This window comes from Occallatibacter sp. (assembly GCF_049582745.1).
GTDB lineage: Bacteria > Acidobacteriota > Terriglobia > Terriglobales > Acidobacteriaceae > Telmatobacter.
In genome coordinates this window covers 1-57,671 of sequence record NZ_JBAUUO010000107.1, presented here as the reverse complement: position 1 = coordinate 57,671, position 57,671 = coordinate 1, and the positions used below count along the sequence as shown (strand labels likewise).

At 58.7% G+C, this 57,671-nt stretch carries 49 protein-coding genes (1 of these 49 running past the window's edge); 23 read left to right on the top strand and 26 right to left on the bottom strand.

What is annotated here, in order from left to right:
- From WCA10_RS16435 to WCA10_RS16425, 3 genes are all read left to right on the top strand, one after another.
- On the top strand, window positions 1-204 hold the final stretch of the coding sequence (locus WCA10_RS16435) for an O-acetyl-ADP-ribose deacetylase (protein WP_472823597.1). The gene continues 321 nt to the left of window position 1, outside the view; the window shows 204 of its 525 coding nt (coding positions 322-525); its start codon lies off the left edge, out of view; it ends in the stop codon at window positions 202-204.
- A 43-nt stretch (window positions 205-247) separates the two neighbouring features.
- Window positions 248-1,249: an aldo/keto reductase gene (locus WCA10_RS16430; protein ID WP_472823596.1), complete on the top strand. Its 1,002-nt coding sequence runs from the start codon at window positions 248-250 to the stop codon at window positions 1,247-1,249.
- 381 nt (window positions 1,250-1,630) lie between these two features.
- Window positions 1,631-3,787, top strand: a complete 2,157-nt coding sequence (locus tag WCA10_RS16425) for a chymotrypsin family serine protease (protein ID WP_472823595.1) — start codon at window positions 1,631-1,633, stop codon at window positions 3,785-3,787.
- A 27-nt stretch (window positions 3,788-3,814) separates the two neighbouring features.
- Here WCA10_RS16425 and WCA10_RS16420 read toward each other — a convergent pair whose 3' ends face one another.
- From WCA10_RS16420 to WCA10_RS16405, 4 genes are all read right to left on the bottom strand, one after another.
- On the bottom strand, window positions 3,815-4,195 hold the full coding sequence (locus WCA10_RS16420) for a DoxX family protein (protein ID WP_472823594.1): 381 nt from the start codon (window positions 4,193-4,195) through the stop codon (window positions 3,815-3,817).
- A gap of 166 nt (window positions 4,196-4,361) precedes the next feature.
- Window positions 4,362-4,964 carry an outer membrane beta-barrel protein gene (locus WCA10_RS16415; protein WP_472823593.1) on the bottom strand — a complete coding sequence of 201 codons (603 nt, stop codon included), beginning with the start codon at window positions 4,962-4,964 and terminating at the stop codon, window positions 4,362-4,364.
- Between the two features lie 157 nt (window positions 4,965-5,121).
- Window positions 5,122-5,730, bottom strand: coding sequence for an HD domain-containing protein (locus WCA10_RS16410; protein WP_472823592.1), 609 nt, complete (start codon window positions 5,728-5,730; stop codon window positions 5,122-5,124).
- Window positions 5,727-6,719 carry a type I phosphomannose isomerase catalytic subunit gene (locus WCA10_RS16405; RefSeq protein ID WP_472823606.1) on the bottom strand — a complete coding sequence of 331 codons (993 nt, stop codon included), beginning with the start codon at window positions 6,717-6,719 and terminating at the stop codon, window positions 5,727-5,729. The genes WCA10_RS16410 and WCA10_RS16405 overlap by 4 nt, the downstream gene beginning before the upstream one ends.
- A gap of 244 nt (window positions 6,720-6,963) precedes the next feature.
- Between WCA10_RS16405 and WCA10_RS16400 the strand changes: the two genes are divergently transcribed.
- Both WCA10_RS16400 and WCA10_RS16395 read left to right on the top strand, forming a co-directional pair.
- The gene (locus WCA10_RS16400; RefSeq protein ID WP_472823591.1) at window positions 6,964-7,551 is read left to right on the top strand and encodes a DUF421 domain-containing protein; all 588 of its coding nucleotides are present in this window, start codon (window positions 6,964-6,966) and stop codon (window positions 7,549-7,551) included.
- Window positions 7,552-7,616: 65 nt separating this feature from the next.
- Window positions 7,617-9,002 (top strand): TraB/TrbI/VirB10 family type IV secretion system protein, encoded by a 1,386-nt coding sequence (locus WCA10_RS16395; protein WP_472823590.1) that lies wholly within the window; start codon window positions 7,617-7,619, stop codon window positions 9,000-9,002.
- Here the strand turns inward: WCA10_RS16395 and WCA10_RS16390 are convergent.
- From WCA10_RS16390 to guaA, 3 genes are all read right to left on the bottom strand, one after another.
- A complete protein-coding gene (locus WCA10_RS16390; RefSeq protein WP_472823589.1) occupies window positions 8,983-9,585 on the bottom strand; it encodes a pyrophosphohydrolase domain-containing protein in 603 nt (200 codons plus the stop codon). The genes WCA10_RS16395 and WCA10_RS16390 overlap by 20 nt on opposite strands.
- A gap of 130 nt (window positions 9,586-9,715) precedes the next feature.
- A complete protein-coding gene (locus WCA10_RS16385) occupies window positions 9,716-10,912 on the bottom strand; it encodes a serine hydrolase domain-containing protein (protein ID WP_472823588.1) in 1,197 nt (398 codons plus the stop codon).
- Between the two features lie 262 nt (window positions 10,913-11,174).
- Complete coding sequence (guaA, locus tag WCA10_RS16380; RefSeq protein WP_472823605.1) at window positions 11,175-12,725, bottom strand: glutamine-hydrolyzing GMP synthase; 1,551 nt, start codon at window positions 12,723-12,725, stop codon at window positions 11,175-11,177.
- A 400-nt stretch (window positions 12,726-13,125) separates the two neighbouring features.
- Here guaA and WCA10_RS16375 point away from each other — a divergent pair, with 400 nt between their 5' ends.
- Window positions 13,126-13,425, top strand: coding sequence for a hypothetical protein (locus tag WCA10_RS16375; protein ID WP_472823587.1), 300 nt, complete (start codon window positions 13,126-13,128; stop codon window positions 13,423-13,425).
- A 54-nt stretch (window positions 13,426-13,479) separates the two neighbouring features.
- Here the strand turns inward: WCA10_RS16375 and WCA10_RS16370 are convergent, their stop codons facing one another.
- Window positions 13,480-14,802, bottom strand: coding sequence for a metal-dependent hydrolase family protein (locus tag WCA10_RS16370; RefSeq protein ID WP_472823586.1), 1,323 nt, complete (start codon window positions 14,800-14,802; stop codon window positions 13,480-13,482).
- Window positions 14,803-15,029: 227 nt separating this feature from the next.
- Here WCA10_RS16370 and WCA10_RS16365 point away from each other — a divergent pair, with 227 nt between their 5' ends.
- From WCA10_RS16365 to WCA10_RS16345, 5 genes are all read left to right on the top strand, one after another.
- Window positions 15,030-17,114, top strand: coding sequence for a M13 family metallopeptidase (locus tag WCA10_RS16365; protein WP_472823585.1), 2,085 nt, complete (start codon window positions 15,030-15,032; stop codon window positions 17,112-17,114).
- A 489-nt stretch (window positions 17,115-17,603) separates the two neighbouring features.
- Entirely contained in the window at window positions 17,604-18,932 is a 1,329-nt protein-coding gene (locus WCA10_RS16360) for a beta-propeller fold lactonase family protein (RefSeq protein WP_472823584.1), read from the top strand.
- Between the two features lie 196 nt (window positions 18,933-19,128).
- The gene (locus tag WCA10_RS16355; RefSeq protein WP_472823583.1) at window positions 19,129-20,361 is read left to right on the top strand and encodes a lactonase family protein; all 1,233 of its coding nucleotides are present in this window, start codon (window positions 19,129-19,131) and stop codon (window positions 20,359-20,361) included.
- Window positions 20,362-20,513: 152 nt separating this feature from the next.
- Window positions 20,514-21,740 carry a lactonase family protein gene (locus tag WCA10_RS16350; protein ID WP_472823582.1) on the top strand — a complete coding sequence of 409 codons (1,227 nt, stop codon included), beginning with the start codon at window positions 20,514-20,516 and terminating at the stop codon, window positions 21,738-21,740.
- 173 nt (window positions 21,741-21,913) lie between these two features.
- Entirely contained in the window at window positions 21,914-23,848 is a 1,935-nt protein-coding gene (locus WCA10_RS16345) for a hypothetical protein (RefSeq protein WP_472823581.1), read from the top strand.
- Between the two features lie 83 nt (window positions 23,849-23,931).
- Here the strand turns inward: WCA10_RS16345 and WCA10_RS16340 are convergent, their stop codons facing one another.
- The 3 genes from WCA10_RS16340 to WCA10_RS16330 form a co-directional block, all read right to left on the bottom strand.
- Entirely contained in the window at window positions 23,932-25,026 is a 1,095-nt protein-coding gene (locus tag WCA10_RS16340) for an acyltransferase family protein (protein ID WP_472823580.1), read from the bottom strand.
- A 149-nt stretch (window positions 25,027-25,175) separates the two neighbouring features.
- Window positions 25,176-25,880, bottom strand: a complete 705-nt coding sequence (pyrH, locus tag WCA10_RS16335) for a UMP kinase (RefSeq protein ID WP_472823579.1) — start codon at window positions 25,878-25,880, stop codon at window positions 25,176-25,178.
- Window positions 25,881-26,004: 124 nt separating this feature from the next.
- Window positions 26,005-27,849 carry a glycoside hydrolase family 13 protein gene (locus WCA10_RS16330; protein ID WP_472823578.1) on the bottom strand — a complete coding sequence of 615 codons (1,845 nt, stop codon included), beginning with the start codon at window positions 27,847-27,849 and terminating at the stop codon, window positions 26,005-26,007.
- A 201-nt stretch (window positions 27,850-28,050) separates the two neighbouring features.
- On the opposite strand from WCA10_RS16330, the gene WCA10_RS16325 reads away from it, so the two are divergent.
- The 4 genes from WCA10_RS16325 (at window position 28,051) to WCA10_RS16310 (ending at window position 31,375) form a co-directional block, all read left to right on the top strand.
- Window positions 28,051-28,677, top strand: coding sequence for a hypothetical protein (locus tag WCA10_RS16325; RefSeq protein ID WP_472823577.1), 627 nt, complete (start codon window positions 28,051-28,053; stop codon window positions 28,675-28,677).
- Entirely contained in the window at window positions 28,667-29,059 is a 393-nt protein-coding gene (locus WCA10_RS16320) for a transcriptional regulator (protein ID WP_472823576.1), read from the top strand. The genes WCA10_RS16325 and WCA10_RS16320 overlap by 11 nt, the downstream gene beginning before the upstream one ends.
- A gap of 88 nt (window positions 29,060-29,147) precedes the next feature.
- Window positions 29,148-29,906: a di-trans,poly-cis-decaprenylcistransferase gene (locus tag WCA10_RS16315; protein ID WP_472823575.1), complete on the top strand. Its 759-nt coding sequence runs from the start codon at window positions 29,148-29,150 to the stop codon at window positions 29,904-29,906.
- Window positions 29,903-31,375, top strand: coding sequence for a B12-binding domain-containing radical SAM protein (locus tag WCA10_RS16310; protein WP_472823574.1), 1,473 nt, complete (start codon window positions 29,903-29,905; stop codon window positions 31,373-31,375). The genes WCA10_RS16315 and WCA10_RS16310 overlap by 4 nt, the downstream gene beginning before the upstream one ends.
- A gap of 103 nt (window positions 31,376-31,478) precedes the next feature.
- Here WCA10_RS16310 and tsf read toward each other — a convergent pair whose 3' ends face one another.
- From tsf to WCA10_RS16265, 9 genes are all read right to left on the bottom strand, one after another.
- Window positions 31,479-32,135, bottom strand: a complete 657-nt coding sequence (gene tsf, locus WCA10_RS16305) for a translation elongation factor Ts (protein WP_472823573.1) — start codon at window positions 32,133-32,135, stop codon at window positions 31,479-31,481.
- Between the two features lie 148 nt (window positions 32,136-32,283).
- The gene (gene rpsB, locus WCA10_RS16300) at window positions 32,284-33,150 is read right to left on the bottom strand and encodes a 30S ribosomal protein S2 (protein ID WP_472823572.1); all 867 of its coding nucleotides are present in this window, start codon (window positions 33,148-33,150) and stop codon (window positions 32,284-32,286) included.
- Between the two features lie 159 nt (window positions 33,151-33,309).
- The gene (rpsI, locus tag WCA10_RS16295) at window positions 33,310-33,705 is read right to left on the bottom strand and encodes a 30S ribosomal protein S9 (RefSeq protein WP_472823571.1); all 396 of its coding nucleotides are present in this window, start codon (window positions 33,703-33,705) and stop codon (window positions 33,310-33,312) included.
- A 102-nt stretch (window positions 33,706-33,807) separates the two neighbouring features.
- Window positions 33,808-34,251 (bottom strand): 50S ribosomal protein L13, encoded by a 444-nt coding sequence (gene rplM / locus WCA10_RS16290; RefSeq protein ID WP_472823570.1) that lies wholly within the window; start codon window positions 34,249-34,251, stop codon window positions 33,808-33,810.
- Window positions 34,252-34,977: 726 nt separating this feature from the next.
- The gene (locus tag WCA10_RS16285) at window positions 34,978-36,420 is read right to left on the bottom strand and encodes a glycoside hydrolase family 47 protein (RefSeq protein ID WP_472823569.1); all 1,443 of its coding nucleotides are present in this window, start codon (window positions 36,418-36,420) and stop codon (window positions 34,978-34,980) included.
- 311 nt (window positions 36,421-36,731) lie between these two features.
- Entirely contained in the window at window positions 36,732-37,868 is a 1,137-nt protein-coding gene (locus tag WCA10_RS16280; RefSeq protein WP_472823568.1) for a DEAD/DEAH box helicase, read from the bottom strand.
- 445 nt (window positions 37,869-38,313) lie between these two features.
- Window positions 38,314-39,180 (bottom strand): class II aldolase/adducin family protein, encoded by an 867-nt coding sequence (locus WCA10_RS16275; protein WP_472823567.1) that lies wholly within the window; start codon window positions 39,178-39,180, stop codon window positions 38,314-38,316.
- 215 nt (window positions 39,181-39,395) lie between these two features.
- Window positions 39,396-40,730: a sugar porter family MFS transporter gene (locus WCA10_RS16270; RefSeq protein ID WP_472823566.1), complete on the bottom strand. Its 1,335-nt coding sequence runs from the start codon at window positions 40,728-40,730 to the stop codon at window positions 39,396-39,398.
- Between the two features lie 119 nt (window positions 40,731-40,849).
- Window positions 40,850-41,443 (bottom strand): helix-turn-helix domain-containing protein, encoded by a 594-nt coding sequence (locus WCA10_RS16265; RefSeq protein ID WP_472823565.1) that lies wholly within the window; start codon window positions 41,441-41,443, stop codon window positions 40,850-40,852.
- A gap of 175 nt (window positions 41,444-41,618) precedes the next feature.
- Between WCA10_RS16265 and WCA10_RS16260 the strand changes: the two genes are divergently transcribed.
- From WCA10_RS16260 to WCA10_RS16250, 3 genes are all read left to right on the top strand, one after another.
- Entirely contained in the window at window positions 41,619-42,830 is a 1,212-nt protein-coding gene (locus WCA10_RS16260; RefSeq protein WP_472823564.1) for a DUF481 domain-containing protein, read from the top strand.
- A 442-nt stretch (window positions 42,831-43,272) separates the two neighbouring features.
- Window positions 43,273-45,057, top strand: a complete 1,785-nt coding sequence (locus WCA10_RS16255) for a winged helix-turn-helix domain-containing protein (RefSeq protein ID WP_472823563.1) — start codon at window positions 43,273-43,275, stop codon at window positions 45,055-45,057.
- A gap of 218 nt (window positions 45,058-45,275) precedes the next feature.
- The gene (locus WCA10_RS16250) at window positions 45,276-47,993 is read left to right on the top strand and encodes a glycoside hydrolase family 3 C-terminal domain-containing protein (RefSeq protein WP_472823562.1); all 2,718 of its coding nucleotides are present in this window, start codon (window positions 45,276-45,278) and stop codon (window positions 47,991-47,993) included.
- A gap of 48 nt (window positions 47,994-48,041) precedes the next feature.
- Here the strand turns inward: WCA10_RS16250 and WCA10_RS16245 are convergent, their stop codons facing one another.
- The 3 genes from WCA10_RS16245 to WCA10_RS16235 form a co-directional block, all read right to left on the bottom strand.
- Entirely contained in the window at window positions 48,042-48,491 is a 450-nt protein-coding gene (locus WCA10_RS16245; protein WP_472823561.1) for a DsrE family protein, read from the bottom strand.
- 168 nt (window positions 48,492-48,659) lie between these two features.
- Entirely contained in the window at window positions 48,660-48,998 is a 339-nt protein-coding gene (locus WCA10_RS16240) for a hypothetical protein (protein WP_472823560.1), read from the bottom strand.
- A gap of 240 nt (window positions 48,999-49,238) precedes the next feature.
- The gene (locus WCA10_RS16235) at window positions 49,239-49,922 is read right to left on the bottom strand and encodes a Crp/Fnr family transcriptional regulator (protein ID WP_472823559.1); all 684 of its coding nucleotides are present in this window, start codon (window positions 49,920-49,922) and stop codon (window positions 49,239-49,241) included.
- Between the two features lie 406 nt (window positions 49,923-50,328).
- Between WCA10_RS16235 and WCA10_RS16230 the strand changes: the two genes are divergently transcribed.
- The 4 genes from WCA10_RS16230 (at window position 50,329) to WCA10_RS16215 (ending at window position 53,730) form a co-directional block, all read left to right on the top strand.
- On the top strand, window positions 50,329-51,477 hold the full coding sequence (locus WCA10_RS16230) for an NAD(P) transhydrogenase subunit alpha (protein WP_472823558.1): 1,149 nt from the start codon (window positions 50,329-50,331) through the stop codon (window positions 51,475-51,477).
- A 167-nt stretch (window positions 51,478-51,644) separates the two neighbouring features.
- Window positions 51,645-51,968, top strand: a complete 324-nt coding sequence (locus WCA10_RS16225; protein WP_472823557.1) for an NAD(P) transhydrogenase subunit alpha part 2 — start codon at window positions 51,645-51,647, stop codon at window positions 51,966-51,968.
- Window positions 51,965-53,344 carry an NAD(P)(+) transhydrogenase (Re/Si-specific) subunit beta gene (locus WCA10_RS16220; RefSeq protein ID WP_472823556.1) on the top strand — a complete coding sequence of 460 codons (1,380 nt, stop codon included), beginning with the start codon at window positions 51,965-51,967 and terminating at the stop codon, window positions 53,342-53,344. The genes WCA10_RS16225 and WCA10_RS16220 overlap by 4 nt, the downstream gene beginning before the upstream one ends.
- Window positions 53,345-53,514: 170 nt before the next feature.
- The gene (locus WCA10_RS16215) at window positions 53,515-53,730 is read left to right on the top strand and encodes a hypothetical protein (protein WP_472823555.1); all 216 of its coding nucleotides are present in this window, start codon (window positions 53,515-53,517) and stop codon (window positions 53,728-53,730) included.
- 293 nt (window positions 53,731-54,023) lie between these two features.
- Here the strand turns inward: WCA10_RS16215 and WCA10_RS16210 are convergent, their stop codons facing one another.
- The 3 genes from WCA10_RS16210 to WCA10_RS16200 are packed head-to-tail and all read right to left on the bottom strand — an operon-like array spanning window position 54,024 to window position 55,772.
- Window positions 54,024-54,695, bottom strand: coding sequence for a Spy/CpxP family protein refolding chaperone (locus WCA10_RS16210; RefSeq protein ID WP_472823554.1), 672 nt, complete (start codon window positions 54,693-54,695; stop codon window positions 54,024-54,026).
- A gap of 41 nt (window positions 54,696-54,736) precedes the next feature.
- Window positions 54,737-55,171 carry a hypothetical protein gene (locus WCA10_RS16205; RefSeq protein ID WP_472823553.1) on the bottom strand — a complete coding sequence of 145 codons (435 nt, stop codon included), beginning with the start codon at window positions 55,169-55,171 and terminating at the stop codon, window positions 54,737-54,739.
- 55 nt (window positions 55,172-55,226) lie between these two features.
- A complete protein-coding gene (locus WCA10_RS16200; RefSeq protein ID WP_472823552.1) occupies window positions 55,227-55,772 on the bottom strand; it encodes an RNA polymerase sigma factor in 546 nt (181 codons plus the stop codon).
- Between the two features lie 414 nt (window positions 55,773-56,186).
- Here WCA10_RS16200 and WCA10_RS16195 point away from each other — a divergent pair, with 414 nt between their 5' ends.
- Complete coding sequence (locus tag WCA10_RS16195; protein ID WP_472823551.1) at window positions 56,187-57,566, top strand: amidohydrolase; 1,380 nt, start codon at window positions 56,187-56,189, stop codon at window positions 57,564-57,566.
- Window positions 57,567-57,671 lie beyond the last annotated feature (105 nt).

Genomic DNA, 57,671 nt, shown 5'->3' with positions numbered 1-57,671 from the left:
GTCAAGAGCATTGCGTTTCCGGCGATCAGCACGGGCGTCTACCACTTTCCCCCGAAGCGCGCGGCGCGTATTGCGATCGACACAGTTAGGAAACATGTAGATGCGAGTGGAGTCGAAGTAGTGCGGTTCGCCTGCTTCAATGCCGAGACGCTGGCGATCTACGATGATTTTCTGGTTGAAATACCACGTCCGCCGATCGCTTGAGTCTTCGCGATACACAACGAATCAATTCAATCGAGGAGTTGAGATGGACTACGTAAATCTTGGTCGCACCGGACTCAAGGTCTCGCGCATTTGCCTGGGCTGCATGACCTATGGCAAGCCGCCTGCGCCCGGCGAATTGAAGGGCGGAAGGCATCTGTGGGCCTTGAATGAAGAGGAGAGCCAGCCGTTCCTGCGCCAGGCGCTGGAACTGGGGATCAATTTCTTCGATACGGCGAATGTCTACTCGAGCGGCGACAGCGAGCGCGTTGTGGGCAAGTTTCTGAAAGCGAATACGCGGCGCGAAGCGGTAGTGATCGCCACCAAGGTGCATGGCGAAATGCGCGATGAGCCGAACGGGCGCGGGTTGTCACGAAAGGCGATTTTCTTCGAGCTGGATCAGAGTCTGAGTCGGCTCGGCACCGATTACGTGGACCTTTACCAGATTCATCGGTGGGACTATGAAACGCCGATTGAGGAAACGCTGGAGGCGCTGCATGACGTGGTAAAGGCGGGAAAGGTTCGCTATATCGGCGCGTCGTCGATGTTTGCGTGGCAGTTTGCAAAGGCGCTTTATCTCGCCGAACTGAACGGCTGGACGCGGTTTGTGTCCATGCAGAACCATTACAACCTGCTCTATCGCGAAGAAGAGCGGGAGATGATGGGTTTGTGCGCAGAAGAGGGCATCGCCGTGATTCCGTGGAGCCCCCTGGCGCGCGGACGACTGACGCGCGCATGGGCTGCAGAAACAACCAAGCGGTCAGAGACGGACAGGTTCGGCAACACAATGTATGCGCGCACCGAGGAGGACGACAGAAAAGTCGTCGACCGTCTGGGCCAGATTGCGGAGAAGCGCGGCGTGCCCCGGGCACAGGTTGCGCTCGCGTGGATGTTGAGCAAGCCGGCAATTACGGCCCCGATTGTGGGCGCCACCAAGCCACATCACCTGGCAGACGCGGTAGCGACGCTGGAGTTGAAACTGACGCCGGAGGAGATTGCCGCACTGGAGGAGCCCTACACACCGCATCCGGTGCTGGGGTTCAGTTGAACCAACACAGCGGACCGATATACCAGGGCACTGGGATCTTAACTTGTCATCGTATGGCCGCCGCGAAACCTGGCCGGCGGTCGATTTACTGCCTAAACTGCCGCTCTAAACGTTACGTTTTGATCAATTAGGCGCTCAGGTGCTGCTTCGGCCCGGCCAAAAAGAGCTAACCTAGAACCTGCGCTCCCGTCGAAGCCGACGAGACCATCTTCAACCAAGGACAATCTGCCTCCGGTGCAGCAAGCTATACATCCCGTGAAGCATCAGCACTTTGCGTGTGTCCTGCCGGCGCCTCGCCGTTACAGAAAGCCAGGCCTGAGGATCATCTCCGCGATTCTCTGTGTGGGCGCAGCCTTTCTGGCCGGATGCGGAGCCGGCCCAGTGACCGCGACCGCGTCGAACTCGGCGTTCTCCATTTCACCGGGCTCCACGCTCATTGATACCAGTTGCACAGGCTGTAATGCCCTCAATACACATGCCGCCCCTATTCACCAGTTCACCGCCACTCTAACCGGCGGCGGAGCCGCTCCCGTCACCTGGTCCGTCAGCGGAGGCGATCCGGCCTCGGGCCCTGGCAGAATCAACGATCGGGGCCAGTACACACCCCCCGGTTATCTCAGCTCCGACCGGGTCGAGGTCCTGGTCACCGCAACCCTGAAATCTCAGCCCAGCCTGCGTGCAACGTCCCTGCTGACACTGACGCCTGGATTTCTGCAGCCGCTCACGCCGGAGAATGCCGCCCTCGGGTCGAACGGCTCCGTCACCGTAACCGGTTACCTCGCCGAAGCGGGTGGAACCAGCCAAATCCACTTCGCGCTCGCGAATTCAGCTTCCGGCGACACCGGCGGCGAAGGCACCTTAACCGCGACGACCTGCCAGCGCTCTCGTCGCGCCTTCACATCCTGCTCCGTCACCTATTCCGCGCCACCATCGGTTTCAGGCACGGGAGTCACATATGTCGTGGCAACGCTCCCCGGTTCATCCGCGAAGATTGAGACTGCCCTCCTTCTGAATTCTCCAGGCGTGAGCAGCAGCCCCGCAGCCCATCAGGGCTCCCTGGCGGCCCCCATTCTCCTCGGCAGTTCCGGAGGCAACAACAACGACTTCGACGAAAAAGGCAGCAACATTGTCGACTGCTGCAGCGGAACCCTCGGCGCCCTGGTTCAGGACGCAAGCGGCCGTCAGTACCTGCTCAGCAACAACCATGTTCTGGCGCGCAGCGATCAGGCCACCGTCGGCGACACGATCGTCCAGCCGGGGCTCATTGATAACAACTGCACCCCCAACGGCGACGGCACTGGAACGGTTCCTGTCGCGGCGCTGACCGCATGGCTGCCGCTTCGTTCCGCGCAAACCAACGTCGACGCCGCCATTGCCCAGGTTGCATCGCATACCGTCGATCCTGCCGGCAACATTCTCGAGCTCGGCGTGCGGCAGCCCGATGGCTCGCTCGGCGCTGCGCCTCCTGGAATTTCGTCCAGCGGCGGCAAGGGCGAAAATGCAACCCTCCAGTTGCGCGTCGCTAAAAGTGGTCGCACTACCGGCCTCACCTGCGGCAGCGTCAGCGCCATCGATCTCGATGTCGCGGTCGATTACTATCGCGACTGCGCCGAAACCAGGCCCTACTTCTCCAAGATCTTCACCAATCAGATCGCGGTCAGTGGGGATCGCTTCGGCGACGCCGGCGACTCGGGCTCGCTGATTGTCGACGCCGCGGATGCCGAGCCGATCGGGCTGTTTTTTGCCGGAGGCATCGACGCTTCCGGTGTCAGCCACGGCATCGCCAACCCCGCCCCCGACGTGCTCAATGCCCTCGGCACGCAGATGGCCGGCGACACGAGTTTCTCCTTCGTTGGCGCCACAGACCACGCGGTAAGTTGCCTCAGCTACGGCAATAGCACCATCGCTTCAGCCCAGGAGCGTGTGCTCAACGACGCTGAATCGTCCCGCCAGCAGGCTGCGCTTGCCGCCGGCCGAGCGCTCGTCAATCCTTCGTTCGGCATCCTCGGCATCGCCCCTGGAAAAAGCAATGATCAGCCCGGCTCTGCATCCTTGATCGTTTATGTCGACGAGAACCTTGCGCCGGTCGTTCCCGCGGCAATCGAAGGCGTGCGTACCGTCGTCATTCCCGCCACCGCCCGCGCGGTTGCCCTCGGTTCGGCACCCTCGATGGCAACTGCTGCCGGCGTGCCCCCGCTTACCGCGTCCGCCATGGCGTCGGCTCTGGCCGCCAAGCACCAGATCGCACGCAAGCTCATGCAGCAGAACCCCGCTTTCTTCGCAGTGGGCGTGGGCCAAAGTTTAGACAATCCCCGCGAAGCAGCCCTCGTAATCTACGTAGACCGCCAACACATTCCAGCGCCGCTCCCATCCACCTTGAACGGCATCCGCACACGTTACGTCTTCATGGATCGACTGCATGTCACGCGTTCGTATGCGGCAGGCTTTCCCACCCCGCACCACTGTATGCCGCACGCCGTGTCTGGATCACCAGACAGCGATGGCCTGTTCAAACCCCATTCTCTCGATTTCCCATGATGCCTTGGAAGATTCCTCAGCAGTCGTTCACACTCGCCGCCGCCGCAACCACAGAGCAATCAGCGCACACAGAATTGCAAACGGAATTACCGCATCGAGAGACCGGCGCAGGACGATCGCATCGATCAGGATCGCACCCAACATCGTCATTCCCAGAACGCCGAGTCCGGCAGACGCCGTTTGCGGAAACAGTGTCAGAAATGCTCCCAAGAGTTCCACAACCCCGGTCGCGTAGCGGAACCACTGCCCGAATCCAATCTCGTTGAACAGCTGAATCCAGGCTGCATTCGTATCCGGCTTGAGTTTTCCGCCGCCAAAGAAGACAAATACTGCAAAGATGACTGCGCGCAAGGCCCAGTCCGTCGCGGAGTTTCTGAATTTCAGCTCACCCGATGACGATTCGCTCATATGCTTTCCAGGCAAATCATAAAGGAGAGTGCACCAGCAAACTCCAAGAGCGGATCCTTACCGGCTCGAAGTCGCGCCCCGCACTCGCACGTAAAGAGAGGACGCCAGTTCATGACGCCCTCTCTACCTGTGTAACACGATGGTCAGACCTCGATCCGCGGACCTCTCACTTCGACGAAAGCCGTCCGAAGTCATACACCACGCCGATTGTGATTCCGTTGGGATTCAAATCGCGCGGTCCGAAAATCGCGTGCCAAAACTGGTAATCGTACTCCGCTCTTGCAGAGAAGCGACTCCAGAACCGAACATCGGCACCCACGCCGGGCTCAAAGACAGTCCTTGTGTCATGAGAGTAGGTTGCCCCAGGGCTCGGAAAATCGATGCTGCCCACTCCCATTAGATACTTCCCAAAGGGGCGAATCGATCCCTTCCGGCGGAACTGATACATCGGTCCACCGAGTGCTGTATCCATCCGGTGGCCCGGCAAATACGACGGGGTCGCGTAGTTTATATCGCGGCCTTCAAATTCAATACCAAGGCCATCGAGGCTCGGCGGCAAGTGAGGAACGCGCCAATCGACCCACATCGTAATTCCGACCTGGCGCGGATCCTTGATGCCCCAGTCATCCGAAAAATCGGACACACCCGCACCAACCGTGAATGGCAGCTTCCCTTCATGTGCCGAATATGTCACCTGTGCGCGCGCCGGCAACGCTACTGCAATAAAAAATAAGGCCAGGACCGGCAATACCATTAACTTCCATCGCATGTTGTCTCTCCCTCCCGGATTGCCCACTCTCCCGGCTTGCGGCTTCACGGGAAAAGCGTTCAACATTCTGCAAGTTTGGCAAATCGAATTGGACCAATCACTGCAGTGTCATACAAGCCGCACACCGGTCGGCATGCGCGGCAGAGAAAAACTTGCCCTAATGAAGCATGTCGCCCGCCTCATGGTAGATGGCATCTAGAAATGAGCGTAGCATCCTTGCTCTTGATTCAGCCATGGGCTTTGATCCTATTAGACGTGTCTCGTTGGCCAAATGGTTAACCGCATTGCTCAAAACCGGGACAATTGAACTGAAATTGGGGTAACGCGAATCCCGTCCTACCTTTACCGCTGCCCGCAGGATCCCGATTGCGCCCAGCTGCTCCAGGATATCTGCATCTCGAATCAACATACCCTCCACTGTCGTTGGTTTGTCCGTGGCCCGGTGATAACGGATCGCTGCCTCAACGCCGTCCAGTTTTTCTGGAGGAAAACCCCACTCCGTCAAAAGCTCCCTGCTGCGGCGTAGGGTGTACGGCACGTGATCCCACTGGGAAATTTGCCCAGGATCCTTTGGCCGATGCCCCAAAAACACTCCAAGGTCATGCATCCAGGCCGCGGCAAACAGAATGTCGTCGTCAAAGTCCATCCCTTGGCCGACCTGCGTGGCCAGTACGTACAGCCTTGGCTGGTGGCCAAATTTGTCTTCTGGCTGAGCTTCCACCCGAATATACGCAACCACCGACTCCCGCCAGCCTTGGTTCGTCATTCTGTCTTCTCGGGCCAGCGCGGCGTTATCCGAATCAAATCCAACCCTCCCGTATCCTGAATCGCAAAAACCGGCGACGATGCCGGAACCGCGACAATTCCACGCGCGGGCAACTCCACCGTTCCGAAGCCGGCGCTCGCCAGCCGCCCGGTTCCTTCCGCCGCAAACAAGTACGCCAGCCCCGCTTTCGATTCATCTTCGCGACGCAAGCTCGTGCTCGAACGACTTACCTCCACCGGGATCCTCTCCACACAGAAATATTCGCCCTCCACCAGCACCGTGCGATCTTCTAAAACCTTCGCCATCACCTTGCCGGCTTTCGTCTTCAGCCGTGCAGCCTCCAGCGATTTCTCAATGTGCAATTCGCGGCCGCGCCCGTAGTCATACATCCTGTATGTCAGATCGCAATTCTGCTGCGTCTCCAGCAGTACCGATCCCGGCCAGATCGCGTGCACCGTTCCCGCATCCACATAGATCATGTCGCCTGCGTGCACCGGCAGCATCTTGAGACTCTCTTCCAGTGTGCCGCCCTCAATGCCCGCCTTCACCGCATCCATGGTGACTCCTGCCTTGAGCCCTGCCGCTACCTGCGCTCCGGCTTCTGCCGCGAGCACATACCAGCACTCGGTCTTGCCTCGCGGCTCACCGTATTTCCGAGCCAGCCGATCGTCCGGATGCACTTGTACGCTCAATTTCTCGCGGGCAAGAATCACCTTGATTAATAGCGGTGAATCGCCTGACGGCGCATTCTCTCCCAGCATCGCCCGCGGCATTTCGGCGAAGATTTCGCCCAGCGTCTTGCCTGCATGCGGCCCTGTCGCAACCGCGCAATCATCCCCCGTCAGCCACACCTCGCCGATAGGTTCGTCCTTCGCCGTGCGGTCGTACCAGGGATGCAAATCCTTCCATCCCCACACGCGGCCAACAAAGCGCGGCTCTACCCGGAATGGCGCCATTGCTGCAAATACGTTCCGCTCGGTCACAGGCATGCGGTCCACTGGTTTCCTTCTGGGATGTGCGACCTTCCCCATGGGACACAGGATCGCTTGAGCGGATTCTATCGTATGCCCCGATGCCAAGCCTCCGGTTGAATGCGGCGCGAGTGTCAAGCATAACCAACGGCAGAATGAGGCGAATAATAATGGCCCTTTGATCCCCCCCACCCGATTTCGGATCGATGTGAACGTCGGTTTTCGACTAGCAAAGCAATAGGCAGCACGCTATCCTCGCTGCATGAATCTCACTCCAGCCTTCGACCACATGTTCCAGCTCCCGATTCCCATCATCGAGAAGCTGTTGCGTCCCATCATCGTTTACCTCGCGCTCGTGCTCCTGCTGCGTCTCTTCGGAAAGCGCGAGCTGGCGCAGTTGAATCCCTTTGACCTCGTCGTTCTGCTTTCTCTTTCCAACACCGTGCAGAATGCCATCATCGGCGAAGACAACTCCATCACCGGTGGCGTTATTGGAGCCTTCACCCTGCTCGCCATCAATTGGTTCGTCGTCCGCGTCCTCTTCCGTTCTCCGCGATTGACACGTGTTCTCGAAGGACGGGCCGTCGTCCTCATCCGCGACGGGATCATCGATCGCAAGGCGCTCAAACACGAAGCGCTCACCCGTGAAGAACTTGTCGAGGTCATTCACCGCCAGGGCTTCGAACACTTGCATGACGTTCACCATTGCGAACTCGAACCGAACGGCTCGTTCTTCATTGAAGCCAAGGATCCGTCCATCGCCGACAAGCGGCATGACGAACTGTTGTCAAAGCTCGAAGCGCTGAACAAGGAGATCGCTGCACTTCGCGTTCGTCCCGCAACCTCCTAGCTTGCTCGCGATTGGCCTTCATCCGCGTCTCAGAAGTACAATCTCCGCAAACAGGAGCTTCCCTGATGTCGTTTTCCGCCCGCTGCCATCCCTGCCTTTTTCCGGCCCTGGCAGCCCTAGCGTTCTGTGCCTTTGCGTGTCCGCAATCTCTCCAGCACCGTTCCGCTACCCCCGCACCGGAAACAGCCACGCCCTCTGGCATGGCGCCTTCTCAGCCCGTCCTCGCCAAAGGAACAAGCCTCCAGGTCGAAATAAGCCGAAATCATCCGGTCAAAGTCGGTGAGCCCATCGAAGCTCGCCTGATGCACCCTATCTACGCCCAGGGCAAACTCGTCGTTCCCCAAAACACACCGCTCGAGGGCCACGTCGTCGCTCTTCAAGCCGACAGGAAGACGCGCTGGCACGCCCGCCTCCGCGGCGACTTCACGCCCTTCCATATCGTCGAGGTTCAGTTCGACAAGCTCGACCTTCCCGCCGGCACAGTCCCCATCGCCGCCGCTCCAGCCGCTAACGGCGCGCCCGTGCTCAAACTCAGCGCCCCCGGCGTCTCGCGCAGGCAGTCCTTCATCGCCCGGCACTGGGCCGAGGCCAAGGCCAATCTCCACGACCGCATTGCCTATTTCACCGCACCCGGCAAAGGCGATCGCGCTCTGCAATTGCTCTACCACCAGCTCCCTTACCACCCCGAGCGCATCGACGCGCACACCGCCTGGTCTTTCGAACTCACCGCACCCCTCGACCTACCCGAATCCGCCCTGGCTGAAACCGCCGCCACTCTTCCTGCGCCGCCGTCCACCGCATCAGGCTCCGGCAAGACCGAGGTCTGGTCCGTCAACGCCACTCTCGCGCGCGATTTGACTTCCGCCAGCGCCAAGCCCGGCGATTCCGTGGAAGCTCTCGTCGTTGAACCCGTCTACAACAAAGACCGCCAGCTCGTCGTTCCCCAGGGCTCGAAACTGGTCGGCAAGGTTTCCTCCGCCCGGGCCGCCCGCTCCTTCGGCCGCAATGGCAAACTTCGCTTCACCTTTCAGCAGGTCCGGTTCCCCGAGGGCTATCGTCGCCAGGTAGAAGGCGCGCTCGCAGGCGCGGCCACCGAAAAGACGCAGAACCTTTCTCTTGACGCCGAAGGCACCATCACGCCGCGCAGCCAGTCGAGCGCCATCGCTCCCTTGCTGCTCACGATGCTCGCTGGCCGCGCCCTCGACGAGGATGGCAACCTCACTGCCCAGACCGGCGTAGCGTCCAACGGATTCGGACTCATCGGACGCATCGTCGGCGTCGCTGCCGGCAATCGCAATCTCGCCGCCAGCATCGGATTCTATGCCGCTGCGCTTTCCGTCTACGACAACTTCCTGCATTCCGGCCGCGATGTCGTCTTTCCCCGCGATACCCGCATCGAAATCGAAACCACCCCGCTCCGTGCCCCCATTATCAAGCCAGAAGGGCAGTAACACGCGCCTGCTCGATCTGCTCCTCGATCACCCGCTTCAGATTTGCCGGCGAATACGTCGGTGCTTTGATGAACTTGCCGTCTTCGCGCTTGTGCACCTTCAGAACCGCGTGCCAGTTCCCGCCATGCGCATCCGCGTGGTTCGGGTGAACCAGTTCCTCGCGGTCCCCGCGCACCAGAACCGCGTCACACACGCTGCAATGCGGCCACGCTTTACTCATGTTGCTCCGCTGTACTTCATCCCATGCGCTCTGCGCCTTCACTCCCGCCGCAACCAGCGCCCCATACGTCACCACAAGCTGGTCGATGCACCCATCCACATACTCCGTAAAGTCCGGCGCGCCGTTCGGGTCGAGAACCACGCGTATATCGTCGATGACCGCAGGCCCTTCGTCGCTTGATCCCGACATCGTGACCGTGCAGCCGCAAGACCGTACGAACTCCAGCGCCTCCTCAAACACCAGCCGCGCCCGCAGCAGCCGCGTCGCCGCATTCGGCAGTTCAGGCGACTCCTTCACTTCCTGCTCAAACTGCGTCATCAACGCAACAATGTCTTCCTGCGGCCGATACGGCTTTTCTGTCATTCCATCCTCAATTCGAAATACATCCTTGAAATCCAGCGTTCCGCTGGCCTCACACGAGCAACTCTAATTGAGCGGACTTGTCCCCGAACCTGTCCTGCACGTGGAAATCTTTAGCCATAAACTTGAGCACTCACGACTTGCCTGCGTGGTCCCCATATTCCCAGTCATACGGCACGCCGGTATCACCCAGGATCAACCTGACCAACTCGGCGAAGCCTGCTTCGGAGCGAACATCGTTCGAGAGGATCAGGACGCAGCGCTGACTGGCCTCAATGCAGACCATGCTGTTCGCCGTCTGCCCGTCGTGGCCGCCTTTGTAAAAACCATGCCCCTGCGGGCCATCGAACAGCACGACGCCCAATCCGGCGTACAGATCCTTCCGCTGCTCCGCTGGCGGCAAGTCAGGCAGAAAGAGAGGGAACAGACTAGGAGTGCCAATGTGCTGCACGGGCCTCGTGATTTCGGCGCGCGAGGCAGCACTCAGTCCGTCGCCGCGGACCAAGGCGGCGGTGAACTTTGACAGATCATTGATGGTCGTATTCATTGAGCCGGCCGCCCGCACCTTGCTGCGCTTGTCATGCAGTTGTGGCTGGCCCTGATCGTTCCATCCATCTGCAACATTGGGATCCTGACCGTTACGCCACACCAGGCTTGTTCGGCTCATCCCCAGGCGATCAAAGTTCGCCTTGGTCAGATCTCCGACATCCAGCCCCAATCCCTGCGCCTTGCGGCCATGCTCAATTACGAATTGCAGCAGAATGAAGCCTTCACCGGAGTAGCTGAAACGCGTGCCCGGATCAAAATGAATATGCAGCTTCTGGTCCGGTTCGATGAACCAGAAATTGCTGAAGCCGGTGGAATGAGTCAGGCACATACGGGGCGTGATTTTTTTCCAGCGCGGATCGTCGGCCAGATCCCTATAGGGTCCGTACTTGTCTGGGAAAACCGGATCGGGGCCATAACTTGGCAGTGGATTGTCGAGATCGCTCATCAGGGGTGTATCGAGCCTTATCTTGCCCTGATCCACCATCTGCATCACGGTATACGCAAACACGGTCTTGGTCAGCGATGCGCCGTACATCACCGTGTCTGTCGTCAACGGGTCGCCCTTGGCATTACGGATGCCGTAGGAATTGACGTAAGCAGTCTTGCCATGATCGATCACCGCAACAGCCATGCCATTGGCGTGCGTGTGAGCCATGATCTTTCCCACCTCCGCGTCGATCGCCTTGCCGTTAGGCAGGGTCTGTGCGGCAATCGCAACGGGAAAGCAGAGGGCAGCAGAAAGCGCGGCCAGGAGGGGAAAACCTTTCTCCCGTGGATGCATGGTGAAAAGTCCTTTCACAACTCCAACGATGACTTGCGAACTTCCACGCAGACGTCCACTCGTGGCCTGACTGAGTTTACGCAGCCGGCTTCACGGTAGTTCCCCCGCAACCTGAGATCGGCCTACGCTTGAGGAGCCATCGGCGGCAGGCGTGGCCATTCCTGCTTTTCAGCATTCGGCGCATCGCTCCAGCGTCAAAAGTTGAAGCAATCAGGAGCAGTGCGAATGGCGCCAAAGGTGCCTACGCCTGGGCAGCTACTTCTCACTCCCACTCGATGGTGCCCGGCGGCTTCGACGTGATGTCATACACCACGCGATTGATCCCCCGCACCTCATTCACAATCCGGCTCGAAATTCGCTTCAGCACCTCGTGTGGGAGCGGCGTCCAATCCGCCGTCATGCCGTCTTCGGAATGCACTGCCCGAACCGCACAGGTGTAAGCATACGTACGCTGATCGCCCATCACGCCCACGCTCATCACCGGCAGCAGCACCGCAAAGCTCTGCCAGATGCTCGAATAGAGCCCCGCCGCCTTGATCTCGCTGACTACGATGTCATCGGCCTCCTGCAGCAGCGCCACGCGGTCCGCCGTCACTTCCCCCAGGATGCGCACCGCCAGCCCGGGCCCCGGAAACGGCTGACGTCCCAAAACGTCTTCCGGCATCCCCATGTCCCGTCCGATCCGCCGCACTTCGTCTTTGAATAAATCGCGCAGTGGCTCGATCAGCTTCAGCTTCATCCCCAGCGGTAGCCCGCCCACATTATGGTGGCTCTTGATCGTCTGGCTCGGCCCCTTCACGCTGCTCGACTCAATCACATCCGGATACAGCGTTCCCTGCACCAGCCAGTCCACGCCCCCCGACTGTTGCGCAATTCTGTTCGCCTCATCGTCAAACACCGCGATGAACTCCGCGCCAATCCTCTTGCGCTTCGTCTCCGGATCGGTGACACCGGCCAACTGCTTCAAAAACCTCTCGCTAGCATCCACCGCAACAATATTCAGCCCCAGCTTGTCGCGCAGATTTTTTTGTACGCTTTGGAATTCATTCTTGCGAAGGACGCCATTGTTCACAAATATGCAGGTCAGCTGGCTCCCAATCGCTTTGTGCACCAGCATCGCCGCAACCGATGAATCCACGCCGCCGGAGAGCCCGCAGATCACGTGCCCCTTGCCGACCTTCTCGCGAATTCCCGCAACCGTTGTCTCGATAAAGTGTGCCGCCGTCCAGTCGCCCTTCGCCCCGCAAATGCCGAACACAAAGTTCTTGATCAGTTGCGGCCCAAGCGGCGTATGGTGCACCTCGGGATGAAACTGCACCGCCCATGTCCGTCGCTCTTCATTCGCAATCGCCGCCAGCGCATTCGAAGTCACCGCGGTCCGGCGAAATCCCGGAGGCAATTCCAGAGCCTCGTCCCCATGGCTCATCCACACCTGGATCGCGGGCGGCAGTCCTGCAAAGAGCGGCGTCGACCTGTCTTCCAGCGCAACCTCGGCATGTCCGTATTCGCGCTTCGGCGCCGTGCGCACCTTGCCCCCCAGGTGATGCACGATAAAGTGCAACCCGTAGCAGATGCCCAGCGTCGGCACCTTCATCTCCAGCAGCTTGGGATCGGCATTCGGCGCGTCCGCGTCGTACACCGACGAAGGTCCGCCCGAGAGGATGATGCCGATTGGCTTGTAGGCCTCAACCTCGGCGAGCGGCACCGTACACGGCAGCACGACTGAAAACACATTCAGCTCGCGAATACGACGCGCAATCAGCTGCGTGTACTGCGAGCCGAAATCAAGAATAACGATGGTTTGGGTGTCCACGTTCCAGTGTGGCAGGGGCCACGCCGCCCTGTAAAGAACCGATAGATCCTTCCACGCCGATTCACTCCACACAAAAATCTCGCGGCGAAGTCAGACCTTTCCAACGGCCCCCCGGATCGTCGCCGCAAAAGATAGCGCAACGATTCCTGAACCTCACTTCTATCGCACCTTGATAACCCGCGTGAATTTTGTAGCAGCCTGCCGAACACTCCCCATAAGTAACGTTTTGGGGGCATTACTGTCGCCGAAGTGTCCTAACCTGAGGCACTCTTTCGCGAGCACTAAAGCAATATGGTGCGCCGCCGATTTCGGAAATAAAGTCTGAGTAGCGAACGAGCCAGATCAGCTGAATGGGACCACCATTTCATCCAGGATCCTCGTACTCCAAGGAGATCGTCCAGTGGATCCATCGAGCATCGGCGCCAACCTCTCCGTGATCCGCAATCATGTCGAGCTTTTTGTTGTCCTGCTCTTTGGCGTGCCCGCCGTATTCATTCTTGCGATTAAGCTCTGGGTCGCCCATCGCGCCACCAGAGCCCAGCGCATCACCAACTGGTTTGTTCCCACGGATTTCGATTCCGAGTCAGCACGCTTGCACTACAGCATGCAACACCAGGCCGTCGCTCTCGCCCACAAGAGTCGCCGCAATGCGCGCCATGCCGCCCCAGCCAGAAAATCGAATTCAAAGGGGAGCGTCTGAGATTTACGCTCCCCCCCACTCCCCCGCCAATCCCGGCTCGACACATGCCACGCTTTACTTCGCCACGCTGCCTTCGCCCTTGTAAACCACCCCGCCCTTCATCACAAACTTCACGTCCTGCAGCACCCGAACATCTTCCAGCGGATTCTTCTCCACCCCGATAATGTCTGCCCATTTCCCCGGCTCCAGCGAACCCGTCTTCGTCGTCCACCCCATCAGGTCCGCCGCATTCACCGTCGCCGTCTGCAGCGCAGCCAGCGGAGACATCCCCATCTGATTCACATACACGTCCAGCTCATGAGCATTCAACCCATGCGGATACACCGCCGCATCCGTCCCTAGCGCGATCTTCACCCCCGCCTCTATCGCGTGCTTGATGTTCTTCTTCGCCACCGCGCTTACATCCAGCATCTTCTGGTGATATAGGGCGGGCAGATTGCCCTTTTCCACCATCCAGTCCTCCAGATAGAGTGTCGGCACCAGATAGGTCCCGCGCTTCTTCATCTCCGCGATGGCTTCGTCGTTGATGTAGCTTCCGTGTTCGATCGAGTCCACGCCCGCCTCCGTCGCCCACAGAATTCCCTGCGCTCCGTGCGCATGCGCCGCCACCTTGCGTCCCAGCCGATGCGCGTCCGCCACAATCGCCTGCATCTCTTCGAGTGTGAATTGCGATGCCTGCGGGTCGTCGCCCTTCGAAAGCACGCCGCCGGTCGCGCATATCTTGATCAGGTCCGCCCCATACTTAATGTTCTCGCGTACTTTGTGCTGCACCTGCGCAATGCCATCCGCCACACCGTCGCCCACCAGGTGATACTGGATCGGCAACAGGTTCTCATCGCAGTGTCCGCCGGTGATGCCCAGCAGCGGCCCGCTCACTTGCATGTGCGGTCCCGGCACCTGTCCGGCATTGATCGCATCGCGCAGGTCTACATCCACAAATCCGTAGGCGCCCACATTGCGCACAGTCGTGAAACCGGCCATCAGCGTCGTACGCGCATTCACCACGCCATTGATCGCTTCTTTCGCCGAGGTCGACGTCAGCTCTTTATATGGATCGAAATCTGGATTCATCGTCAGATGCGTATGGACGTCGATCAGCCCCGGCATCACCGTCATCCCGCCCAGATCCACAACCGCATCGCCCGGCTCGGCGGCCACTGAGGCTGACGGCGCGATCGACTGAATCCTATCCCCGACCACCACGATCGTCTGCGCATCTGCAATCTTGCCGGTCTTCACGTCAAGCACATGTCCGGCCCGTACGAGCGTGCGCTTGGCATCAACCTTTTCCTGTCGTTGAGCAACCGCCGCCATCGAAACTGCTCCAGCGCCAAACGCAAGGCACAAAGAAAGCGCGAGCTTCCGTCTCAAACTCATTCCGTCTTCTCCATTTCGGGGAACTGCTAGCGGAGTTTAGCAAATCGTATCCGCAGTCCGAACATTTTCTTGCCCTCAGATTCCTGAAGCCGCTCCTCGGCTGCGTCTGGTAATCTTCTCTGCGGCGCAGCGGCGCTCGATCCTGCTACGCTTCTTCCAGGCCTCCTCTTCAACCCCCTTTGCCGAACGAGCGCGGCCTGTCAATTCGCCAATTCAGAGGAGAACCTATGAAGCTTTCTGAGCTCGTGCCCGTATTGCTGATTGCTACCGGAATCGCGGTTGCCCAATCTCCTGCCCCATCTTCCAGTGACGATTCCAAGCCCACGCCGCCTCCCGCCTCCAAGAGCTTCGATCTTTCGGCCATCGACAAATCCGCCGACCCCTGTCAAGACTTCTATCAATATGCATGCGGAAACTGGGTCAAGGAAAATCCCATTCCCGCCGACCAGGTCCGCTGGGCTCGCTCGTTCTCGCTTCTCGGGGAACGTAATCGTTACCTGCTGTGGCAGGAACTCGATGCCGCTTCAAAAGATCCCAAGACCCCGCTCCAGAAAAAATACGGCGACTTCTATGCCGCCTGCATGAATACGGATCTGATCCAAAAGGAAGGCCTCGAGCCCATCAAGCCGGCCCTTGACCGCATCGCCGCGCTTAAAGACACCAGGAGCCTCGCCCCGCTGGTCGGAGGTCTCGCCGAGCGCGGAGATCCCGCCCCGCTCTTCCGCTTTGGTGTCCAAGTCGATGAAAAGGACGCATCCAAACAAATCGCCAGCGTCGGCCAGGCCGGACTGTCGCTGCCAGACCGCGAATACTACCTCTCCGAAGGCAAGCGCTTTCAAACCATTCGCCAACAATATCGCGAACACATGACCAAAATGTTCACCCTTGCCGGCGATTCGCCTGAGGATGCCGCCAAGGAAGCCGATGCCGTACTCACCATCGAAACCGCTCTCGCCAAGGCGTCTACCAGCCGCACTGCCCTGCGCGATCCTGAAAATCGCTACCACATCTACACCGTCGCCGACTTCCAGAAACTCGCGCCCGATTTTGATTTCGCGGCGTATTTTAAGGATGTCCAGGTGCGGCCCTTCGATACCCTCAATGTCGCCACCCCCGATTTCTTTAAGGAGTTGAACGAACTGGTCTCATCCGAGCCCGTCGATGCTTGGAAGTCGTACCTGCGCTGGCACACGATTCACGCCTCGGCCGGTAACCTGCCCAAGGCCTTCTACGACGAAAACTTCAACTTCTTCGGCAAAACCCTCGCCGGCCAGAAGGAACCCACCCCCCGGTGGAAGCAGTGCACCGCTGAAACCGATCGAGCTCTCGGCGAAGCCGTCGGCCAGGACTGGGTGAAGGCGCACTTCCCGCCCAAATCAAAGGCCAGCATGGATAAACTGGTCGCCGCACTTGAAAAGGCTCTTGGCGATGACATCCAGACGCTGCCCTGGATGAGCGAAGACACCAAGAAGGCTGCCGAAGCGAAGCTCGCCCTCTACCGCAACAAGATTGGTTACCCCGAAAAATGGCGGGACTACTCCGCCCTGATCGTCAAACGGGACGAACCCATCGGCAACATGCATCGCGATGCGGTCTTCCAACGTAACTTCAACCTCAACAAACTCGGAAAACCCGTCAATGAGAAGGAGTGGGGCATGACGCCGCCGACGGTCAACGCGTATTACAACCCGTCGATGAACGACATCAACTTTCCCGCGGGTATTCTCCAGCCCCCGTTCTTCGATCCCGACATCGATCCCGCCGTCAACTTCGGTGGTATCGGCGTGGTTATCGGACACGAGATGACGCACGGCTTTGACGACCAAGGCTCGAAATACGACGGCCACGGCAACCTGCGCGAGTGGCAGACCGCCGAAGATCGCAAGAAATTCGTCGAGCGCACCGACTGCGAAGTTTCCGAATACGGCGGCTTTGAAGCGGCCCCGGCTCACGGTGACGTGCCCGAAGCCAAGCTCAATGGCAGGCTGACCCTCGGCGAGAACACCGCCGACAATGGCGGCCTCCGCATCGCCTATTTGGCCCTGCTTGACGTGCTGGCCAAGGAAGGCAAGACCATCGACGAAAAGATCGACGGATACACCGAGGCGCAGCGCTACTTCCTCGGGTTCGCCCAGGTTTGGTGCCAGAACGAGACCGAACAGGCAGCCCGCCAGTCGGCCATGGTCGATCCCCATTCGCCCGGACGCTGGCGCGTGAATGGTACGGTCCAGAACTTCGATGAATTCGGAAAGGCATTTGGCTGCCACAAGGGTCAGCCGATGTATCCCGAAAACTCCTGCCGCGTCTGGTAACAACCCCTTCCTTCAGGAGCCGCGGCGCATCGTCAGCCGCGGCTTCAGCCCATGCAGACCGCGCTGAGACCCCCCGACGCATTCTCGCCACACAGCGGTTCCGGTTCTCCTTCCGCGAGGTGACGTTGCTGTCATTTCCGCGTCCAATTTGCATCGGTTATCCGCATCTGATTGGCTCGAGGGCGACATGTTCTATCACGCCGCGTTTCCCCGTAGCGATCCAGCTTCAAACACCTTGCTTTGGGCTACAGCGGTTCCTCGATCGCCGTATACCGAAGCCACGAAGGCAAGTGGCTTTTTCATCTGGAAAAGCCACCTCGATGGAGGCCGGAAATGGCTACATGAATTGTGAAACCGGTCTATCTTGCGCTGAAACTAGGCATAACAAGCCCTCGCCTTTTACAATGCAGCAGGGACCCATCCCAACCCAGCTCTGCTGCGGAATCAGCACACTTGGCGGCTTTCGCCTGACCAGGATGAAGGAATCGCATGAAGTTCAGGAAATTCGGCAAGGCTCTTCTGATGACCGCGCTCTCCGCTGGCGTAGTCTTCGGCATCTCGTCTTGCGTGCAAAGTTTTTCGGTTGGCTATCTCTACATCACCGGAACGCAAACAGCCTCCACCACCGGCGCAGGCATTATCAGCGGCTTCAAAATCGACCACAATACCGGCAATCTGGTCCCCATCGCAGGCCTTCCGGTCAGCTCCGGCGGGGCTAACCCCGTCCGGGCCGTGCTGCTGACTGGAGGACGGTTCCTCTATGTGCTCAACCAGGGCTCAACCAAGGACGGCGGACCTTGCAGCCCCACCGATGTCTGCTCCAACGCAAATATCACCCAATTTTCCATCGGCGGCAACGGTGTGCTGGCCCCCCAGGGAACCTACTTTACCCAGGGAAACAATCCCTTCCGCCTGGTTGCCGACTCGACCGGCTCACACATCTTTGTGCTCGATCATGATGCTCCCAGTGGCGCAGGATGCTCGCTGGTCTTCGGTGTACAGGTGACCACTTGCGGCGACATTACCGCGTTTTCGGTCGACTCCACCACCGGACGCCTGAGCTACGTCCTCAATTCGCAGGTCACCGCTTCCACCGGCGCGCCGCTACCCTACTTCCCGATCCCGGCGAACCCTATCGACTTCGTGCTTACAGGAAACTTCTTCCTCACGCTGAGCGGCACTCCGGCGACCGGCGATTCGGTTTTTCCGTATGCCTACAATGCGGGAAACGGCCAGCTGACCATCAATCAGAACAGCTCGCAGCCGCTTGGCATCAGCCAGGCAACGGCGATCGTCTCGGCCGGCAGCCAAATCTACGTCCTCGATGATGGCCCGAATACGAACACTCCACCTTCGAATGGCCAGATCTTTGCCTTCACTGCGGGTACAAACGGATCCCTTCAATCCTTAGCCAACGGCAATATTCCCGATAGTGCCACATTCTCCAAGCCCATCCTTGCGCTCCAGGCAAATGGCAAGAGCTGGCTTTACGTCCTCAATGAAGGCGACAATGCCAACACGACTGTTGCTCAGAGCGGGATCGCAGCCTTCACCATTACGACCCCGTTTCAGGCGTCGCCGATTTCCGGCCAGACCGGTGACACAGGCGGGACAGGCGCCGGCCCTCAGTGCATTCTTGAGGACCCGTCCAACCAGTACATCTACACCGCTAACTTCAACGATTCATCCGTCACGGGCCTCTCGATTGACCAGAACGACGGAAATCTAACTCCGCTTAATCAGTCGACGAAGGCAAAAAGCAGTTACAAGCTTCCCGGCCCCGGGACATGGTGCGTTGTCACCGGGCGCACAAGCTAATACCTTCGCGGCAATGTTCTTCACCGAGTGAGAGCGGCGCCTATGGCTGCTCTTACTCGACCCGCAAAGGCTCTTGAAGGTGTAGGACGCAGCAGATTCGATCAGAGTGCAATTGCAGAATCAGGCATCGGACGATTCAGTTCGAAGATTCGATTTTCAGAAGGTCACGAAGTTGGCTCCAACACGAAAGATGCGCATGAAGTTGAACAAACCGATTCAATTGCTGGCCATCTCGGCGGCATGTCTGCTGGCAGCCTCCTTCCTCGCAGCCTGCGCCACGCTCACCGTGGATTTCGTGTACGTGACCAGTGCCTTGGCGGCGGGCCCCAACAGCTACGGAGAAGTCGACGTTTTCGAGATCAACTCCGAATCAGGCCGCATGCGCCAGATCGTCACTTCGCCCTTCCCTTCCGGCGGCCGCAATCCCGTTGCTGAAGCCGTGTCGCCCGACGAGGCAGATCTCTATGTCGTCAATGAAGACGACAATTCTATCGTTCAGTTCGTCATCGGCAGCGACGGCAAGCTCTACCCTCAGAACACCGTGAATACGCCCGGCATCTTCCCGCTCGCGACAGCTGTCTCAGGGAAATTCCTCTACGTCGTCGATCTCTATCAGCCGCTGCCAACGTGCAGCCCGGCTTCACCCTGCTCGGGATCTGTGGCCGTTTTACCCATTTTGGATGCAGCGCAGGCTGGTGCTCTCAAGCCCCCGCAACCCGCCGACACGCTGGGAACTCCCGTGGTGAACACTGCCATCAGCGCCAGCTATTGGCCACTCTCGCTGTCGGGCGGTGCCGCATCTGACGTCTTCGTTCCCACTGCGGTCGCGGTGGCTGCATCGGGGCCCTATGTGTACATCGCGGGCTATGATTCCAACACCGGCATCGGCTACGTTTTCGGATTTGTCAGCGGCTCCGATGGCACCCTCACCTCGATTCCCGGTTTTCCCCTGGCCGTTGGAACTCATCCCAGCGGAATCGCGAGCGACGCATCCGGCGCCTATCTCTACGTCGCAGATTCCACCCAGAACCTGGTCTACGGTTTCCAGATCAATGGCGGGGCACTAACCGCCCTGAGCGGCAGCCCGTTCGCCACAGGCGGACGGCCAAGTGCCATCCTGCTCGACGCAAACGCCAAGTATGCCTTCGTCGCCAACGGTCAGGATTCAAATCTGAGCGTCTACTCTGTCGCCTCCGGCAATCTGAGTCGGCTCGGAACGTACACAACTGGTACGCAGCCCGTTGCCATCGGCATCGACCCTTCGCTGAATCAGTACGTCTATACCGCAAATTTCCTCGGCAACAACGTATCGGGATTTCAGTTGAACTCCAGCGACGGTTCTCTTATCAATTCGCAATTTTCACCGTCCGCCTCCAACGCCAATCCAACAGCGGTAGCGGCAATTACGCATGGAAGCAGAAAGAAATAGCTCAGCAGTAGACGTCCTCCGGCCGGCTGCGCTCAGAAAGACCCAATTCGACTTGCAGCAGCACCCCCTTTCAGGGCTTTTACAATGACTGATAGGAACCTCAACCAGCATTCTCGGGGCTTGACCTTGACAGCCCGTGACGAAGGAAGCGCATGAAGTTCAGCAAATTGAGACAGCTCATGCTGGTCTCTGCCATCGGCCTCGTTGTGGCCACGCTCTTTTCAGGTTGTCAGCTTGTGACGATCGACTATCTGTTTGTCGCCACTTCCGCAAGCAAAATCGGCTCAAATGGCAGCGCCTGTCCCGCCGGTGAGATCGAAACCTTCGCCGTCGATTCTGAGTCCGGTGCCATCCGCTCGGCGCAGCCCCAGGTCTGTTCCGGCGGCACCACGCCAACGGCAATCGCCATCTCTCCCGGTTACCAGAATCTCTATGTCGCCAACCAGGTGGATATGAACGTCGTCCACTTCGCCGTCGCCGCCAACGGCGTCCTGACTAAAAAGGAGAGCGCTCAGCTCGGCACAACGCCCGTTGCCATGTCGGTCAGTCCCGACGGCAATACCCTCTATGTCGTTTCCGGAACCACGACAGCAACCCTCACGGCCTATTCGCTTTCTTCAGGTGCACTGGGCTCAGCGGCTAATCAGGTCAGCCTCACGATCCCGGGCTTTGCCTCGGATTCCGTCGTGCCGACCGGTGTCACCGTCCTCGCAAACGGAAATGCCGTTTATGTGACTGCTTACGACTTGTCCTCCTACAACCCCGGAGGAGTCACAACCAGCACCGCAAACCCCGGATGGTTGTTTGGATTCACAACCGGCTCCGGGGGAGCATTGACCGCAACACCCGGAAGCCCCTACAACGCGGGCGTCAAGCCTTCTGCCCTGGCTGCAGACCCAACCAATCGATTCGTTTACGTTACCGATTTCGCATCGAACCAGTTGATCGGCTATGGCATCTACTCCGGCTACACCCTCAACTTCCTGGTCAACGGCCCCTACAAGACCGGTGGACAACCTTCGTCCATTGCGATCGATCCTCGCGGCAAGTTCATCTACGCCTCCAATTCGCTTGACGCCAGTGTGACCGCATACGTAATCGATCTGACGACCGGTACGCCATCGACTGCAATCAACTCAACCGGCTCGCAAACCAACAGCACCGATACGCAGCCCGTCTCTGTCGCCGTTGATCCTGCACTTGGCCGCTTCGTCTACACAGCCAACTTCCTCGGCAACTCGGTCTCCGGTTTCCGGCTCGATCCAACTGCGGGTACGCTGAAACAGACGCAGACAACACCCTATCCCACCGGAGTGCACCCGGCGGCCCTCGTCCTGGTGCCGCATGGCAACCACTCCACACAAACGGTGACCCCGTAACCCACTGGATAAGGGGAACCTTGAAGCCCAGCCAATCGGCTGGGCTTCTGCTTTTGCGGCGCAGATGGAATGAATTCACCTAAACGTTTTACCAGCGGTTCCCGCATCGCTATACTGGCTCCGCGTCCGGCGCGCGAACAAAGCCGCGCGCAAACACACAAGGAGATCGCCTCGTGTCTCAGCGCCTTCGCTTCACTTTGCTTGTCATCTCTGTCCTGCTTGCCACACCTTGCCAAACTCTCGTCGCGGCGCCTGCGCCCGATCACGATCGGTTTCGTGTCGCTGTCTACATCCCCGTCTCCGTTGTGCAGAAGATGAAGGATCCTGCCTACCTTCAGAAGTCCTGGGACGACCTCTCCAGCCAGGTCAAAATCGACAAGGTCTACATCGAGACCTATCGCAGCGGAACCATTGCCGAAGACGCGAATCTCGAACAAGTTAAGGCCTTCTTCGCCTCTCATCATGTCGAGACCGCCGGCGGCATCGCCTACGTTGGCCGCGGCGACACGGCAGGCGCCGACGCACCCGATGACAGCGGCGGACAATTCGTCTCCATGTGCTACACCGACCCCAAACAGCGCGATTACGTCAAACACATCGCCGAAATCACCGCGCGCCATTTTGACGAAATCATGCTCGATGACTTTTTCTTCAATAACACCAAGTACGATTCCGACATTGCCGCCAAGGGCAATCTCTCCTGGGATGCATTCCGCCTCAAACTCATGGATAACGTCTCCCGCGATCTCGTTCTTGGCCCAGCGCGCGCCATCAATCCCAAGGTCAAAATCATCATCAAATTCCCCAACTGGTACGAGCATTTCCAGGCCAACGGCTACGACCTCGACCAGGAACCGAAGCTCTTCGACGGCATCTATACCGGCACCGAGACCCGAGACCCGGTTGACAACGATCAGCACCTGCAGCAATACGAGAGCTACGAGATTGTTCGCTACTTCGAAAACATCGCGCCCGGCCGCAACGGCGGAGGCTGGGTCGATACCTACGACAGCCGGTACATTGATCGCTACGCCGAGCAGCTATGGGACACCATGCTCGCCAAGACGCCGCAGATGATGCTATTTCAATACAGCGATCTGCTTCGCCCCGCCGGGATGGGCAATCGCCAGGCATGGAGCAACCTGCCTACCACCTTCACTGCCGCCGGCCTCGAAAAGTGGCACGCCGACTCGGGCAGCAGCGCATCAGTCAGCTACGCAACCACCGCCGGCTATGCGCTCTCCCAGGTCAATGCCGTCCTCGGCAAACTCGGCAAGCCCATCGGCATCGCCAGCTACAAGCCCTACCAGTCCACAGGCGAAGATTTCCTGCAGAACTACCTCGGCATGATCGGCATCCCCATCGAAATGCACCCCGACTTTCCGACCGAAGCCCACACCATCGTGCTCACGCAGGAAGCCGCCTTCGATCCGGATCTGGTCAGCAAGATCCGCACCCACCTTGAACAAGGCGGCAACGTCATCATCACCACGGGCCTTCTGAACCTGCTGCAGGACAAAGGAATTAAACAGATCGCCGAAATCCACACCACTGGAAACGTACTCCGCGTCAATGAGTTCTGGGGCGGCTATGGTGCGGGCAGTGGAGCCGATTTTGGCAAAACCGCCGACATTCTTGTCCCTGAGGTCGCCTTCCAAACCAATGATGCGTGGCCCATCGTCCGCGGCACTGCAAACGGCCGAGGCGCGCCGCTGCTGCTCATGGATCGCTATTCAAAAGGCATTCTATTTGTCCTGGCAATTCCCGAAAACGCCAACGATCTCTACGCGCTCCCACAGCCGGTTCTCACCGCAATTCGCCGCTACATTCAATCAGGATTCCCGTTCATCGTCGACGCGCCAAGCAAGGTCAGCCTCTTTGCTTACGACAACCACACCTTCGTAGTCGAGTCGTTCCTGGATGCACCGGCCGATATCACCGTCAACGCGGCCGGAGCGCCATCGCACCTCCGCAATCTCGCGACCGGCAAATTGATCCGCCCCTACTCCATTCCACAATGTATTCGCTCGCCGCATTGCGCCCTGTTTGACGTCTTCAAAATCACCCTTCAACCCCACAGCTTTATGGCATTTGCGGAAGAACAATAACAAGGAAGGCGGTGCTCCCGACGCCCGCGTCAGGAACCCGCTGTGGCCTCTGTGAACTAAGAACTATGAACTATGAACTTCGTTCATCTCCACACGTGCATCCATCCGCGCAAAATGCGCTGCACGGGCTTCTCTACAAAGTGGAGCGCCAGCAACGCCATCGCGATCAGCAGTACGTAACTGATCCAGGGATCGAACCGCGCTAGACCTAGCCTGTTCAGCACGTGCGAATCATGAATCATATTCCACATGTTGAAATGGAGAAGATAGAGGCAATAGCTCGCCTCGCCCACAAACACCAAGGGCCGCATCCCCATCACCTTCGATAGCGGATTGATTCCTGCCAGCCCGAGAATCATGCAACCAAACAGTGGCATAAAGAAGCCGTCATGCAACAGCGGATATGGAAGCCGGTATGCCTGGGTTAGAGTCACAAATGTCGCCGTAAAACCGAAGATCCCCAGCACCAGCCGACGGTTCCCCATGCGCGGAACCACTTCATCCAGCTCCGCTAACAGAACTCCAAAAACAAAACTCGCAAGGTGCGGGATCGGCGTATATTTCAGCGCCTGCAGCCACGGCCCAGAGCTGAAGCGATCCACGTGCGCCAGCCCATCGGGATTGAAAATCACGTATAGTGTTCCCGGAATCAGTCCGGCCATCCACACCAGACCCATCTTCGCCAGGTGCGGTCCGATCCGCTCCGGCTTCTTCCACCGTGCCATCCACGGAAAGAGCACATAGTAGAAAGACTCGGCCGACATCGTCCATGCCGGAGTATTCAAGAACGTCGCAATATCCGGGATCCACCCCTGCAGTAGCAGCGGCGACAGCGCCATGCCCGTCCAGAACATCGCATGCGTATGGGATCCCCACTCCAGGGGAATGATCTTGAACGCCAGGATGAGGCTCAACAGATAGATCGGATAGAGTCGCGTGAATCGCGCCTCGTAGAACCGCACATTGCTCAGTTCACCCGCGCGCGCTTTCGCGTTGTAGTTGTACCCCAGCACGAAGCCCGAAAGCAGAATGAAAAAGCTCACAGAAGCGTAGCCGGCGTTTACAACCGGCGCCAGCGGCCCGAACCAGTTTGGATTGGAAAAATGGAATAAAACGATGTTGACAGCCGCAAAACACCGTAGGCCCGTCAATGCATCAAGCCGCGCTGGCTTTTTCATTTCCACTTGCTGTTTAGACGCCAAATCGCCGCCGGCTGACGCAATTACCGAGGGCCCAGGATTTCATCGAACTGCGCATACCGACCCGGATCTTCGGATTACCAGTCAAGGAAAACTGTGAACTTCAAACCATGAAATGTGAACTGCCGCTACGCCGTCACGAGTGAACCGACCTTTTCGCCCAGCACGACTCGCCGGATGTTCCCCGGCTGGTTCATGTTGAAGATGATCATTGGAAGGTTGTTGTCTTTGCAAAGACTCACCGCGGTAAGGTCCATCACCTTGAGCCCTTGCTTCAGGATCTCCATGTAGGTTATCTCGTCGTACTTCACGGCGTCCTTCACCAGCACCGGGTCGGCACTATAGACGCCCTCCACCTTGGTTCCCTTCAGCAGTACGTCGGCTTTAATCTCCATTGCACGCAAGCTCGCCGCCGTGTCGGTAGAAAAAAACGGATTCCCGATGCCCGCCGCAAAGATCACGACCCGGCCCTTTTCAAGGTGCCGCACCGCCCGCCGGCGGATATATGGCTCCGCCACCTGGTTCATGAATACCGCGGTCATCACTCGACACTGCACGCCGCGCTGCTCCAGGGCGTCCTGCATCGCGATGGCGTTCATCACCGTCGACAGCATGCCCATGTTGTCCGCGGCCACACGGTCCATCTCCTTCGCCTGCTGCGCTACCCCGCGAAAGAAATTGCCACCACCGACCACGATCCCGATTTCCACCCCCAAATTGTGGACCTCGGCAATCTCTTCGGTGATCTCAGCGACCTTTTCAGCATCCAGACCAAACCGGTTCGGACCCGCCAGTGCCTCTCCCGAAAGCTTGAGAATAATCCGCTTATACATGCCTTTTCGAGTATCGCACACGCACCGAGACCCAACGGATGCTGGTCCCAAACTACTCAGGAAGGCTCCCAAAGTTTCAATTCTGAAACAAAAGGAGCCCGTCCGGAGCTTTGCTTCAAAGCCTTTAGTAGGTGTACACCCGCGCATCCCACGCGCCCAGTTTGAGCTTCGAGCCGCCCGTCTCGGGCGTGCCCTGCACATTGGCCAGCACCAGCTTGCCCGCTGTTACTCCCTCGGGAAGTGTGTAGTCCAAAGGCTTTTCCCCAAAGTTCAGCACCACCAGGAACCGCTGATCCGGTTTGGCCGGCACCTTTAGCGTACGCGTGTAAGCAAACACCTGCGTATTGTCCGGATCGAGATCCTTGTAGTCCCCGTAAACAAAAGCCAGATGCGCATGATGAAGCCCAATCGCCTCCTGCGTATAGCGCAAGATCGACTCCGGATCGGCCCCCTCTTTCGACGCGTTGATCTCCTTGTAATTTGGATTCATCGCCAGCCACGGCTTCGCCGCGTCGCTCGTGAATCCCGCATTCGGCGCATCGCTCCATTGCATCGGCGTACGGGAATTGTCGCGGCCAAATCTCCGCGACTCGGCAATAAATTCCCCTTCCGTCATCTTTCCGCCGAGCACCTTCTCCTTGTACGCGTTCTTCACTTCGATATCGTTGAACTGGTCGAGCCGCGTGAACGGATAATTCGTCATGCCCAATTCATCGCCCTGGAAAATAAAAGGCGTACCACGCAGTGTCAGCAGCATTGTCTCAAGCAACTTCGCCGAGCGTATACGAAACTCCGCCGTTGAGGTATCGCCATAGTTCGACACAAGCCGCGGATTGTCGTGGTTCGACAAAAATACCGTGTCCCAATCCGTCTTGCTCAGCGCCGTCGCATGGTGATCGTAGATCGCCTTCAACTGTGGCAGCGTCCACTTCGCCTCCGAGTAGAACTCCCCGCGATTCAACCGCACCGCATCGAAATTGAACACCATATTCAGTTCGTGCCGTTGGCTGTTGATGATCTTCGGCTCCTCTTCAAGCGTGATCCCAATCGCCTCGCCCACCGTCATCACGTCGTACTTCGACAGCACCTCGCGATTCATCTGCTGCAGATACTCATCACGATGCGGCCCATTGGCCCAAAGGCGCGGCGGATCTTTCATTTCTTCCGGCGTAAGATCCGGCAATCCCGGCTGCTTTGAGATCAGCGGAATCACGTCCATCCGGAATCCATCCACACCCTTGTCCAGCCAGAACTTCATCAGCGCAAACACATCCTCGCGCACCTTGGGATTGTCCCAGTTCAGATCCGGCTGCTTTACCGCGAAATAGTGCAGATAGAACTGCTTCGTCGTCCCGTCCCATTGCCACGCCGAGCCCGAAAAAAAGCTCGGATAATTATTCGGCGGCAACGGATGCGCGGGATCTGCCGGATTCGGCTTCCCATCGCGCCAGAAGTAGTAATCGCGATATGGACTGTCCTTCGACGACCGCGACTCCACAAACCAGCGATGCTCATCCGACGTGTGATTCACCACCAGGTCAACGATCAACCGCATGTGACGCGCCTTGATCCCCGCCAGCATGCGATCAAAGTCCGCCATGGTGCCGAACTCCTTCATCACCTTGCGGTAATCGCGAATGTCATACCCGTTGTCCGCATTCGGCGAGTCATAATGCGGCGACAGCCAGATCACATTCACACCCAGCTTCTTCAAGTAATCGAGACGCTGCGTGATGCCGTTCAGATCACCGATCCCATCACCGTTTGAATCCTGAAAACTGCGGGGATAAACCTGGTACACCACGGCTTCCTTCCACCACATCGGCTCATACCCGTTCACCCGTGCAGCAGAGTTGTGGACGGTTGATTCGGCTTTCGCAGCGTTCGAACTCTGCTGCGCGAAGGTTTGGTCAATTGAAATCGCGGCGAAGACAAATCCTAGTGCAAGCAAAACAGTTGTTCTTTTCACGCGCCAAATCATATCGCAGCTGGCTCTCTTCCGCTCGTGATTCCAGATTTCAAGGTCCTCTTTCCTTCATCGATGTAACCCATACTTGTATCCAGACTTAGAACAAACCACGTTAACTCCGGCGAGTCCTGAACCACCCTCGTAACTTGACAGTGCCTTCGCACTGGTTTATTTTACTTTGCAACGTAAAGTGAGTTCCTGATGAGCTTCCCGATTCATCCCCTCGACAAGGCACTCGGCGATATCACCAGCATTCGCCGTCAGGTCGCGCGCACCACTGAATTCCGCGGCTATGGCGCCGCCACACTCGCCGCCACCGGCATCTTCGCCATCCTCGCTGCTGTCGCGCAAGGCTTCCTGCTGCCCGATCCCGTCAACCACATCGGCAACTACCTCCGCATCTGGATCACCACCGCCGTCCTCTCCGCCGTCCTCATCGGCATGCAGACTCTCACCCGGACGCGCCGCATCCATTCCGGTCTAGCCGACGAAATGATCCTCATGGCAGTCGAGCAGTTTCTTCCTTCCGTCGGCGCCGGTGCACTCATATCTGTCATCCTCGTCCGGTTTGTCCCTGGATCTGTGTGGCTGCTTCCCGGGCTTTGGCAAATCACTTTCAGCCTCGGCGTCTTCGCATCCTGCCGATTCCTGCCCAAGCCGATGACGGCCGCAGGTTGCTGGTATCTACTCACAGGTCTCACCTGCATCGGCCTCGGTGATACGCGCGCACTCACTCCATGGACCATGGGAGTGGCCTACGGTGTCGGCCAGTTGATCGTCGCCGCGGTTCTCCTCTGGGGCTCGAAAGAAGATCGCGATGAAGACTAAGTCGTCCAGCAGCGAAGGCCGCTTTGCCTACGAAGGCCTCGATCGCGTCATCCACGAACGCGCGCGCCTCAGCGTGCTGACCTCGCTCATCACCAATCCCAAAGGCGTGCCCTTCAACGATCTCAAGCAGCTATGTGCCCTTACCGACGGTAACCTGAGCCGTCATCTCAGCGTTCTCGAAACAGCCAAGATGGTCGAAATCATCCGCGGCCACGACCGCAACCGCCCCCAAACCATCTGCCGCATTACACCATCCGGCCGCAAACGCTACCTCGAATACCTCACTACCCTCGAGCAGGTAGTCCGCGACGCCGCCGGCGGCGCAAAACCAGATCCAGCGGTTTCTGCCTTCCTCCAGAATCTCGCCCCTTCGCGTACTTAAAATTTTTTGCCCAATAACTTTGCAGTGCAAAGTGCAGAGTCGGAAGTACAGGAATCATCCAAAATCACGATCTGCAGGAATTTACTTTATGACGCAAAGCAAATCGCAAACCGGCCTCCACGTTGCGATCATCATGGACGGCAACGGCCGCTGGGCCACCCAGCGAGGGCTGCCACGCGTCGCCGGCCATCGCGCCGGCGTCTCAGCCGTGAGGCGCGCCGTTGAACACGCGCCAGACCTTGGCATCCGTGTCCTCACCCTCTATGCCTTCTCGTCCGACAACTGGGCGCGCCCCCCACAGGAGGTCCAAAGCATCTTCTGGATCATCCGCGCCTTCCTTCGTCTCGAGTGCGAGCGGCTCCGCCAGCAGGGCGCCCGCCTCGAAGTCATCGGGCGTCGCGACCGTATTCCTTCGCCGCTCTTGCGCGAGATCGAACGCACCGAATGCGCTACTGCGAACGGACACACCCTGAATCTGCGCATCGCCATCGACTACTCCGCTCGCACCGCCATTGCTCAAGCTGCGGCCGATGCATTCGCAGCCATTCCTCCACATGAGTCAATCACCGCAGATAAATTGCGCAACATCGTAACCCAAGGGCTCTCCTCTGAAAGCGGAGCGGTCGACTTGCTCATTCGGACTGGCGGCGAACAGCGTCTTTCCGACTTTCTTCTCTGGGAAACGGCGTACGCCGAGTTGGTGTTTACCCACCGCATGTGGCCGGATTTCGACGAATCCGATCTCGCCCGTGCCGTCGGCGAATTCAACCACCGCGAACGTCGCTTCGGCGCGATTCCCAACCTGCCTCTCGAACCCTCCTGCCATCTCCCGGATAACGCGCAATGACCGCGATCTCCCGCCGCGCTCATGCTTCGCGCCCGCTCTGCGTGAAATTCATCCTGCCCGCGCTCACTGAGGCCACCGATCCTTACTGGCGTCCCATCAAGTACTCCCTCTTCCCGCCCCTCGGCCTCGCGACGCTCGCTGCCTATCTCTCGCCCGATGACCACGCCGTCATCGTCGACGAACATGTTCAGCCGCTCACGCTCAACGACGCGCCCGATCTCGTCGTTATTCAGGCCTACATCACCAACGCTTACCGCGCATACAAGATCGCCGACCACTACCGCACCATCGGAGCGTTTGTATGTCTCGGCGGACTTCACGTAACGTCCCTTCCCAACGAAGCTGCGCCCCATGCGGACTCGATCTTTCTCGGCCCCGGCGATCAGACCTTCCCGCAATTCCTCAAAGACTTTCGCGCCGGCACGCCGCAACCTGTCTACACCTCAACATCGGGTCGTACACTCGAACGCATCCCGCCGATTCGTCGCGACCTAATCCGCCGCGCTTCGTATCTCGTTCCCAACTCCATCGTCGTCACCCGCGGCTGCCCGCAGCATTGCGACTTCTGCTACAAGGATGCGTTCTTTCAGGGCGGCCGCGGCTTTTACACGCAGCGCGTCGACGAGGCTCTTGCCGAGATCGACCGTCTTCCCGGCCGCCATCTCTACTTCCTCGACGATCACCTTCTCGGTGACCGTCATTTCTCTGATGCGCTCTTCTCCGGTATGAAAGGCATGGGCCGGCTCTTCCAAGGTGCAGCCACTGTCGACTCCATCCTCCGCGGAGACCTCATCGAGCGCGCCGCTGAAGCCGGTCTGCGCAGCATCTTCGTCGGTTTTGAAACCCTCACTCCCGACAATCTCCGCCGCAGCAACAAGCGCCAGAACCTGGGTCGCGACTACAAAGCTGTAGCTGACCGCCTGCACTCGCTAGGCATCATGATTAACGGCAGCTTCGTCTTCGGCATGGACGACGATGGCGATGACGTCTTCCGCCGCACCGTGGACTGGGCCGTCGAACACGGCATCACAACGGCGACCTTCCACATTATGACTCCTTATCCAGGCACGCAACTTCACGCCCGCATGATGCGCGAAGGGCGCATCGTTACGCGCGACTGGAACGCCTACGACACGCGTCACGTCGTCTACCGCCCCGCACGCCTCTCTCCCGAAGCACTTAAGAATGGATACGACTGGGCCTATCGCGAGTTCTATCGCTGGTCATCCATCGCGCAGGCCTCGCTGCATCACGGCACACTCAAACACCAGTTGAAGCATTTCTTTTACGCATCCGGATGGAAGAAATTCGAGCCGCTCTGGGACATGCTGATTCGCGCCCGTCAACTCACCCGCGTGACGCCTCTGCTTGAAGCCGTCCTCTCACGCGTCACCAGGACTGCGCCGCCCCCTCGCGCCAGCCAGATACCCAACCCGTTCCCGATCATCTCGCCCGACATTCCAACTTGACCGGTAGCAATCGCGCATAAACAACAAAGGCCCGAAGCTTGCGCTCCGGGCCTCTGCCATCTTGCATCCACCCCCCAGGGATGGATCGCTTAGATATGCCGGCTTACTCCGCCGCCGCTTCCACGGCCTTGGTCTGAGACACAGTCCAGTCCGGCGCACCTACTTTAAACCGCGCAAAGCGTCGAACAGTGAGGTTCTCACCGAGCTTGCCGACCTTCTGCGCAATGAGCTCCTTGATGCTGATCGCCTGGTCCTTGATGAACGGCTGCTCCAGCAGGCAAACCTCTTCGTAGAACTTCGCCATCTTGCCTTCCAGCATTTTCTCCACAATGTTTGCAGGCTTACCGGTCGCTGCTGCCTGGGCGCGATAGATCTCCTTCTCGCGCTCCATATCCTCGGGGCTCACATCCTCAGGCTTGATGTAGCGCGGATCGCTCGCGGCGATATGCATCGCGATATCCTTCAGTAATTCCTGAAAGTCCTCGGTGCGCGCCACAAAGTCGCTCTCGCAGTTCACTTCCACCATCACGCCAATCTTTCCGCCGGCGTGAATATAGGTTCCCACCGCACCCTCATTGGTTGTGCGGGCAGCCTTCTTCTGCGCTGAAGCCATGCCACGCTTCCGCAGCACCACAAAAGCATCTTCGATATTTCCCTTGGTCTCCTGCAGAGCCTTCAGGCAGTCGCCCATCGGCGCGCCAGATTTTTCGCGGAGCTCCTTCACCAACTTTGCATCTATCTTCTCTGCCACTGTCGTCATCTCGCTTCCTTCTCGTTTGCGAATCAATATTCGTGTTTCATGGGCATTGTCGCCCGGCCCTCACCCAGTGTTGCTCCGCTGTGCCTGACATAAGAAAAGCGTGGCAACCAGACTGCGCGGCCACGCTTGTCTCGGTCTACTTAAGAACTTACAGGGCGCGTTCGGCCACTTCCTCTTCGTCGATCGCCGCCTCTGCTGCTGGAGCCTTGCGAACTCCCGCACCAAGCGCCGCATCAAAATCGACGTCTTCCACGGGTGCCGCTTCCGCCGCAGCAGGAGCTTCACTCGCAGCCACCGGAGCTTCTTCCGCCGCAGCAAACGCCTTGTCGCCCACCAGGTTCACGCCTTCGGCTGCCGAATCGGCGATCTTCGAAGTGAACAGGCGGATCGCGCGCAGCGCGTCGTCGTTGCCCGGAATCACGTAATCCACCACCGTCGGGTCGCAGTTGGTATCCACCACCGCCACCACCGGGATGCCCAGCTTGCGCGCTTCCTTCACCGCAATCGCCTCGTTGTTTGAGTCGACGATGAACAGCGCATCCGGCAGACGCTTCATATTCTTGATGCCGGCCAAATTCGCCTGCAGGTGCTTCCGCTCCCGCTCCAGGCGAATCACTTCCTTCTTGGTCAGCAATTCGTACCGGCCGTCCGTGGCCATATCATCCAATTCCTGAAGGCGCTTCACCGACTTCTGCACCGTCACCCAGTTGGTCAGCAGGCCGCCCAGCCAGCGCTGGTTGATGTACGGCATGCCCGCCCGGTTGGCCTCTTCAGCCACGGCGTCCTGTGCCTGGCGCTTGGTGCCGACAAACAGAATCGTCTTGCCGCTCGCGCACAGTTCAGTCACAAACTTCGACGCGTCCTTGAAAAGCTTCAGCGTCTTCTGCAGGTCGATGATGTAAATGCCGTTGCGCTCGCCAAAGATGTATTCCTTCATCTTGGGATTCCAGCGCTTCGTTTGATGCCCGAAGTGAACACCAGCTTCGAGCAGCTCCTTCATTGTGATCGTGGCCATTGGCCTCCTTCGTGGATTGCATCCGGGCTAACCTTCGTCTGGCCCGGATTGAAACCCGCTCACGCGGGAGATTTAACACCAAGTTCTGAGTTCAAAGTTCATAGCGAGAACGCGCTCTGAAACTAAGAACTCTGAACTACGAACTGCATACTGCAAGCGCTAGCGCTTGCTGAACTGGAACCGCTTGCGTGCACCCTTCTGTCCGTACTTCTTGCGTTCCTTCTGGCGAGCATCGCGCGTCATCAGGCCTTCAGCCTTCAGCAGCTTGCGCAGCTCGGGGTTGAAGAGAACCAGTGCGCGGGCAATGCCCATCTTCACTGCATCGGCCTGCGAAGAGACGCCACCACTCGAAACCGTGGTCACCACGTCGAAGCTCGACGCCAACTCCGCAACCACGAGGGTGCGCTTTGCGGCAACACGCTGCGCCTCGGTTACGAAGTAGGTCTCGAAGGGCTTGCCGTTCACCTTCCACTCACCGGTGCCCGGACGCAGAAAAACGCGGGCAATCGCCGACTTGCGGCGCCCCGTCCCGTAATACTGAACCAAATCTGCCATTCAATCCTCTTAGCTCTTTGCTGTCAGCTTTCAGCCTTCAGCTTGTTCTTTCCGAACCCAATCTTCACTGCTCCAAACCGTCTGAAAGCTGACGGCTGAAAGCTAAAAGCTGCGCACTCCAATTTGGAGTGCCACCGGCTGCTGCGCAAAATGAGGATGCTTGTCGCCGCGATAGACCTTCAGCTTCGATCCCATCGCACGGCCCAGCTTCGACTTCGGCAACATGCCCTTGATCGCCTCTTCCAGAATCTTCTCCGGCCTGCGAGCCAGCAGACGCGAGAATTCCTCTTCGCGCAGACCGCCGGGGAATCCCGTGTACCGGCGATAGACCTTCTTCTGGCTCTTTAAGCCCGTCAGGCGAACCTTCTCGGCGTTGATCACGATCACATGGTCGCCCATGTCGATGTAAGGAACGTACTTCGGGTTCAGCTTGCCGCTCAGCACATCGGCCGCCTTGGTCGCCAGGCGCCCCAGGGTCTGGCCGCTGGCATCCACTACATACCACTTGCGGTCAATATCCTTGCCGCTCGGAACAAAGGTGCTCATCTCTCTCCTGCCCTCTATCAACTCAAAAACTGCAGCGCAACGCGCGCCAGCGGTTTTTCGATTCGCCGTTTCTCGAAGCCACTTATGCCTAGTGGCGCTTTCCTTAAGAAAGGGCCACCTTGCACTTCGCCGCAAGGACTCGAAAAATCGAACAACCGCTCTCCCCATGGCATCCGCGCATGGGATTCAATTCTGCCCACTTCCAAACAATCCTGTTCGGGTGAGGACTGCGGCGCTTGCCCTCAAAAAGGGCCCTGACTCTGCTGGACTTAGCCTGCTGTCCCAGCCGAAGGTGCCTGTTCCGGTCGAATCCAACACAGGAGTTCAATCAGCCGGGTCCGGGCTAAACCCCATCTCCTCATCGACTTGAAAGCTGTCTCAGAGGGCCCACAACAGACCCCAGGCGCAACACCGCACAAGACCCTTAGGATACCCGAATCTCCAAGCAGAGTCAACGAAATGCAGCTTTCGGGAGTGGGTCAGTTTGAAATTCGACTAGGGGCACTCTGATTATAGGCGGCCTCACCAACCATCCAGAACACGCCCAGACCAATGGCAGCCAGAAGGATGATTATAGCTACCGCTATTACGGCGTTGCGCTTCCGCCAAGTGGTTGTCGGATTGGTAGTTATTTTTATCATGTCTTGTCGGGGCCGACTTTCGACGGGTGACCAGTGCCGGGTGCCCCATTCATGCAGTTTCATCGCATGAGTGGGATCGGCTCACTCAATCCCCCGCCTTCAGCCCCAAATCCCGCTTCATAGGATGCGCCTCAGTATTAAAAATGACCGAATCAAATTCCAGCGTCGACTCGGGCGCGAAGAGCAGATAGAGATACTTCAGCGTCTCGGCGAAGAAGAAGCTCTCCATGTCGTCCTTCTTCTGCTTGCTGCGCACGTCGGCCAGCGCCGCATATGCCTCGTCGGTCCGGCAATACTTCACCAGCCCATCCAGGTACGTTCGCCCCATCGCCAGGTACTTGGCGTCGTGCGCGTAGTGGTAGAGGTAGTAGGTCGACTCGATAATCTCCGGACGCAACTCGTAACCGGGGCTCGTAATCTGCATCTTTGTGTAGTCCAGCGTCTCCGGCTCAATGCCAGCCAGGTTCCACATCTTGTAGCTGGAGTCCTGCAGTTCCGCCGCCCGGTGAACGTCATTCCCCAGCGCGAGCACCGCGGGATAGAAGGCATCAAGCGCGCCATAATTCGTATGCGTCCGCTGTCCGCTGTTCATATCCGCCTGCCCGAACCACAGTCCGTTCGGCTCGTTGTCGGCGAGATATTTGTCGATCGCCTCCTCGCTCTCCTGCCACATGCGCGCGCAGTCCTTGTCGTCGAAAAGGATCGACGCCTTCAGCAGGTACTCGTAGTAGGAATCGATGCCACCCATAATGCCTGCCGTCGGATCGGTCCACTTCCCCGTCTCGACGTCGATCTCCGACCCGACCAGCCCGATCGGGGAACGCCGCTTGTAGAGATCCACAACGGCGCGCTTGGCCATGTCGTAGTAATTCTGCTTGCCCGTGAGCCGCGCCAGCATCCCGTACTCCAGCAACAAGGTCCCGATCTCCGCCGGATTGCTCTTCGTCCCGCGCACCGCGCCCGTGTGCAGATTGACGTACTCATACGGCATCCCCGTTGGCGAGTCGAACATGGGAGCCATGCGCCGTCCGAGGTCGTCGGCCAGTTCCAGCAGCCGCTTGTCGCCCGTCATCTCGTAGCAGGAGATCAGGCTCCCCAGCAGGCGGATCGTGATTTCGAAATCCTTGACGTAGATGTCCTGGTCGAGATTCAGCTTCGTATCGATCAGCGTGCGCGCCTCGTCGGCCTGCGGTTTCAGTCCCATCAGCGTCAGCGTGTCCAGCGCATCCACCGGCGTCATCAGCAGGCTGTGTCCCTCGCCATACCAGTCGAATGGCTTGAGCGTAAGCGGCTTCAGCGCGTCGTGCCCCCAGGCGTACTTCTTGTAGCCGTTCCACGCATGCAGCGTCGCCGCGCGAACCCGCTCCGCCATCTCCGCCTTCTCCGCATCGCTCATCGCCTTTGCAGGAGCAGTTGACGGTGCTGAGGGCGGAGCTTTGCTCGGAGCAGCGCTCTGCGCAAATACAACCAACCCTGACAAACCGGCCAATACAAGAACAACCGACCAACAGAACTTCAAAGCGCGCATCGGAACCTCTCCAGACACCGAAAACATCATACGGAATGAGGCCGCATACCGCGTCATCCTGTGGCGTTCCCGAGCAGAATCATTGTGTTTGCTGTGTCATCCTGATCGAACGGGGCCCCGAACGGATTTCAGGGGTCCCCCAAAAGCGATTTGTGCTTTTTGGGGCGGAGTTCGGGGTGGTGAGCGAAGGATCTGCTTTGGTTTTGCTGCGCCTTCCCCCAAAAAATCTCGCACAAACAGAACCACCCGGAACCAGGTTCGGTTCCGGGTGGTTTAGCTGAAGACTGACAACTGAAAACTTATAACTGCTTTTACGCCGCGGTTTCGTTCATCGACTTCACCCTGAACCGCTTCATCTGGATCGACAGCGTCCGCTCGATCTTGCGCAGGTCGCCGCGCTCCGCCGGTCCGGCGAACGTTGAAGCAACACCCTTGGCCGATGCGCGACCTGTCCGGCCTACGCGGTGAACAAAGTCTTCCGCCAGTTTCGGCATGTCGAAATTGATCACGTGCGCCACGTTGGCTACGTCGATGCCGCGAGCGGCAACATCCGTAGCAACCAGCACGCGGTGATGACCTTCAGAGAAACTCCGCAGTGCCGAGTTTCGCTGCGACTGCGAGCGGTCCCCGTGAATCTGCGTCGCCGACCAGCCCGAACGGCTGAGCCTGCGCGCCACGCGATCCGCACCGTGCTTGGTGCGCACAAACACCAGGAAGCTCCCATCCTCTGATTCCAGAAGATGCTCGAGAAGCTCCTGTTTCTTGTCGGCAGCCACTTCGAACGTGCGCAACTCCACGTTCTCCGCCGGCTTCAAAACAGAACCGATCTCGATGCGTACCGGGTTGTTGAGATACTTGCGCGCCACTTCCTTCACCGCGCCTTCTAGCGTGGCGGAGTAGCAAAGCGTCTGCCTCGACTGCGGCAGCGTCGTCGCAATGCGTGCAATGGCCGGCTGAAAGCCCATATCGAGCATCCGGTCCACTTCATCCAGCACCAGTATTTGAATCTGGTCCATCCGCACGAGTTTCCGTTTTAGGTAATCCTCAAGCCTGCCCGGTGTAGCCACGATCAGCCGTGCACCGCGGCGAATGGCGTCCAGTTGCGGACGCTCCTGCATGCCTCCTACCACCAGCGCAACGGTCTGCAGCGGGCTGGTCCGAACGGCCTTGAATGCCACCTCGACCTGCATCGCCAGTTCGCGCGTCGGCAACAGAATCAGTGCCTGTGCCGCGTTCCGGTCCTGCATCTTCTGCAGCATTTCCACAATCGGAATCAAGAAGCCGAGCGTCTTGCCGGTTCCGGTCTGCGCCGTTGCCAGCACGTCGCGGCCTTCGAGAGCCGGAGGAATGCAGCCCGCCTGCACCGGCGTGGGAGTTACAAAATTGTTTTGGTTGAGCCGCGCCATCAGGGCGGCCGAAAGGGTGAACTGCGAGAACTGTGTCGTCAAAATATATTCATTTCCTGAGTTCCGGAGCCCGTCTTCCCTGGGGCCTGCAATCGGAACCCGACCTTGCAGCCGCACACACGAATCCTGTTCGCGTGCGAGCCTGCTCTTCAATTTATGCGTAAGGGAGAACCAAATACGTCCCTGGGACTGACCATCAGACTTTCCAACGACTTCTGAGGTCCGGACCTGCCACACGCTACTTCATGCCGCCGTTGGACTCATTGTCCGCAGGCACCACACTCAACAAACTGCTCGGAGCACACTGCTCCAGCCGGAAGTGGTTACGCTGTAGGGGCTTGGGGGAAATCTGTGCCAGGCTGAATTGCCTTGATAAGAATGGGCAAACCGCCGCTCACGTCCAAATCACTGAGCGCAAAGCTAGTATAGCACGGTTTCGCCTTTTTCTCGCCTTCGTGCGAGTCCGCGCTCACCCTGTTCGACTTAGCTACCGCTCTTCCAGCCGCGAAACCACCTGCCGCACCAGCTTCTCCAGTTCCGCATTGACCGGCGCATTCGCAGCATCCGGCGCCGGCAGCGGCGCCATCCGCGCATCCGGGAATCCAAGTTTCCGCTTCAGCACCAGGATCTCCTGTATCTTCTCGTCAGGAATATAAGTCAGCGGCTTTCCGATCTGCTCGGCAATCAGGTACGTCTTGCAATACGACTCAAGAATCTCCGTCAGCCACTCGGCATGCGTCACCGTGTCGCTCCAGCAAACTACGCCGTGATTCGCCAGCAGAATCGTGTTGTGGTCATGCACAAACGGCAGCACCGTCTCGGCAAAGGCATGCGTACCCGGCGTCTCATAACGCGCCAGCGCCGCAGGCCCGATAAAAATCTCGTACTCCGAAATCAGACCAACCGGCGGCGTGGTACCCGTAAGCGAAAACGCCGTTGCATACGGCGGATGGCAATGCACAACCGCACGCGCACGCGCATTGGCACGATAAATCTCCAGGTGCAGCAGCAGTTCGCTGGTGCGCAGCCGATCCCCGGCCACAATGTTGCCGTCCATATCCGAAAGACAGATATCCGCCGGCTCCAGGTCGCGCTTGCTCATCATGGTCGGCGTGCAGAGCACGTACTTCGTGCCCAGCCGGCAGCTGATATTGCCGCCATTGCCGTCCACGTACTGCCGCTCCCAAAGCTTTCGCCCCACGCGAATGATCTCCGCACGCAGAGCCTCGGCCTCAAACGAAATCGATGCTGCAGAAGGGGAAAGTTCATCAGGTTTGGGTACCCGTAGAGCCTCCACAACGGCCTCAACGACTTCCCTCACCTGTTCTGAAATTGGATTCGCAAACTGTTCCATGCAGACCTCGCTGGGACAGCTCCAGTGCGGCGCGGATGCAACCCGCCCGTTCGAGTTCCCACCTCTACATATAGGTCCGAATGACCATCCCTGTTAGTGACATGGATCACCGAACAAGGACCAGTCAACCCAGCGGTTTCGCCCTGCAGCCGGCCCGCCCATCGACTCTAAGTAATCTCTTCGAAAGCTGTGCCCCGTTCATCGATGAGCGGGTTTCAATCCGCAGCCACCAGCTTCCTCTGCAGCGCTTCCAGCGTCTGCCCCTTCGTCTCCGGATAGGTAAACAGCACGGTCAGGAACTGGATGGTGGTCATGATGGCGAAAAACGTAAATGGCGCGCTACGCCCCAGGCTCACAACCAGTACCGGAAACTCCAGCGCAATGATCGTGTTCATGATCCAGTGGCTGGCATTGCCCACTCCCTGCCCCTTTGAGCGCACGTGATTGGGGAAGACCTCCCCGATGTAGACCCAGATCACCGCTCCCTGTGAAAGCGCAAAGAAGGCGATGTAGGTGATGAAGATCCATACCAGCGCCCCCGGGTGCGAATGGCTGGTGAAGAGCCACGATACCGCGGCGAGGCAGCTCGCCGTGCCCGCCGCGCCAATCAGAAGAAGCGTCTTGCGGCCCGCCTTGTCAATCAGCGACATGCCCACAATCGTGAAGACCAGGTTGGTGAACCCGATGGCAATTGCCTGTTTATCCCCCGAGATCTGGGTAAATCCCGCCGACGCAAAAATGCTGGGCAGGTAATAGAGAATGGCGTTAATGCCCGCCAGCTGGTTAAAGGCGCCAATGGTGATCGCCAGAAACAGGGGATAGCGGTATTTCCAGCGGAACACCGGCTCGTGGGCTGACGCATGCTCCTCTGCAAGTGCAGCGCGGATATCGGCCAGCTCAGCTTCCGGATCCGGATCGCCCATCAGCTTAAGCACGGCCAGTGCTTCATCGATACGATTCTTTGAGGCGGACCAGCGCGGGCTCCGCGGAATGAAAAAGAGAAGCGCCAGAAATCCCGCCGCCGGTATCGCCGCGATACCCACCTGCCAACGCCACTCGGTCGCTCCCAGATGCAGCAGACGGATCAGGTAATTAGAGGTGTAGGCTACGAGAATTCCAAACACCACGTTGAATTGAAACGCGCCGACAAGCCGTCCGCGCCATTTCGCCGGTGCAAGTTCCGCAATGTATACCGGGCCGAGTACCGAAGACGCGCCGATACCCAGCCCGCCAATAAACCTGAAGAGCATGAAAGAAGGCCAGTCCCATGCAAGCCCGCAGCCAAGTGCGGATAAAACATAGAGAACAGCGGTGATTCTCAAGGTCTCGCGGCCGCCGAGCTTCTGCCCGGCGGTTCCTGCGCCCAGGGCTCCGATCACCGTGCCCACAAGCCCGATGGCGACGGTCAGTCCCTTATTCTGCGGACTCAGCCCATAGAGTTTGACCAACGCATCGATTGCCCCGGAGATGACAACCGTGTCGAAGCCAAAAAGCAGGCCGCCAAGCGCTCCGGTGAGAGTCGCTTTCATCAGGTTCAGGTTGGGTCGCATAGTCTCGCTGTCCTTGCCCCTTGGTCCTTCAATGCCCAGAACATCCTACAGACCGGAACCCGGAGCAGCAAACCCCTTGATGATGAGCTGTATAAATGCACCGCCTGATCTTAGCTGAATCAAATCTTGCGCGAGCCTCCAGGAGTGACAACGAGCGCGCGGCAGCGGCCAGAATCTCCTGCACTCCATGCCATGGCCATCTCGCTGTCGACATAGGCGCAGTCTCCGGTCTCAAGAACCTCGTGCATGCCACCCGAGTCCAGATACAATTTGCCCTCGATCACGTAGACCACGGCGCACTCGGATCGACCAGCTTCAGACAAAAGGCCTACGGCGCCGCAAGGATACTCCATGATGCGAGCAATCAGCCGCGCGTCGATGCTCGGTGCGTGAAGCGGAATCTGCTTCGCCGCCTCCTGGCCTCTCCCATTTCCAACCAGGTGGGCTTTCCGGGTGATGGCCAGCGTATGCTTTGTGGCGTCGCTGAAGAAATAGCTCATTCCGACGCCATAAACCCGGCAGATATTCGCCAGCGTCGGCAAAGTGGGAATCATCCGGTCGGTTTCCAGTTTTGACAGCAGTGCGGTCGACAAGCCAGTTTCTGCCGCAAGCCGCGAAAGCGTCAGATGCTTTTGCGTGCGCAGCGAGCGCAGCTTCATGCCGATGCTGTAGGGCTCAAGTGACCAGCGCGCGTAAGACGGTCCATTCGCCATGACAATTACCTCGCATAGAGTCTTCCGCAAATCCATCTTCCATCTTCTGAAGGATTTCTGAATTATGAAAGGTGGCGCGTTGGAGAGCAACGTTTTAGCATGATGAAAGCGTTCTTGGATTCGGCCCGACACACATCTGTAGAGCTTTCAAAATTCATGCAAAGGATCATCCCCCATGACCCTGCTTCCTTTTCTCCCGCATTCTCGCTACGTCCTTACGGCCATCGCAATCTTCTTCATCTCACTTACGTCTACCGCACATCTCGCTGCTCAAAATACACCGCCTGACACTCTCGTCCTCAGCAACGGAGATACCCTGCACGGAAAATTCGTGAGCGAAATTGGCGGCAAAGTCACGTTCCATTCCGATCCCCTCGGCGATGTCACCCTCGAATGGGGCAAAATCAAGGAACTGCATACCGCAGGCAGCTTCGCCGTGATCGACAAAAACGTGAAGATTCGCGGCAAGAAAAGCTCCCGCTCAATCCCCACCGGCACAATCGAAGTGACAAATCAGTCAGTCGCCCTGCACACCGACAGCGCCGCGGCTCCCGCGCCGATTCCCGTTGCCGATGCGGCATTCATTGTGGACAAGGCCACCCTCGATAAACAGCTCTTCCACTCTCCCGGCTTCCTCTCCGGCTGGAATGGCGCTGCCACTGCCGGTGCTGCCATCGTTACGGCAACCCAGAATCAGTACACCTTCTCCGGCGGCGTAGGCATGGTGCGCGTGGTGCCCACCGCGAGTTGGCTCAACCCGCGCGATCGCACGTCCTTCGATTTCACCGGCTCCTACGGAAAAATCACGCAACCGTCCTTCACAATTCCCGCAACGGGAACCACGCCTCCTGTCTTCGTCGCTGCGATCGTCACCAAGTCCGCCCTTTACCACGCCGACGCAGAACGCGATGAATACTTCTCGCCGCGCTTCTTCGCCCTCGGGCAAACGGCCTTCGATCACAACTTCGCCCAGGACCTCGACCTGCAGCAGATCTACGGCGGCGGTATCGGATGGACCGCGCTCAAGACTCCCAAACAGGAAGCCGACCTCAAAGCAACGATCCAATACGAGAAGCAGCAATTTATCACCGGCTCGACGACGAACGAGAATCTCATCGGGTCGACGATCTCGCTGTCCTACGTTCTTCATCGCAAGCTCGTGACCTATACGCAAGGACTCGCTTTCATCCCTGCGTTCAATCATCCGCACGCCTATTCCGCGGATGAAACCAATACGCTCGCGTTTCCGGCGTACAAGAATCTGAGTTTCTCTCTCGGAACGCTGGACAGCTATCTCAACGACACACCGTCGTCGGAACCGCCCACCAAACACAATTCCTTCCAGTTCACCATGGGCATTACCTACGCGATCAAATCGAAGTATTAGAACCGGAAACAGCCTCTCGCCCCCTTCATCCGGGTTTTCTCGAGTCCCGCCCCCCGGCGGGACTCACCTTTTGGATCGACCGCAAGCGCTGCCGCCGTGATGAGACATGCCTCCAGAAACATCCCGCCCCTGAAGCCTGTTCGCCCTCCGCAATAAAAATCGCCATGTTTTTCCCATAGTGAAACAACCAGGGTAACTTTGCGGAAAGTTACTAAATCTCCGCGGGTTTTCCATTGCTCATCACACGGCAATGTTGCAGTTTAGATACATAATTGGTGCGCGATTCGAAACTGGTTTTGCTTCAATTCATCCAGATCGGAGGAATTTTCGGTCCTCGCTCTTCCCCTTGGTTTCGAGACAGAGTTCGATACCACCAAAGTAGGCCTCACGCCTTTGGAGTTTAATGGGCCAGCAAAGCAGACTGTTCGGAACTTTAAGGAAGATGATGGTTGAGTCTAGTTCGGCAGCGAGTTCACCTGAATTCCCCGGTCGCGCATTCACGTTTGGAAATCTTCATCTCGATCCCGACGATACACTTGCGCGCGGCGACGAAATCATTCATCTTCCTCCCAAAGAATTGGCGGCTCTGAAGCTTCTGCTCGCTCACGCTGGTCAGATCCTGACTCATCAACAACTCAAGAATGCGCTCTGGGTCGGTGTACACGTCACCGACGACAGCGTGTCCAAATGCATGTCATCGCTCCGCGAATTGCTCGCGCCCGACGACTGCATTCAGACTGTGTATAAGCGCGGTTACCGGCTTTTCGCGGAAGTGCACAAGAGCGTGGCGAATGATGATGAAGAGAGACCGCGCCTGGTCATCATGCCGTTTTCGGCGGAGACGAATGTCGAGCCCTACCTCGGATCCTCAATCGCGGAAGAGACCATCGCGCTTCTCACGGGCGATCCCCTCTTACCGGTTCGCGTGCTTGCCAGAGATTCGGCCTTCTCCCTCGCCGCACGCGGAATGCACGCGCAGCAGGTGGGCGAAGCGCTCCGCGCCGATCTTGTGCTTACTGGAACTCTGCGCTCGCTGCCTTTGCATTTTCGACTCCGCGCCGAGATGATTCGCGTGGCCGACGGCACCCAGATCTGGGTTGAAGACATGCTTGTTCCGCAGTCAAGAGTTGCGGGCTTGGAATCGGAATTGGCTCATCGTCTCTTTGTTCGCCTTGGGTCCTGCGATCCGTTTCAATCCAAACCGCAGTCGCCCGCTTCCGGCAGTGAGCAGAACCCTGAACGCCGCGAAGCCTATAGGTTGTTCCTGCGCGGACACCACGAATGGCAGACTCTGCAACGCCACCGCATGCAGGACGGGATCCAGCATCTCTCGCGCGCGATCGAACACGATCCGTCGCTTTATGCAGCGCATGTTGATCTCGCAAATGCAAGCGTGATCCAGATCCTCTGCGGATTTACCGCCCCTGCACAGGCGTCCGAACAAGTACGGCTTGCTGCCGAGGCCATTCCACCCTACGCTGAAGGTGCAGAGGCGATCCTTCCACCGATGGGTTGGATGCGTTTTCACGTCGACCATGACTTAGCGGGCGCCGTCCGCGCTTTCTCGGCCAGCGCCCATCTTCCTCACGAGACCTCGATTACGCGCCTCCGTACAATGTTCGCTCTCAGTCGGCATCGCTTTTCTGAAGCCATCACCATGCTCAACGACGCGCTGCAGTCCGATCCATATTCACCCTGGCTGAACGCTCGCCTTGCTTGGGCCTTTCACCTGGCCGGCGAATCGGCCAGGAGCGTTGCGCAGGCGGAGCACGCGCTCGACCTTTTTCCTGATCACGAGAGCAGCAATATCTACGGCGCCATCATCCTTGCCTTCAACGGCAAGACCGATAACGCCATCGCTGTATCGGAGAATCTGGTCCGCCGATTGCCCTACTTCGATCCCGCTGCGGGCGTCTACGGCTACACGCTTGCTCAAGGCGGACGCCTCGACGAAGCTCGCGCCATTCTGGAACGGTTGCAGTGGCTGAGCCGTGAACGCTTTGTTTTGAGTTCTCTTACCGCGACAATCTGTGTTGCTTTGGGAGACACCGACGGCGCCCTTGCGGAACTGCAGACTGCCGCCGATTCGCGATGTCCCTGGTTCTTCCAGGCGCTTGCTGATCCTCGTCTCGCACCGTTGCAGGGCCATCCTCAATTCGCCAGAATGCGCGGGATTCTCGAGCAGATGGAGAATGCGGACGACATGAAGAGTGCCGGCGACCTTTAGTCCCCGGCCGATTCGGCAAACTCTCTCGAAGTAAACCGATAAACCTCGCCAATGATGGCCCTGACCTAGTAAATTTCTCCCGGCTGAACTTATCTCTTGCAAGGGCGGAATCTGGCGCACTCCAGTGCACTCATCGCCGGTTCTTCGTCGGCCGGCTTTGCCGGGAAATGAAACCGATCTTTTTTATAACACCGAGTGCAGTCAATGGAGAACGACCCATGCCGCTTCGTCGCTGGCTTTTCATTTCGCTTTTCACTTCCGCTGGTTTTGTCACCACCTCCGCCGCTCAGCAACCTGCCTACCTCAACGCAAATCTCTCGCCGCAAGAACGTGCGCACGACCTGGTGGGCCGCATGACGCTGGATGAAAAAGCCTCGCAGCTCGAAGACTGGGCGACCGCCATCCCAAGGCTGGGCATTCCCGACTACCAGACATGGAATGAAGCGCTGCACGGCGTCGCTCGCGCCGGATATGCCACCGTCTTTCCGCAGGCCATCGGCATGGCGGCCACATGGGATCCGCGCATGGTGCAGGGCATGGGCAACGTCATTTCCTCTGAAGCCCGCGCCAAGTACAACCAGGCCCAGCGCGAAGGCAACCACCGCATCTTTTACGGTTTGACCTTCTGGTCACCGAACATCAACATCTTTCGCGATCCGCGCTGGGGCCGCGGGCAGGAGACGTACGGCGAAGATCCTTACCTCACCGGCCGCATGGGCATCGCCTTCATCGGTGGCGTGCAAGGCAGCGATCTCGAGCATCTGCGCGCCGTCGCCACCAGCAAACACTTCGCCGTGCATAGCGGACCCGAACAATTGCGTCACGGCTTTAACGTCGATCCCAGCCCCCGCGACCTCGAAGAAACCTACCTCCCCGCCTTCCGCGCCACCGTCACCGAAGGCCATGTGCAATCCGTCATGTGCGCCTACAACTCGATCGACGACTGGCCGGCCTGCACCAACAAGATGCTGCTGAAAGATCACCTCCGCGATGCCTGGGGATTCAAGGGATTCGTTGTTTCCGACTGCGGCGCCATCGTCGACGTCTATCAGGGCCACAAAAAGACCACCGACATCGAACATGCGGCTGCGCTTTCTCTCCAGGGAGGCACCGACCTCTCCTGCAGTATGTGGACGCCCGGCTTCAACACCCTCGCCGACGCCGTGCGCAAGGGACTCGTAACCGAAGACCTGGTCACACAGGCCGCCGAGCGTCTCTATACCGCGCGCTTCCAACTCGGCATGTTCGATCCGCAAGGCTCTTCGCTCGATCGCATTCCCTTCTCCGCGGTCGCATCCGAGTCCAATCGTCAGACCTCGCTCAAAGCTGCTGAAGAAAGCATCGTCCTGCTCAAGAACAACGGCATTCTGCCGCTCAAGGTGCCGGAAAGGATTGCCGTCATTGGTCCCGCGGCCGATTTGCTGCCATCCATTCTAGGCAACTACGTCGGCACGCCTCTTCATCCCGTTACTCCACTCGACGGCATGATGAATCGGTTCAAGAGCACGCCCATCCTCTACGCACAGGGCTCCACGCTTGCCGAGGGCTTTGCTGTGCCCGTTCCGCGTACGGCATTCGGGCTGAACAAAGGCCTGAAGACGGAATTCTTTGCCACGCCGGATTGGACCGGCCGCCCCGTCGCGACGGAAACCGAACACCTGATCCAGGCCGACTGGGAAAATGCCAAGCCGAACCCGGAGGTCGATACGCACAACTACTCCGTACGCTGGAGCGGATCGATCGCCGCGCCCGCATCCGGCCACTACGTTTTCTCGATCGAACCCGGCGACGCATTCCCGTACACCCCCGACGAGACATATCGCTTCATTCTCGATGGCAAGATCCTCGGTGAAGGAAAACTGCGCCAGGGCCGCGATCTCTCGCAGATGGGACACTTCAAGTCCGCTCCCGGAGCCTCACCCACCGCGCCGCCCGAACAGTTGAATGTCAAAGTCCCGCAGATTCCAGTCGACTTCACCGACACCAAGGAGCACGAATTCAAGCTCGAATACTCCCACTCCGCCGACCGGTCCGGCGGCGGCATCACGCTCAAGTGGCAAGCTCCTGCCCATGCGCAGCTCGATGAAGCTGTCGCCCGCGCCAAAGAAGCAAGTGTCGTGGTCGCTTTCGTCGGCCTCTCTCCGCAGCTCGAAGGCGAAGAGATGCCCATCAAGATTCCCGGCTTCAGCGGCGGCGACCGTACCAGCCTCGATCTGCCGGAACCGCAGGAGAAATTGCTCCAGGCCCTCGCCGCCACTGGCAAGCCGCTCGTCGTTGTGCTGCAGAGCGGCAGTGCCGTCGCCCTCAACTGGGCCAACGAGCATGCCGCCGCAGTGCTTGAGGCGTGGTATCCCGGCGTCGAAGGCGGAGACGCGATCGCCCGCACCCTCGCCGGACTCAACAACCCCGCCGGCCGTTTGCCCGTGACCTTCTACAAATCGCTCGATGGCTTGCCGGCGTTTACTGACTACTCGCTGAAACGCCGTACCTACCGTTACTTCACCGGCAAACCGCTCTGGGGATTCGGCTACGGCCTCAGTTACTCCAAATTCACCTATGGGCCGATCAAGCTTTCTGCTTCCACGCTCAAGGCCCCCGAAGCGCTAAATGCCCCGATCACCGCCACCGTCACCGTCACCAACAGCGGAACCATGACTGGCGATGAAGTTGTCGAAGCCTATCTGAAGACACCGCAGGAAGGTGGTCCGATCCATTCTCTTGTCGGCTTTGCTCGCGTCACCATCGGTCCCGGCGCCAGCAAGGAAGTCACGCTCAAGATCGATCCGCGCTCGCTCTCCAGCGTCGACGACCAGGGCAACCGCTCCATCCTCGCAGGCAGATACATCCTCACCCTCGGCGGCGCACAGCCCGAAGAAGCCGAAGCAAAATCCGAAGCAGCATTCACAGTGGCAGGAACGGCCCCGCTGCCGAAATAACGGCAACACAGATGCGGGCGGACTTTGGATGTCTGCCCGTACCCTTCCTTACTCTGTGATTACACGGTTCGCCCACTCTACCAGGGAGACAAAGATCGGGGGGCTGCCAAACTTTGCTCCCCATTGATCCAGATCTGTCTGCACAACACTGCGGGCGCGACAGCAGGCTCCGCACGCGTAGATCTGGACCTTCCGGTCGGCCACTTTTTTGAGAGTGCCTTCGAGGGGCGGCCATCCAACTGGCACCACAGCGGCGGCAACAGAAGATCGCATCAGCGAGACCGCTTCGCCGAGCAGAAATATTTGGACCGTATGCCCTGCCTCTGAGAGTGCCAGACCATGAAGGAAAGGAAATGCAGCCTTGGTGGGATCATCCGATCCCCAGGCGCTCTTCATCATGATGTTTAACTGTTTGTGACCACTGCTTTGCCCCCAACTCGAAGCAACACCAACGAAGGGAAGCACAAACATCTGACGCAGAAACGAACGACGTGCCATATTGACCCCCACATTGCGGAGCCGAAGTATAGCACTCCTGCCAATTCCCACACGTGAATTCGCGGTGCGCCACGGATTATCAACATCAACTCAGAGGCACAATCAACTTGCGGGCACACGAAGGGCGCGGCAATTGCGATATGGAGATGTGGGAGCAGGTGCCGTTGCCTATTGCAGTTGCCTGCTTGGCTCTTCTCCGTGGTCTGTTGACGGGCCGAACAGGCGCGTTGGACCTTCCTCCCCGCGGTCTGCGGGGGTTCCAAACAGGCCCATCTGCCTGAAGATCGCGCAAATCCAGGACCAGAGCAGCAGCACCAGCCCCAGCGCGGTAAGCGCGGGTCCACCGAGAGCGGCGGGACCATAGGTCGCGAGATTGATTTTCAAAGCCGCCCCCGACAGCGGGTAGGCTGCATTCAAACCAACATTCCCAGTGCAATAGAAAAATGTCAGTCCGAGACCGGCTGCCATTAAGAGAACGGAGAGGATCAAGGGTCGGTCAGGCCTCATTTGAGTCACCTCACTGAGTGTTTCGAGACCGAAAGTTTGATCGAGGATGTACACGTTCGCAAGTGACACGTTCGGCTCGATTTCCGGGTGCCCGGCATCGCACGATTCGCCCTCTTGGCGCTCAATCACCCTTTTCAGTCGAAGTCCAGCGCGTGACCGCGCCAAACCCATTTGCACGAACTTCGGTGCAGGGCTCCGTCGATGGCACCGGTGACCACGCGCCCGAAGCGGATCGAGCAGCTAGGCAAGGATTGCGGAATCGAACTCCGCATAATTGTCCAGGTGATTCTTGATGATCTTGTAGCACTCGCACGAAGTCGCGGCAAGGCCAGGAACATCCAGAATGTGGATCTTACCCCGCGAGTATTCAATGAGTCCTTTTCGCTTGAGAATTCCGGCGGTGATGGTAACCGTTGGACGGCCCGCTCCTAACATATCCGCGAGAAACTCATGCGACATCTTGAACGAGTTCGAGTGCGCGCGGTCGGCGCAGATTAGAAGCCACCGCGCGAGCCTCTGCTCAAAGTTGTGCTTTGCATTGCATCCGGCAGACTGCATCGCCTGAACGAGTTGTGCCTGAACATAGTGCAATACCAGATCTTGGAAAAGACCGCCCAGCCGGAACTCAGTTCTTGCGGCTTCAAGAGAGGTTGAGTAGCCATGGCCCGCAATCTGCGTGTAGACGCGGTTCAGACTCCTCTTTGTACCCATGAGAGCGGATATGCCAATAACGGACTCGAATCCGAACATCCCAACCTCGACCTGATCTCCATCTTTGAAGGTCGCGGTCATCGACGCCATCCCCTCTTCCAGAAAATAGACCTGATCGATCGGACGCCCAGGGAACTCGATTTCGTGCATCACCTCAAACTCAACAGGCTTCAACGCCAGACGTCGGATTGTGTCCGCATCTAAGGCATTCAAGAGACTGTTCTTGAATTTGTTCGCGTGCAAGTCGTCCCCAATCTTGGCACCCCGCCGGTGGCTTTAGATGCCTGCTCCAACATGTAAGTCGTATGTCAGAAGCAGTCGCAGTTCCAAGGTCTAAAGCTTAGCACCGGCACGGTAGTTTGGGCTGATTAGCCTCGGGAGCATTTCTAAGGGATAACCGACATTGTGCCCGGCCCCGTACAGCCGCCCTCAAAATCCTCGGACATCGCGATCTCTCGCCGACATCGTAATCCAAAATCCCGAACATCGACCGCCCCGAGTGACCAATATCACACGATTCACCCCCTCCCAGGTTCAATAATTCTTTTCAGGATGACGCGGCACGCCTTTCCGCGTACCGTTGTAGGCGTCCTACCCCACGCATCGACCTGGAGGCAAATTGCTCCTCGGCATTCTCAAGGAAACCGCTCTCGGCGAGACCCGTGTCTCTCTTCTTCCCGAGAGCCTGAAATCACTCATCGCCCAGGGCATTACGGTCGTCGTTGAATCCGGTGCGGGCAAGGCGTCAGGAGCGAGCGACGCGGCCTACACAGCCGTGGGCGCCACCGTCACCGGCGACCGCCCCTACCTTCTCGGCGAGGCCGATCTGATTCCGGTGGTCAACGCGCCCGGTGCCTCTGACCAGGCGTTGCTCACATCCGGCGCCGTCGTCATCGGATTTCTGCGTCCGCTCGACGCTCCCTCGGCGCTGGCAACAGCCATCGCCCTGCACGTGACCTTGTTCAGCATGGAACTGGTGCCGCGCATCAGCCGCGCCCAGTCGATGGACGCGCTCTCTTCGATGGCCACCGTTGCCGGGTACAAAGCCGTTATCAATGCTGCCGGAATCCTGCCGCGCCTCTTCCCCATGCTGATGACGGCCGCCGGAACCATTCCGCCCGCACGCATTTTCGTGATCGGCGCCGGTGTGGCAGGCCTGCAAGCCATTGCCACCGCCCGCCGCCTTGGCGCCGTCGTTGAAGCCTACGACGTGCGCGCAGCCGCCGGAGAGCAGGTCCGCTCGCTAGGTGCCAAGTTTCTCGACGTTGATCTCGGCGGCACCAACACCGAGGGCGGCGGAGGCTATGCCGCCGAACTCAGCGAAGAAGCCCTCGACCGGGGCCGCGATCTAATCGTGCGCACGGCTGCCCATTCCGATGTTGTCATCACCACAGCACAGGTCCCGGGTCGCCCCGCGCCGCGGCTCATTCGACGTGAGGCCATCGAAGCCATGCGACCGGGCTCGGTGCTGGTCGATCTCGCCGCGCCCGCGGGAGGGAATTGCGAACTGACGATTCCAGGCCTGACACAGACCATCGGCAGCGTCACCCTGATGGCGCCGATAAACATTGCGGCGGAGTGTCCGGTCGACGCCAGTGCCCTCTATGCACGCAATATCCTCAACTTTCTTTCCCTGATCGTGAAGAAGGGCGAACTCGGCATCGACCTGGGTGATGAAGTCCTGGCCGGAGCCTGTGTCGCCCACAAAGGCAGTCCCGTAAATCCGCGCGTCGTCAAGCTGCTCGAAACAACAAGTGCCGCCAGTTAATTGAAAACACTGGGTGCCCATGTGTCGCTTTTTGAAACTTGGGATGCAAGTCTCCACCAACTCGCCAACTCGCTAACCGGTGCGAAGCACCAGCTAACTTGCTAACCGGCCAAACGGTGCAAAGTGCCGCCACACAACCCTGACGCCGCTGCTCTTCTGGAACAACCATGACTCCCGCTGTTCTTATCGCTTCGGTTTACGTATTCGCCCTGGCCGCTTTCCTGGGCTATCAGGTCATCAGCCGCGTGCCACCTCTGCTGCATACGCCGCTGATGTCGGCCACCAACGCCATCTCGGGCATCTCGCTGATCGGTTCGATCGTGCTGGCCGGAGCCGCGCACTATCCACTGTTTGCGCACATCCTCGGATTCGTTGCCGTTACCACCGCCACCATCAATGTGGTCGGCGGATTCGGCATCACCGACCGCATGCTCAAGATGTTCAACAAGCGCAAGGAAACCAAGCCTGCGGAAAAGGCGGTGGCCAAATGACCCTGTCCACCTACTTCATGGAAGCCACGTACCTCGTCGCCTCCATCCTCTTCGTCTTCGCGCTCAAGGGCATGTCGCACCCAGAAACAGCGCGACGCGGCATGTTCCTCGCGGAAGGCGGAATGCTCGCCGCCATCCTCGGCACCCTCATCGGCGCGCACATCGTTACCTGGGTCTGGATCATCGCGGGTCTCTCCATCGGATCCATCATCGGCGCATGGATGGCCATCTGGGTTCCGATGACCGCCATGCCGCAGCGAACCGCGCTCTCCCACGCCTTCGGAGCGCTGGCCGCGGCCCTCGTCGGCGTTGGCGAATTCCTTGTCCACGCCGGCGAAATGCACCCCGTCACCCGCACCGCCCTTGGCTTTGAAGTGATGCTGGGCGCCTTGACGACAACCGGCTCTCTCATCGCTGCCGGAAAGCTGCAGGGCGTCATCCACGGCAAGCCGGTCCAGTTCAAGGGCCAGAACGTCGTCAATGCCCTCATCTTCCTCGTGATGACGACGTGTTTTTTCATCTTCATCGCGCACCCTGAAAAGACGGCTGTCTTCTACATCATGCTTGGGCTGGCCTTCGTATTCGGCGTCATGCTCGTCATCCCCATCGGCTCGGCGGACATGCCAGTCGTGATGTCGCTGCTGAACTCCTACGCCGGCCTCGCCGCCGCGGCCACGGGCTTCGTCCTCGGCAACAACGTGCTCATCATCGCCGGCACGCTCGACGGATTCTCAGGGTTTATTCTTTCGGTTCTGATGTGCAAGGCTATGAACCGCTCCATCACCAACGTTCTCTTCGGCGGATTCGGCGCCGTGATCGCCGAAGCCACCACCGACGCCGGCGGAGTAATGCGCGAAATCTCCCTCGACGATGCCGCCATGCAACTGGCCTTCGCCAGCCGCGTGATCTTTGTGCCCGGCTACGGACTTGCGACTGCCCAGGCCCAGCACGCCGTGCGCGAACTCGCCGAACTCCTTGAAGAACGCGGCGTCACCGTCAAGTACGCCATCCATCCCGTTGCCGGACGCATGCCCGGACACATGAATGTCCTCCTTGCCGAAGCCAACGTGCCCTATTCATCGCTGTACGAGATGGAGCAGATCAATCCCGAATTCCCAACCACGGACGTAGCCGTCGTCATCGGCGCCAACGACGTCGTCAATCCCGATGCGCGCGACAATCCCAAGTCCCTCATTGCCGGCATGCCTATCCTCGAAGTTGATCGCGCCAAAAGTGTGATCGTGCTCAAGCGCGGACAGGGCCGCGGATTCTCCGGGCTGGAGAATCCGCTCTTCTTCAAATCCTGCACGTCCATGCTCTACGGCGACGCCAAATCCAGCCTCACCCACCTCGCCCAGGCCGTCCAGCATGTGTAAATGCAGGGAATAGGGATTAGGGAAATATTGCCGAAAAAGTAACGCCCGGATGGACACGCCCGGATGGACCACAACTCTCTCGGAGTCCATCATTTGGAGTCATTCCTTTTCCTTTGGACTGCAAAGTAAATCCAGCATCCCACGATAGAGCCGACGACGCCGGAAAGGAAATGAAGAACCTCATGCGAATACATATGTTGCCACCTCAATTCGAGCCAAATGCGCCACAGATGATGCGCCTGAAGAAACTGAACGAGTGGAAATGGCGTTGGCGCGCGCCACAATTCGTCGATCAGACTCAGAGCGCCAAGGAGCGCGAGGACGACGATCAATGCGTCCGGGAAAATGCGTACTCTCATGTTGAGCCTTCAGAGATTTTAGGCTGACTTGTCGTCCCCGGCACAGCCCCGGGGACTTTCGTTCCGACCGGCTTCCGAAGCCAACAAGCGCAAAAGCGTGAGTCGATGTTCGCATCCGGGGTGTATCACCATCTAACCGGAAGTTCTCTTTTCGTTAACATCCCCTGCAAGCCTTCGGCCTGGATGTGCTCGATCCCCGGACTTCCTCATCCCATGCTTCAAAATAAATCGGCGGCAGAAGGATCGCCCTCTGCCGCCACCGGTATTAACTAAAACCGCATTTGCTCTCTGCTTACACTTCAAATGACGGAAAATCTCCGCTACTGGTTTACACTCGGCGCGGAAGAATCTCCACCGGGGCCCCCATCGTCCAGCATGCCCTGTGGCCCGGGAGGCGGCGGAGGCGCAGCTTTATCATTTCCGTCTCCGGGGCTACGATCGTTTCTGCCCCTGGGACCACGATCGCCATTTCTCCAATCCCGGCGTATCTCCGGCCGGTTCTGGCGGAATTCCTGAACCTGCTTCCATTGTTCCGGCGTCAGCTTGGCGCGCAACTCAAAAAGGAAGCGGGCATTCGCCTTTTCCAGCTCAGCCCGCGCCTGCGCCACCTTGTCGATCTGCGCCAGCACCGCCTGCTCATTCGGCTGATCCGCCTTCACCAGCGGCTCCATCTCAATCTCCGCCTTCTCCACGTTTCCGCGCAGGTCGACAAGCTTTTCGCGATGCTGCTGGAAAATCGCGTCCATCGCCTTGCGCTGATCGTCGGTGAGTTTCAGCTTCTCGGCGACCTTGGGATTGTTCCACCACTGTCCATGTTCGCCGCGCATCGCCCTTTCCATGGGAGGCCGATGGTCCCCAAATCCCGGACCACCCGGTCCCATACCACCCGGTCCCATTCCGCCCGGGCCACCCGGTCCCTGTGCCACCGCCACGCCGGCGGCAAAAGTTGCCGCAATCACAATTCCCAACCGTACTGCCATTTGAAGTTTCATGTCTTTCTCCTTCGTTGAATTTCCGCAAATCATTAATTCTTTCAATTGCCTCGGCTATCGTCCGTCATCAACGATGCCATCGGCTCCAGCGCGCTCGGAACTTCCCGCGCAATGTCGCTATCCACATTCGCCATCAGGTCATCGTCCTGGATCTTCACCTTGGTCGCGGCCAGCTCACGCTGCTGCTCGGCGATGCGTGCCGCCTCCACCTTCGCAGCTTCCTGCTGCCGGTAATTCTGGTACACCCCGCCTGAAACCGTCCCCGCAAACACCACGCACCCCAGCGCCCACTTGGTTATCGCGCTCCAGTTCGCCCTTGCCGGCGCCTTAGCTTCGCGCGGACGGCTCGTCATCGCATCGCTCCACGCATCCACACTCGCTTTGAAATTGCCCAGCGCTTCGCGCAGTTCCGGCTCCAGCGTTTCCAGTTTTTCCAGCTCTCCGGCCGTCTTTCCGTGTTCGTCATTGAATTTCATACCGAATCCTCTGTCCCTAGTCCCTATGTCCCTAGTCCCTATGTCCCTACGTCCTTTAGTCCCTACCAAATTCCTTCCGCACCCGCGCCAGCGCCCGCGACAGATGTGCCTTTACCGTTCCCTCACCCATGCCGGTCATGGCCGCGATCTCTTTCAACTCCATCTCATCCACAAAGCGGAGCAGAAACACAGTTCGCTGCCGCTCGCTCAGATTCTCCACCGAGCGCCACACCTGTCCCACCTGCTCCCGCGCCAGCATCCGCTGCTCCACGGTGCGCTCGCCGCTGGGCAGCCAGTCGCTGGCTTCGTCCAGATCCACCGCATTGGTCCGCGTATGCCGCCAGAACTGCATCCGCCGGTTTCGCCAGTGGTCCTTCTGCAGGTTGATCGCAATCCGCATCAACCAGGTCAGCGCGCTCGATTCGCCCCTGAAATTCGACCAGTTCCGGTGCGCCTTCAAAAAACAGTCTTGCGTCAGCGTCTCGGCCAGGTCCACATCCCGCGTCGATGCCAGCAGAAATCGAAAAATCTGCGGCCTGTGGCTGCTCACCACACCGTCAAACTCCTGCGCGGCAATCTCTTCCGCCGTAGCCTTGCTCATTGGTTCCAATGCTGTGCAGGCTGCCATCACTTGGGTAGACGCCCCATTGAGTCCCAGGTTTACAGCCGCCCTGCCATTTGTGGAATTAGGTACCTGTTGCTCTCTCATTCTGACGAGTCGCCCCACAGGAAAGCCGCTCAAACCCCTTCCCCTCCGCATTCCTGCAGGGGTGACCGACAGCGAATCCCCGTTACGCCAACAACAAACCTGATCCATCCCCGCGCTGGAGATAGAATTCGATCCGTTCCTCCGGCATCCCCTCAACCCTAGAAGTTCCCCATAGACAAGAGCCGGGTGCCCGCCCCAGACCCTGCCCTCCGCAAACTCGAAACGGATCGCTTTTGGCGCTGGGAAAGCACCGATCTTAATCGTCTTCTTCGCTGAGAATCTGATTTGGAAAAAAGCGAGGCAAACATGGTCAGCAGATCAATCAAAACCTGCGTCGCCGTCTTCGTCCTGGCGTTGTCGTCCCTCGCGGCAGAAGCCCAGCAGCCTGCCCCGGACTTGGTTCTGCTCAACGGAAAGATCTTTACCAGCATCGCCGCGCAACCCTACGTGCAGGCTATCGCGATCCGCGGAGACCGAATCACGGCGACCGGAGACTCGGCGAAAATCAAATCTCTTGTCGGACCCCATACGAAGCAAATCGACCTCGGCGGCCGCACCGTAATTCCAGGAATCAACGACGCGCACAACCACCTCGAAATCGCTCCTCCCCATCACATTGACCTGGAACTTACGAGTCCGGATCCGGCCTGGCCTGAAATGAAGGCTGCGATTGCCGCAGCCGCGCTGAAGGCGCCGCAAGGAACGTTCATCTTCGGCGAAATGGCCTGGAAGATATTCCGCGATCCTTCTGTAAATCGGAACACCCTCGACCAGGTGGCTCCCGACAACCCGGTTATTCTTCAAACTCTGTCGAACCACGCTTGGATAATAAACAGTGCAGCGCTGGCGCGAGCTGGACTTCGAGATGGTCAGCCGGACCCGGATGGAGGACGGTACGAAAAGTCCCCGGACGGCAAACTCACCGGCGTCATCCGCGAGTACGCCGTATTCGATATTGAGCGCACCTTTGCCAACCAGATCAGCGAGGCCGACGCTCTTGCGGAGTTGCGCAAAACCCTTTCTGCGGCCGCCAAATGGGGCATCACGACCATCCAGGACATGTCGAATTCCATGCCCCCCGATCGAGCCGTCGCGCTCCTTGAGAAAATGCCCACTCCCATTCGCGTTCGCGTCATGCGAATGCCGGTGACAACTCCCGCCGGCCGCGACATACAGGAAGGCAGGCCTGCGCCACACAGCTCGAATCCCCTCATCACCGTCAGTGGCACCAAGTGGATGCTCGATGGAACTCCGCTTGAAGGAACGTTTGCACCCCGCAACGATCCTGCAACTGTGGAATATTTCGTTCTACACGAGCAGTTGACGTTCCCCAAAACAGAGCTCGCCGCCATGTTGCGCGAGTCGTTACACGACCACGATCAACTGCTCCTTCACGTATCGTCATACCCGCCTGCTGCGGCGATGCTCAACGCGATGCAATCCGCGGGCGGAGCGCAGGTTTGGGCCAAACAGCGAGTCCGCTTCGAGCACGGCGACGGCCTCATACCGGATTTGATTCCACAGGTGAAGAAAATGGGGATCGTCGTGGTGCAGAATCCAACCCATCTGGCCCTTGCAAATTTCAATCCTGGTCTGCGCAACGTTTTTCAAAAGACAAAGACCCAGCCGCTTCGTTCCTTGCTGGTCGCAGGCATTCCAGTCGCTCTAGGTGTGTGTCGGGCATAGATTCGTGACGGAGCCTATAGCGTAGGGAGCCGGTTCTGTTTTATGTTCGAGCCATGGGCCAGAACTTCATACCTGACACGGTCAACCAGACGCTTCTGTTTCCCC

Excerpts from the sequence above, each read along its gene's own strand:
- WCA10_RS16210 (WP_472823554.1), bottom strand. The coding sequence starts at position 54,695 with ATGAAACTTCAAATGGCAGTACGGTTGGGAATTGTGATTGCGGCAACT.
- WCA10_RS16275 (WP_472823567.1), bottom strand. The coding sequence starts at position 39,180 with ATGGAACAGTTTGCGAATCCAATTTCAGAACAGGTGAGGGAAGTCGTT.
- WCA10_RS16370 (WP_472823586.1), bottom strand. The coding sequence starts at position 14,802 with ATGAGTTTGAGACGGAAGCTCGCGCTTTCTTTGTGCCTTGCGTTTGGC.
- WCA10_RS16225 (WP_472823557.1), top strand. The coding sequence starts at position 51,645 with ATGACTCCCGCTGTTCTTATCGCTTCGGTTTACGTATTCGCCCTGGCC.
- WCA10_RS16220 (WP_472823556.1), top strand. The coding sequence starts at position 51,965 with ATGACCCTGTCCACCTACTTCATGGAAGCCACGTACCTCGTCGCCTCC.
- WCA10_RS16410 (WP_472823592.1), bottom strand. The coding sequence starts at position 5,730 with ATGACGAACCAAGGCTGGCGGGAGTCGGTGGTTGCGTATATTCGGGTG.
- rplM (WP_472823570.1), bottom strand. The coding sequence starts at position 34,251 with ATGAGCACCTTTGTTCCGAGCGGCAAGGATATTGACCGCAAGTGGTAT.
- WCA10_RS16200 (WP_472823552.1), bottom strand. The coding sequence starts at position 55,772 with ATGAGCAAGGCTACGGCGGAAGAGATTGCCGCGCAGGAGTTTGACGGT.
- WCA10_RS16250 (WP_472823562.1), top strand. The coding sequence starts at position 45,276 with ATGCCGCTTCGTCGCTGGCTTTTCATTTCGCTTTTCACTTCCGCTGGT.
- WCA10_RS16415 (WP_472823593.1), bottom strand. The coding sequence starts at position 4,964 with ATGCGATGGAAGTTAATGGTATTGCCGGTCCTGGCCTTATTTTTTATT.
- tsf (WP_472823573.1), bottom strand. The coding sequence starts at position 32,135 with ATGACGACAGTGGCAGAGAAGATAGATGCAAAGTTGGTGAAGGAGCTC.
- WCA10_RS16340 (WP_472823580.1), bottom strand. The coding sequence starts at position 25,026 with ATGAAAAAGCCAGCGCGGCTTGATGCATTGACGGGCCTACGGTGTTTT.
- WCA10_RS16310 (WP_472823574.1), top strand. The coding sequence starts at position 29,903 with ATGACCGCGATCTCCCGCCGCGCTCATGCTTCGCGCCCGCTCTGCGTG.
- WCA10_RS16195 (WP_472823551.1), top strand. The coding sequence starts at position 56,187 with ATGGTCAGCAGATCAATCAAAACCTGCGTCGCCGTCTTCGTCCTGGCG.
- WCA10_RS16390 (WP_472823589.1), bottom strand. The coding sequence starts at position 9,585 with ATGACAGAAAAGCCGTATCGGCCGCAGGAAGACATTGTTGCGTTGATG.
- WCA10_RS16430 (WP_472823596.1), top strand. The coding sequence starts at position 248 with ATGGACTACGTAAATCTTGGTCGCACCGGACTCAAGGTCTCGCGCATT.
- WCA10_RS16265 (WP_472823565.1), bottom strand. The coding sequence starts at position 41,443 with ATGGCGAATGGACCGTCTTACGCGCGCTGGTCACTTGAGCCCTACAGC.
- WCA10_RS16215 (WP_472823555.1), top strand. The coding sequence starts at position 53,515 with ATGAAGAACCTCATGCGAATACATATGTTGCCACCTCAATTCGAGCCA.
- WCA10_RS16285 (WP_472823569.1), bottom strand. The coding sequence starts at position 36,420 with ATGCGCGCTTTGAAGTTCTGTTGGTCGGTTGTTCTTGTATTGGCCGGT.
- WCA10_RS16270 (WP_472823566.1), bottom strand. The coding sequence starts at position 40,730 with ATGCGACCCAACCTGAACCTGATGAAAGCGACTCTCACCGGAGCGCTT.
- WCA10_RS16245 (WP_472823561.1), bottom strand. The coding sequence starts at position 48,491 with ATGGCACGTCGTTCGTTTCTGCGTCAGATGTTTGTGCTTCCCTTCGTT.
- WCA10_RS16355 (WP_472823583.1), top strand. The coding sequence starts at position 19,129 with ATGAAGTTGAACAAACCGATTCAATTGCTGGCCATCTCGGCGGCATGT.
- WCA10_RS16405 (WP_472823606.1), bottom strand. The coding sequence starts at position 6,719 with ATGCCTGTGACCGAGCGGAACGTATTTGCAGCAATGGCGCCATTCCGG.
- WCA10_RS16255 (WP_472823563.1), top strand. The coding sequence starts at position 43,273 with ATGATGGTTGAGTCTAGTTCGGCAGCGAGTTCACCTGAATTCCCCGGT.
- pyrH (WP_472823579.1), bottom strand. The coding sequence starts at position 25,880 with ATGTATAAGCGGATTATTCTCAAGCTTTCGGGAGAGGCACTGGCGGGT.
- WCA10_RS16385 (WP_472823588.1), bottom strand. The coding sequence starts at position 10,912 with ATGCATCCACGGGAGAAAGGTTTTCCCCTCCTGGCCGCGCTTTCTGCT.
- WCA10_RS16325 (WP_472823577.1), top strand. The coding sequence starts at position 28,051 with ATGAGCTTCCCGATTCATCCCCTCGACAAGGCACTCGGCGATATCACC.
- WCA10_RS16420 (WP_472823594.1), bottom strand. The coding sequence starts at position 4,195 with ATGAGCGAATCGTCATCGGGTGAGCTGAAATTCAGAAACTCCGCGACG.
- WCA10_RS16240 (WP_472823560.1), bottom strand. The coding sequence starts at position 48,998 with ATGAGGCCTGACCGACCCTTGATCCTCTCCGTTCTCTTAATGGCAGCC.
- WCA10_RS16260 (WP_472823564.1), top strand. The coding sequence starts at position 41,619 with ATGACCCTGCTTCCTTTTCTCCCGCATTCTCGCTACGTCCTTACGGCC.
- WCA10_RS16315 (WP_472823575.1), top strand. The coding sequence starts at position 29,148 with ATGACGCAAAGCAAATCGCAAACCGGCCTCCACGTTGCGATCATCATG.
- WCA10_RS16400 (WP_472823591.1), top strand. The coding sequence starts at position 6,964 with ATGAATCTCACTCCAGCCTTCGACCACATGTTCCAGCTCCCGATTCCC.
- rpsB (WP_472823572.1), bottom strand. The coding sequence starts at position 33,150 with ATGGCCACGATCACAATGAAGGAGCTGCTCGAAGCTGGTGTTCACTTC.
- WCA10_RS16205 (WP_472823553.1), bottom strand. The coding sequence starts at position 55,171 with ATGAAATTCAATGACGAACACGGAAAGACGGCCGGAGAGCTGGAAAAA.
- WCA10_RS16395 (WP_472823590.1), top strand. The coding sequence starts at position 7,617 with ATGTCGTTTTCCGCCCGCTGCCATCCCTGCCTTTTTCCGGCCCTGGCA.
- WCA10_RS16360 (WP_472823584.1), top strand. The coding sequence starts at position 17,604 with ATGAAGTTCAGGAAATTCGGCAAGGCTCTTCTGATGACCGCGCTCTCC.
- WCA10_RS16350 (WP_472823582.1), top strand. The coding sequence starts at position 20,514 with ATGAAGTTCAGCAAATTGAGACAGCTCATGCTGGTCTCTGCCATCGGC.
- rpsI (WP_472823571.1), bottom strand. The coding sequence starts at position 33,705 with ATGGCAGATTTGGTTCAGTATTACGGGACGGGGCGCCGCAAGTCGGCG.
- WCA10_RS16320 (WP_472823576.1), top strand. The coding sequence starts at position 28,667 with ATGAAGACTAAGTCGTCCAGCAGCGAAGGCCGCTTTGCCTACGAAGGC.
- WCA10_RS16365 (WP_472823585.1), top strand. The coding sequence starts at position 15,030 with ATGAAGCTTTCTGAGCTCGTGCCCGTATTGCTGATTGCTACCGGAATC.